Source organism: Rhizobium lentis (assembly GCF_017352135.1).
In the GTDB taxonomy this organism is placed as follows: domain Bacteria; phylum Pseudomonadota; class Alphaproteobacteria; order Rhizobiales; family Rhizobiaceae; genus Rhizobium; species Rhizobium lentis.
Genome location: NZ_CP071454.1, coordinates 57,672 through 112,881, shown reverse-complemented (window position 1 = coordinate 112,881; position 55,210 = coordinate 57,672). Strand labels below are relative to the sequence as shown.

Genomic DNA, 55,210 nt, shown 5'->3' with positions numbered 1-55,210 from the left:
GCCGTCGGCTCATACGCTGAACGTCTTCATCTCAGTCATGGCGCTCGTCGTCGGGGCGGCGCAGGTCGTCTTCTTGTTCAACTTGGTCTGGAGCCTTTCCCGGGGCAGGGAGGCCGGCGGCAATCCATGGCGGGCGACGACGCTCGAATGGCAGACGCCGCAGACGCCGCCCGCGCACGGCAACTGGGGTAAGGATCTGCCTGTCGTCTATCGCTGGGCCTATGACTACAGCGTGCCGGGCGCTGCCGAGGATTTCATTCCGCAGACGCAGCCGGCCGGCGACAGAGTAACCCGGGAGAGCCCGGCATGAACGTCACGCTGATTTTCCTTGCCGCAATCGGCGGCTTCATCGTCTGGTGGCTTGCCGGACAGCGGCTGACCTCGAAGCCCTGGCTCGAAACCGGATCGGTGCAGCTGCCGGCCCATCACAGCGCCGACCGGCGGCCCGCGCCGGCGGTGAAAATCGGCCTCTTCGTGTTCCTTGGCGTCGTGGGCGCAGTTTTCAGCCTTGCCGTCAGCGCCTATTTTATGCGCATGGCCTCGGCCGACTGGTGGGGGATGCCGGTTCCGCGCCTCCTCTGGGTGAACACGGCAGCTCTTATCTTAAGCAGCGCTGCGCTGGAATGGGCGAAAGGCGAAGCTCGGCATGGCCGCATCGAACGCCTGCGGCCGGCGCTGGCCGCTGCACTTGCCCTTGCGGTCTTCTTTCTCGTCGGACAGATCCAGGCCTGGCGCGAGCTTGCCGCGGCCGGCTACGTGCTTGCCGACAATCCCGCCAACAGCTTCTTCTACATGCTGACCGGCCTGCACGGGCTGCATATTCTCGGCGGGCTTGCCGTGCTCGCGCACACGACCGTGAAGGCCTTTGCGAGCGAGGCTGCGACGGACAGGCTCAGCCTGCGCGTCGATCTTTCGGCCATCTATTCGCATTTCATGCTTGCCGTCTGGCTCTTGCTCTTTGCGCTCTTTGCCGGATGGGCGAACGAATTCGTCGATCTCTGCCGCACATTGCTGAACTAGCGGGCTGAACCGGGAGATTTGCAGATGGCACAAACTGTCCAGCCACACGGGGAACCCGGCCTCAGGCAATCGGGCCTGCGCGGTGTCGCCGCCGATTTCAGCTCGGATCAGCGCGCCTTCAAGACTGCGTCCTGGGGCAAGGCGATGATGTGGATCTTTCTGCTCAGCGACACCTTCGTCTTCGGCTGTTTCCTGATCGCCTATATGACTGCCCGAATGTCGACGCCGGTCGCATGGCCCAATCCCAGCGAGGTCTTCGGGCTCCATATCGGCGGCCAGAACGTTCCGCTGATCCTGATCGCGATCATGACCTTCGTGCTGATATCGAGCAGTGGCACCATGGCAATGGCGGTCAATTTCGGCTATCGCCGCGACCGCGGGAAGACGGCTGGCCTAATGATTCTGACGGCCCTTCTCGGGGCAACCTTCGTCGGCATGCAGGCCTTCGAGTGGACGAAGCTCATCACCGAAGGCGTGCGGCCCTGGGAAAATCCATGGGGCGCGGCGCAGTTCGGATCGACCTTCTTCATGATCACGGGTTTTCACGGCACCCACGTCACGATCGGCGTCATCTTCCTCCTCATCGTCGCCCGCAAGGTCTGGCGGGGCGATTTCGACGTGGAACGGCGCGGCTTTTTCACCAGCCGGAAAGGGCGCTACGAGGCCGTCGAGATCATGGGCCTCTACTGGCACTTCGTCGACCTCGTCTGGGTCTTCATCTTCGCGTTTTTCTATCTGTGGTGAGGTCGTCATGAGCGAGACAACGGCACACGCGCAAACCCAAACGGTGGATGCACAGGCACATGCCGGGCAGCAGCACCCGATCCGGCTCTATCTCCTCGTCTGGGGCCTGCTTTTCGTGCTCAGCGCCCTCTCCTACATGGTCGATTACCTCGGCATCCAGGGTTATCCAAGATGGACGCTGATCCTCGTCTTCATGATGCTGAAAGCCGGCCTCATCGTCGCCGTCTTCATGCACATGGCCTGGGAAAGGCTGGCGCTGGTCTATGCGATCCTGCTGCCGCCGTTGCTGGTGCTGGTCTTCGTGGCGCTGATGGTGTCGGAAGCGGACTACACGATTTTCACCCGGCTCGCCTTCTTCGGGGCTACGCCGTAGATACCGATCGTCGGGAGAAGGTTTTGTATGGCTGAAGTCTTGTTGTTCCACCATGCCCAGGGGCTGACCCCGGGCATCCGCGCATTCGCCGACGATTTGAGGGCGGCCGGCCACATCGTGCACACCCCTGATCTGTTCGGTGGACGCACCTTCGCCAGCATCGATGAGGGCCTCGCCTATATCGGTGCGATCGGCTTCGACGAGATGAGGGAGCGCGGCGTGCGCATCGCTGACGAACTGCCTGCCGCGCTCGTTTATGCCGGGTTCTCCTTCGGTGTGCTGCCGGCGCAGAAGCTGGCACAGACACGGCCCGGAGCCCGTGGCGCCTTGTTCTTCTATTCCTGCCTGCCGATCAGCGGAAAATGGGCCTTCGGACCCTGGCCGGAGGGTGTCCCGGTTCAGATCCACGGGATGGACAAGGATCCGATCTTCGCAGGCGAGGGCGATATCGACGCCGCTCGCGAGATCGTCGAGACGGTCGAGGACGCGGAACTTTTCCTCTACCCAGGCGACCAGCATTACTTTGCCGACAGCTCGCTCCCGTCCTACGACGCGGACGCGACGGCGCTCCTGACCAGCCGAGTTCTCGCGTTCCTGGGCTCTTTGCAGCACCCGTCTGGTTGAGATTGGAGGGCGGGGACGCGACCGAGACGACAGTTTCACGGTCATGCTTTCCCCTTGATTTCGAAGCGAAAACTGTCTTGTAAGAATTCCGTCGAAAGATTGCTGGCCGGATATTGGCCGGGCGCCGCCATCGTCAACGTCACTTCGGACTGGCCTTTACACCGAAGGCCGGTATCCCGTGCCGTTCACAAAAAAATCGCATCCGAAACAGGTCCTAGAACACGATGGAGGTCGCGCCGGGTTGCGATCTCGGCAATGATGGTATCTGTCCGCCACTCCGATCCCGCCAGGCCATGCTGTTCATTCCGCTTCCCTTCGTCGTCGCCCTTCTGCTGCTCATCCTGTTCGTCACCGTCCTCAGGCGGGAAGAGGAGGCGGCACCGAACCGGCCATTTCTGGCGCTGATCCTGCTCAGTGTCCTGTTATCCATCCTCTCCGGCCTGCGCTGGGGCTACGGAGTGCAGGCGGTCAGCATGGTCGCGCCTGTCATCGCGGCGATGGTACCGCCGCTTACCTATGCAGGAGTTTCCAGGCTGGTGAGGACGAGCCGGCGGTCGCTGCCAGCGCGGATTGCGCTGCATGCCGTGCCGGCCGCAGTCATCCTGCTATTGATCACCTTCCGGCGAGATACGATTGATATCGCGCTGGTGCTTGTTTTTGTCGGTTATGCCGTGGCGATCCTGCTTCTGATGCGGCCGGGCGCGGATGCGCTGCGGCTTGCGCCCTTCGAGGGGGCGGTGCCGGCCTATCGGGCGATCATCTTCGCGGCGGCGGCGCTGTGCTTGTCGGCAGCAGTCGACATCTTCGTGTTCCTCGATTTCACCTGGGCACATGGCGCGCATGCGATGACGCTGATCAGCGTCAGCAATCTCGCCATCCTCGTCATCCTCGGCATTGCGGCGGCGGCGGCCAGCCGAAGCCGGGCGCCTGCCGAAACGGTGGAGATGACGCCGAGGCCCGAAACGATCGAGGACAAGGAGACGATCGCGGCGGTCGATGCGCTGATGGAGGCAAAGAAGCTCTATCACGACGCCAATCTCAATCTCGATCGGCTCGCCCGCAAGGCCGGCATTCCCGCCCGCCAGATATCGGCAGCGATCAACCGGGCGATGGACAAGAACGTCTCGCAATATGTCAATGATTACAGGATCGGCGAGGCCTGCCGGCTGCTTGCCGATACCGAGAAATCGGTCACCGAGGTGATGTTCGACGTCGGCTTTCAGACCAAGTCCAACTTCAACCGCGAATTCCGCCGGGTGACCGATATGACGCCGGTTGCCTGGCGGCAGAAGAAAGCGGGTCCGACCTGTTGAGGTGATCTGCCTTGCAGCCCGCGCCCAGGCAATCACCCGCTCTCGTGGTTCGAGACGACCCTGCGTTCGTCACTGCGATCGATTCACAGGATCGATTGCTCCGCTTCGCGGATCGCTTCTCACCCTCACCATATGAGGGCTGGCTCGGCTGCATTGCCGCGCCGCGTACTCAATCGCGATCGAGGACTGTCAGAAACGTGTTCGAGGTCGCGGCTTTGTTGTCGTCGGCCATTCTGTCGGCATGAACACTACATCGGAACATGAACGAGATCTTGCCGCCAAGCTGCGATCGCTTTCGATCGAGCCCGCGGCCTTCAAGACAGAGCCGTCGGAGCGCAAAGTCCGGCGGCGCGTGATTCCCGGAATGCTGGCCCTGGCTGCGGCGGCAGCGCTGGCGGCGGTTCTTCTCTATCCGACAAATGTGGTGGAGCGCATCGAAACCGGGTTTGCAAAGCTTGCGGGCGGAGAGCCTGCGATATCGGCGAGCGGCGGAGAGGCGCCGGCAAGGGCTGACGCACCGCCGATCGGGGCTGCGACGGCGTCGATCCGGGAGATTACCGGCTCCGGTTATGTCGTGGCGCCCGATGTCGCCACCGTCTTTTCCAAATATGAGGGCCGGATCGTGGAGGTCGAGGTCGAGGCCGGTGATCGGGTGGTGGCCGGGCAGGTGCTCGTGCAGCTCGACGATACCGGTGCCCGGTTTGCGTTTCGAAACGCGGAGATATCGCGTCGGGCGGCGGAGCTCGCGCTCGATGCAAGGAATATCGGGCTTGCGCAGGCACGGTCGTCGCTTGCCCGCATCGAGCGGCTGGCCGGACGAGATGCGATGTCGGCGCAGGCGCTGGAGGAGGCGAAAACAGCTTTCGCTACGGCAGACAATGCCGCCCTGCAAGCGCGCCAGGATGTCGAAAGGGCCAAGCTCGATATCGACAGGGCGCGTGAACAGGTCGAGGCGCTGACGGTGCGGGCGCCGATTTCTGGTACCGTCACACGGCTTGATGCCCATGTCGGCGACACGGTGTTGTCGCGCGAGGACAGCGTGCGGGAGAATGAAAGCCTGCTTGTCATTACCGACACGGAAAGTCTGATCATCGATGCCGATGTGGCCGAAGCCAATATCGCACTGATGCGGCCGGGGCTTGCCGGCGAGGCGGTGCTCGACGGTTTCCCCGATCAGCCGTTTGCCGTCGCGGTGTCGAAGATCGCCCCCGCAATTTCGCGGGAGAAGGGGACGGTAACGCTGCGCCTGTCGCTCGCTTCGCCGCCTTCGGGAATGCGGCCGGCGATGGCGGCGCGCATTCGGCTCGTGGTGGGTCAGGAGGAGGCGCGGGTGCCCATCACCCGCCCTAGTCCTTCGGTGGCCCCTCACGGAGAGCGCTGATCAGTGAGCTGTGTGGCTGCCACCTTCTCTCCGGCCTCACTGCCCCGAAGGCGCCTCGAACGGCGGGGCTGGCCACCGCTTCCCAGGCCGCGGCGGACTATCGATAAGCAATCACCAAGGAGCAGAACCATGACCCACACGCGTGAACCCTACATCGCCCTTGCCGGCGTGAAGAAATCCTTCAGGATCGGGGCGGCGACAATTCCGATCTTCTCAGGCCTCGATCTTTCCATTCCGCCCGGCGATTTCGTTGCGGTCATGGGGCCATCGGGTTCAGGGAAATCGACGCTGCTCAATATGCTCGGCGGCATCGACAGCCCCGACGCCGGCGAGATACGGATCGGCCGCAGCCATCTCGAACAGATGGGCGAGGGCGCCAGAGCCGCCTGGCGGGCGCACAGCATGGGCATCGTCTTTCAGTTCTACAATCTGCTGCCGATGCTGAATGCGGCGGAGAATATCGAGCTGCCGCTGCTCCTAAAGCCGCTCGGGCGCAAGGAGCGGCGCGCCCGCGTCGATACGGTCATGGATCTCGTCGGGCTTGCCGGACGGCAGCGGCAGTTTCCGTCGAGCATGTCCGGCGGCCAACAGCAGCGTGTCGGCATTGCCCGCGCCATCGTCGGCGATCCAGATCTCATCCTCTGCGACGAGCCGACCGGCGATCTCGACCGGAAATCGGCCAATGACATCCTTGAGATACTTGGCTTCCTCAATAGCGAGCTTCGCAAGACCATCGTCATGGTCACGCACGATCCGGAAGCGGCGGCCTTTGCCCGGCGCACGCTCACTCTCAACAAGGGCGAGTTCACCGAGGGGGCGATCCGATGACCTTCTTCGAACTGATGCGACGCAATGCCTGGCGCAAGCGGCTGCGCGCCGTACTCCTGATGTTTTCGGTCGGCATCGCCTTCCTGATCTATGGGCTGACGGCGAGCTTCGTCAGCGGCAGCCAGGGGGCGGCGGGCGCCAGCGACAATCTGCTCGGCGTCTTCAACAAATCCGGCCGGGGGCTGCCGCTGCCTCTGGCTTATCTGAACAGGATCTCGGCCCAGAGCGATGTCGCGGCCGTTGCCTATACCACGCGCATGCGCGGTTTCATCGATGTCGAGAAAAACGTGGTTGTCGTCAGCGCCGTCGATCCGCGAGCCATCGCCGACGCCAATGGCGAGGAGTTGGGGCTGACGCCGGAGCTCATGGCAACGCTGGAAGAGGGTCGTGATCGGGTGCTGGTCGGCAGGGCGTTGGCTGAGACGCAAGGCTGGTCGCTCGGCCAGCGCATCGGCGTCACCAGCCAGATTATGAAGGCTGACGGCACCCGGAACTGGAGCTTCGTGATATCGGGCATCTTCGAGGGCGCCGATGCCAGCACGGACACCTATTTCATGCTCGCCCGCTACGACACGATCAATGCCGCCCGCGCCAGGGACAAGGATACCGTCGACGCCTTCGTTGTGCGCCCGCGCGACGGTGTTTCATCCGGGATGCTTGCGGCGCGGATCGACGCGCTCTTCGCCAATTCGGCGGCGCAGACAAGGACCCAATCGGAAAAGCAGTTCCTCGAAGCCTTCCTGCGGCAATTCGCCGATGTCGGCCTGATCGTCAGCCTCGTCGTCAGCGCGACCTTCGTGACGATCCTGATGATATCGATCAACACCATGCTGTTCGCGGTGAGGGAGCGTCGATTCGAAATCGGCGTCATGAAGGTGCTCGGATTTTCCAGCGGGCGGATCGTGGCGCTCATCCTCGGTGAGACGCTGTTCATCTTCGCCGTCGGCGGCGCGGGCGGTCTCATCCTCGCCAAGCTCGCAACCTATCTGATCGGGCCGGCACTCGGCCTCGTCCTCGGCGGCGAGGTGTTCATAAAATCCCTCGCCATCATTGTCGGTCTCGGTTTGCTGACCGGGCTATTGCCCGCCCTTAACGCCATGCGCCTGCCTATCGTTAACGCCCTCAGAACGAGATAGTCCAATGTGGTCAACGCTCAAGCAGATCTTTCTCATGATCAAAGTCAACCTCGGCAGCCTGCCGCGGCGGCTCGCGATCTCGCTGTCGATGGTGCTCTCCGTTGGCCTCGTCGTGGCGGTGCTCGCGGGCTTTCTGGCGATGGCGCGCGGCTTCGAAGGCGCGCTTGCAGGCGCAGGATCGCCCGGTATCGCTGTCATTCTCGGCGGCGGCACCAACCAGGAAACCGGCTCGGATGTGCCGGCCGAGGCGATCCGGAGCCTGGCCGCCATGAGCGGCGATACCGGTATTGCCCGCGACGGCGCCGGCGGACCGGCGCTGTCGCGCGAGATCGTTGTTCCGATCGATATCAGGGGACGCGACGGCGAGCAGACGCTGTCGCTCAGGGGCATGGATGCGGCAGGGCCTGGCCTGCGCCAGCGCGCCCGGCTTTCGCAGGGGCGGCTGTTTACGCCTGGCGCGCGGGAGATCGTCGTCGGCGCCCGTATCGCCGAGATATTTGGCTTTGCCGTCGGTGAGACGGTGCGGCTCGGCGCGGTCGACTGGAAGGTCGCCGGCCGCTTCACTTCGGGCGGCAGCGCCTTCGAATCCGAGATCTGGGCGGATCTGGAAGCGGTGCAGTCGGCCTTCGACCGGCTGGGGCAGGTGCAGAGCCTGCGGCTGCGGCTCGACGGCGCGGGCGGACTGGCGGCGTTGCGCGCGCGACTGTCCGGTCTCTCCGGACCGCCGCTCACCGCGGTTTCCGAGGCCGAACTCTATGCGGCACAGGCGGAGCGCACCGAAAACCTGATCCGTCTGTTCGGTTGGCCGATCGCGCTCTTGATGGCCATCGGCGCGATGGCCGGGACGCTAAACACGATGATGAGTTCGGTCTCCGACCGTGCCGTCGAAATCGCCACGCTGCGGCTCCTGGGCTTTGCCCGCCTGCCGGTCTTCGCTGCCACCTGGGTGGAGGCGGTGCTCCTATCGGCGGCGGGTGCGGTCTTCGGCGTCGTTGGTTCCATGATCGCCTTCGATGGCTGGCAGGCGAGCACGATGGGCGCAAACAATACCAAGATGGCTTTTCAGCTCAATGTGACGCCCGACGTTATCCTGACCGCTGGGCTGCTGGGGCTGGCGATCGGCGTGATCGGCGGCGCTTTGCCGGCGCTCGCAGCAACGCGGCTGCCGCTGGGGGCGGCGCTGCGGGCGAGGGGGTGAATCGCCTCGCGACTATCACCCTCAGGATAAGGGCCGATCGGTATGCGATGCCGCTGGAGAGGAACCCAAGCGAGGGCAGAATCACCGGGGCACATCCTGAAGATGAGGTACGTCCCCCGCGCAGTTTCCTTGATTTGTTCGCCTCAAAGTCGCTGCTTTCTTGGCCTGAGTTGTGGCTTTTCAGCACCTTGCGGATGCCGCCGCCATCGACAGTGGGATAAGACCGTTAAACCGGCCCGCTGCCGCATTGACACCATCTTCTCGCCTTCTTGCCGTGGACGGTTGCCCGCGCCGCATCCGGTCGGCCGATATCGGTCGATCTCCGTGGCTGCAAAACGATCCGACGAACAGGGCAACATTGGTGATATGACAATCTACTATGTGAACTCAGCGACCGGCTCCGACCGCAACAGCGGAACGAACCAGACATCGGCTTTTGCGACTTTGTCCAAAGTGGAATCCTTGAAGCTGAAACCGGGCGACAGCGTGCTCCTCGCCAAGGGCAGCGTGTTCAACGAGCAGTTCGATATCAAATATTCCGGCACTGACAGTGCGCCGATCAAGATCGGCAGTTACGGGACGGGTGCGGCACCCGTCATCCACAGCGGCGGCGACGGCATTCATAGTCTCTATGCGTCGAACATCGTGGTCGAGAACCTCAAAATATCCAATAGCGGGGGTTCGGCCATCTCTGGTGGCAGTGTCTCGAATTGGACAGTTCGCCATGTCGAAGTCGACAAGTCAGGATTGTCGGGCGAAACAGGCGCCATGAATTTCCGCAACAGCAAGAACATCACGATCGAAAACAGCACGATTTCGGGCGCTAAGGGCGACGGCGTCTGGATCGACAAGGTCGAGGGCTTCAAACTTCTCAACAATACGGTGACGAACAGCCACGGCGCCAAGGCGGATGCCGTCCAGGTGAACGACAGCAGCAACATCCTGATCCGAGGCAATCATCTCGACCAGACGAATGCCGATAGCCCCAAGGGCGTCCTTGTGCTCATCAGACCGGAGAACGCAGTGGTCGAGAACAATACGCTGAGTGGCGGCGGCTTCGGCATCAGCGCGCAAGCGGGCAAGAACGTCGCCATCCGCGACAACGATATATCGGAATTTCACGGTTACAGCTGGTCCTTCGCCGTCGGTCTCGGTGACGAAGGCAATACGAGAGACTACGATATTGCGGGCAACCACATCCACGATGGCGCGTGGGGCGTGGTCATCACCGCGCCAGCCGACGCTCCCAGCTATACCCGCACGAATATCAAGGTCCACGACAATGTCTTCGACGACCTCTCACAGTCGGCGCTGAAGGTCGACAGACCGGCCTCCGGCTCCTTCTCCAACAATACGATCGAGAGCGGCACCAACGCCACCAACATATCGCCTTCGATCGTCGACGCGCACACCTTCACCGTCAGCAACAACCATACGGTCGCTAATGTCGAGACGGCGCTGGCGAGCCCGGTTGTCACGACTGCCGCAGTCACGGAGGCGCCGGCGGATCCGGCGGTTGTCGCCGTGCACGACAATTTGAAGATCATCACCGATACGGGCGACGCCCACCGCGGCAATCTCCTCGAAAACGACACCTCCGATAACGGGACCCTGGTTCTGCGCCGCTTCGGTGATGAAGGCGTCGGCAAGGACGGCCTGACGCTGACCGGCGACTACGGCGTCATTCACGTGGACCCGGAGGGCAACTATGCCTACACGCTCGATGAAACGAAGCTCCCCACCAATGACCAAGACGGACATGTGAGCGAGACCTTCAGCTACGGGATCGACGATGGAAACTCGTACCACAGCGATGGCGATACGCTGACTGTCTACCTCCATATGGATAGCTTGCTGAGCTGAGGGTGCGGGGCCGGAACTGAACAAAAGAGAAATCCCGGATAATTTCCGGGGTTTCATGAGCGGCAGCCGGCCGCTTTACTGCTGCGGGACTGGATTGACGACCAGGCCGCGGCCGAATGAGCGCAACATTCACCAAAATTGCGCCCTGATAGTGCATCGATGGGTAAACGTGTCTGGCGTTCTCACCCGCCTTTGCCTTCGGAACATTGCGGTGTCTCAAGATGAGCCACAATTGCATTCGAAGTGCACCGGGAACAGGTAAAACCTCGGTCAATACCATTTCAAGAGCTCTTCCTCGCAGGCAATCCGATACTGTTCATTCACCTTTCGGTCGTTGTTTGGTGGATTATTTTCGTTAAGGTTGTAGTCTTAAAGATGCCGCCACCGCCAGGCGCTTCTCGGGACCAAGTCAGGCCGATGGCCTTCGATCGCTGTAACCACAGCATTGAGGCCTCTTCGGCCTTAGTCCCGACCACATCCGATCCACTCGTTACAGTCGAGCCAATCGACTGCGCGACAATGTGAGAATAAGGCGACATGACAGTCTATTATGTAAATTCAGCGACCGGCTCCAACGCGAACACCGGAACGAGCGAGGATTCCCCCTTTGCAACATTCTGGGCGGTGGAGAACCTAAAACTACAGCCGGGCGACAGCGTGCTTCTCGCCGCCGGAAGCGTGTTCAACGACCAGCTCGATCTCAAATATTCCGGCACGGTGGCCGCCCCGATCACCATCGGCAGCTACGGGATCGGCGACGCTCCGGTCATTCATAGCCCCGGCGACGGCATTCACAGCCTTTACACCTCGAACATCGTCATCGAGAACATCAAGATCTCCGACACCGGCGCTGCGGCCATCTATGGCGGTTATGTTTCGAACTGGACGATCAATAATGTCGAGGTCGACCACACCGGCTTGGCAGGCAAGGCTGGTTCAATCAGCATCAGAACCGGTTCGAACATCACCATCGAAAACAGCACGATCAACGACGTCAACGGCGACGGCATGTGGATTGAGAAGATCAACGGCGTTACTCTCCTCAACAACACCGTCACCAACGCCCACGGCACCGCGGCGGATGCCGTCCAGATAAACGACAGCAGCAACATCGTCATCAGCGGCAATTATTTCGATCAGACGGGTGCGGTGACGCCAAAGGGCGTGCTGACGCTCATCCGGCCCATGGAGGCCGTGATCGAGGGCAACACCATCCTCGGCGGCAGCTTCGGGATCAGCGCGCAGGCTGGCACGAATATCGCCATCCAGGACAATGATATCTCCGGCTATGGCGGCTACAGCTGGTCTTACGCCATCGGTCTCGGCGACACGGGCAATACGCGCAACTACGATATCTCCGGCAACTATATCCATGACGGCGTCTGGGGCGTGGCGGTCACCTCCGCCGGGACGACCAGCTATGTCCGTGAGGGCATTGATATCTACGGCAACCTGTTCGACGATTTGACGCAGGCGGCGCTAAAGGTCGACCGGCCTGCCTCCGGCTCCTTCCACGACAATTTCATCGCGAGCGACGTGACGCCCTACAGCATATCGCCTGCTATCATCGCCGCCGGCACCTTTCCGGTCTATGGCAACACGACCGTAGACGAGAGCGCGGTCACGCTTGCCAGCGCCGATAGTCTGGTTGCCACGGAGGCCAGTCTCAGCCTGATAGCCGACAGCGCCCATGCCGGGCAGGACAGCCTGACGAAGATGAAAAGCGAGGCGGACAACAGCCATCACGGCAATGCCTTCGGCGATGACGGCGTCTCCTCCGAAAGCATTCTGCTTCACCGCTTCGGCCATGATGGCTTGGACAAGGGCGGTGAGATGCCGGACAAGCGCAACCATTTCGGTCCCTTTGACGCAGCCGATCTCTTCGGTGCCGGCGAAAGCGGCAATGCCTCCTGGCATCATGAGATCCCGCCGCCGCCGGAGTCTTCGCATTATCAGGATGGGCTGGTCCTGAGCGTCATCCTCCGTCCCGAGGACGCGCTGATCTAGTTCCCGCCGAGCAGGGTCAGCAGGACCTCGGCTTCGATCTCCCTGCAGATGCTCTCATATTCGGCGATGATCGCTGGATCGGCCGACCTGTCCCTGCGCATGAGGTCGAGCACGGCGCAGGCCTCGCCATAGGTGCCGCACATCTCGTAGAGATCGGGATCGTTCGCCGCAGCCGCCCTGATCGTCGCCCGTGTCGCGGGCAACCGCATCATCAACCGGGCTAGCCCCTGTTCGGCGGCGCGTCCGGCGATGCGGGCGACGACTTCTTTCCTCGCCATGCCATCCTCCCTTTGCTGCTTCTCCGCTGTCGAGAGAAGTACGCAGAGATGCTGGATCTGGTTCAAAGGACGGGCCAAAATTGTCCGCTTAAAAACCTCCTTGCCGCTCGATTTCAATCAATACAATGGCTTATGATTGACAAAGAGGTTTTTAAGAGGTCGACTTTCTAAAAAATGGGTGGGGTGGGCGAGCGTCGCGACACAGTTCGGCCGTGCGCGCAAGAGCGGCTCGGCCAGCTTTTCCCATGCGATCGCTTTCGTGCCGCTGCTCAGGAAATCGGTTGCCTTCCAGTCGAATGTCCTGGCGGCGATGGCGACGTGCCGCCGCGGTCAGATGGCTGCCGCCGCCAATGATCACGCCGCGATGGCAGCGCCGCCGAGCACAAGGGTTCGCCTCTTCATGAATCATCCTTTCCCGAAGACCCCGGTGTCTAAAGGGGATCGACTGGAAGTCCCGGTTAAATCGCGGCAATGATCCACGCGGATCGAAATGAGGCGACGCCCCATCATGCTTCAGATGGCAACCTGCTCTCCGAGTTCAACAACGCGGTTTGATGGCAGGTTGAAGTAATCGGACGGATCGATGGCAATGCCCTCCAAGGCCATGAATATGCGCTCCTGCCAACCGGGCAGCCCGGTATTCGGGGTTCTCACGAGGTTCCGGCGGCCGAGATAAAAAGAGGTCTTCATGATTTCGAACTTGAAGCCTCCTTCTCTGCAGAGAGCCAGCGCCCTGGTGACATCGGGATCGTCCATGAAACCGAAGGTGATATCGAGACGTACGAAACGCGGCGAGAGCTGGCTTATCTTGGTGCGCCTGCTGTCGGGGACATAAGGTTCGTCTTCGGTCCAAACCGTCAGGATGACGTTCTGTTCGTGGAGCACGTGGTTGTGCTTGAGGTTGTGGAGCAGGACGCTCGGCGTCCGATCGGGGACGCTCGTCAGGAACACCGCCGTCCCCGGAACGGTCACCGGCGAATGCTCCGACTTTCGTTCGATCGACCGGATGAAGGAATCGAGCGGGATCTCGTTGTTGGCCCGCAGTCTCTTCAGATAGGCCTGTCCCCGGGTCCATGTCCACATCAGGATCATGATCGCCAGGGCAAGGGCGACTGGAACCCAGCCGCCGTCATGGATCTTCAAGAGATTGGCAGCCAGGAACAACACCTCGATAATGAAGAGCGGCAGCAGCAGGATGACGGCAAGCATCAGAGAGTAGCCCCAGACAGCCCGCAGGAATTGAAAGGCCAGCATGGTCGAAATGACCATGGTTCCGGTCACCGAGATGCCGTAGGCGGTCGCCAGCGATTCGGAATCGCCGAAAGAAAAGATCAGCATCAGCACGCCGACCAGCAGGAGAAGATTGACGCTCGGCACATAGATCTGGCCGGTGTTGGTCTCCGAGGTGAATTTGATCCGCAGCCTCGGCAGGAAGCCGAGATGAACCGCCGAGCGGGCCAGCGAAAACGCGCCGGTGATGACAGCCTGGCTGGCGATAATGGTCGCCATCGTCGCCAGGATGACCACCGGCAGCAGGATCCAATCCGGATACATCAGAAAGAACGGGTTGGTTGCCGTTTCGGGATGGGCGAGAACCAGCGCGCCCTGACCGATATAGTTCAAGAGCAATGCCGGAAAGACAAGCACGAACCATGCCGTCTGGATGGGACGCCGCCCGAAATGCCCGAGATCGGCATAGAGCGCTTCGGCACCCGTCACCGTCAGAAACACCGCGCCAAGCACGATGAGGCCAACTGTGCCGGCATGGGCGAGGAACGAGAGCGCGTTGATCGGATTGAGCGCGGCCAGGATCCTCCAATCGTCGCCGATGTGGATCAGGCCACCTGCGGCCATCGCCAGAAACCACAAGACCGTTATCGGCCCGAAAAACATAGAGACAGCTGCAGTTCCCCTCGACTGCGCGGCAAAGAGAACGATCATGATCACAGCCGAGGCGAGCGGGACATAATCGGCGAAGGCTGGCGTGACCAGCTTCAGGCCTTCGAGCGCCGACATGACCGATAGGGCAGGCGTGATCATCGCGTCGCCGATGAAGAGGGCTGCGCCGATCAGGCCTGCAAAGAACAGCACCGGCACGTTTCGTCCCATCTTTTTCATCAGGAGGGCAAGAAGCGAGAGGGTGCCACCTTCGCCGTCATTGTCCGCCCTGAGCAGGAACAATACATATTTGAAGGTGACGATGACAGTCAGCGTCCAGACCATCAGCGAAATCAGGCCGATCACCTCCGGCTCGTGTATGCCATCGGCGGCAAAGGGCCTGAGTGCCTCGCGGAACGCATAGAGCGGGCTGGTGCCGATATCGCCGTAGACGACGCCGATTGCGCCGACGACCAATCCGACAAAGCCGGCCCGGCCGCCGACGTCACCCGTTTTGTCTGCATGTGTTGAAGTCATGGTTCCCCGCTTGCGCCACTTGCTTACAGGCAGAAACATATGCCGCATTGGAGAACGGCAAGTAAATTTGTGCCGGTGCAAATTTTTCGTGACAAAAAGACTACCAGTGCTGGGCTGGCATGGACGCCGCGACAAGTTCAGGATGAATCAATTTTGATCCAGGAAATTCTGTAGTAGGCGTCCGAAATCAACTTCTAAGCTGGAGCAGAGGCAGATGGAACCTACCCAATTGTTCGAGCTGGTCATTGCGATGTTTCTCGCGATCATCGCCCTGCATTATGCCGCCCACAGGCTGCGATTGCCGCCATCCGTGGCGCTCTTGGCCGGGGGCGCCTTGCTGGCCTTCGTTCCGGGGCTGCCGGCGATATCGGTCGATCCCGGGCTGGTGCTCGTCATCTTCCTGCCGCCTCTCTTGATGGACGGCGCCTGGGCCATCGCTTTGGTGCGGCTGCGGCGCCATATGATCGGCATCGCCTCGTTGGCGGTCGGAGCGGTGTTCTTCACCTGCGCCGTGGTGGCCGTCGTCACCCATCTTCTCTTTCCATCGCTTCCCTGGGCCGCCTGCGCGGCGCTCGGCGCGATCGTTTCGCCGCCGGACGCGGTGTCGGCGCGGGCGGTGCTGGAACGTGTAAGGTTGCCGCGGCGGCTGCAGATCTTGCTGGAAGGCGAGAGCTTGCTCAACGACGCGAGCGGCCTCGTTCTCTTCCGTTTTGCCGTTGCCGCCGCGGCAACGGGAGCCTTCAGCGCCGGTGAGGCGGCCGGCAGCCTCTTTGTGCTGGCGCTCGGCGGCGCCGTCGTCGGCGTCGTCGTGGGCACGGCATGGGTCAAATTCGTCCGGCGGCTCGGCGACGAATATCTCATCATTGCGGCCACCGTGCTGCTTGCCTGGATTTCCTATCTGCTCGGCGAGTTGCTGCATGTCTCCGGCGTTATCGCCACCGTGACCACCGGTCTGATCGCGTCCTGGCACCAGCATACCGTGTTTTCGGCCGCAACCCGCATGCGCGGCACGTCGTTCTGGACCGTGATGATCTTCCTGATGGAGGCTTCGGTCTTCACCTTGATCGGGCTGTCGCTCCGCGACGTGGTCGAACGCGGCGGCGGTTTCGCCACGCTGATCGCCACCATGGGGCTGCCGATGCTGGCGATCCTCGTGACGCTGGTGATCGCGCGGTTTGCCTGGGTCTTCGGCTCCGATCTCGTCATCCGTCTCTGTGCTGCGCTGGGCTTCACGCGGGTCCGGCCGCTGGGCGTCGGCGGCGCCACCGTTCTCAGCTGGGCGGGCGTGCGCGGCGTAGTAACGCTCGCCCTGGCACTCAGCCTGCCCGGGGAATTCCCCGGTCGTGACTTCATCCTCGCAACATCATTTACCGTCATTCTCGGTACCGTACTCGTGCAGGGAACGACATTGGGACGGATTATCGGCTGGGCGCGGCTGGTGGAACCGGAGACAGAAAGAGCGCGTCTCACTATGAGCCAGGCCGAAGCCGCCATGGCACAGGCGCAGCTGGGCACCGTGCAAGATCTGGCATATGACGCCGATGGAAACCTAATCCACCCTCAATTGCTGGAGCGATACCAGCGCAGAGCCACGGCGATCGTCGATTACGCCGCGAGAACGGAGCATTATATCCCGGTGCTGCATGCGCATTTCGACGTCGTTCTCGAGGCGGTTGCAACCGGACGCCGCGAACTCATTCGTCTCCACCGTGCCGGTGACATCGATGACGAGACGTTGCAGGAACTGGAACGGGATCTCGATCTTGAGGAACTAAGCGCGATCTCAGCCAAGGCCTGATTTCGTCGACCACGCCCGATCGAAGCCGACGGGCACTAATATTTTCTCCGAATGCGGAAGTATTCGAGGCAGCGGTCCCGAATATAGATCGCATCATCAATCGTGTCGCAACCGCCGCGTCACCGCGATGCTTTGCGGACGGGCCGTGCGGAAACCCCTTATGGCACCGGCTCAGCATCGTGAATGGGGCGGTTTAAGGCGTTACCCCCTCATCTGATTTCGGGGCGATGTCGCAGGCTGCGCAAAGTCTTGTTTCGATCAATTCTCAAAAATTACGCGGTTAAATTGCTTCTAATTGCCGCCATGATTTAAATATACGTTCTCGCCGCGATTTTTTCTTCGCCACATTTCGGATGTTGCAAATTATCCAAACAATGGTGAGAAACAATGAAAATTATTCTCGTCATAGCCCTCACGGTTTTTGCCGTACCGTGTGAGGCCGACATGCTCGTCACGGCTTCCAAATACAATCGCATGCACGAACGCTCCATCTCCTTTCTCGGCGTCAACCCCCGCAGAACGTCCTGGTGCGGCGCTTTCCTCGCCTTCGTTGCCAAACGATCGTCCCGCCAGCCGCCGGCCAATCCCAATATGGCAGTTTCCTGGAAAAGTTTTGGCAAGCCGGTTTTCTTCCGCTCGGTGAGGCGGGGAGACGTCGTTGTCATCCGAAGCGGCAGGCGGTTCCATGTCAGCTTGTTCGACCACTTCGATCAGCGACGCCAGTACGTCTATCTGTTCGGTGGAAATCAATCCAATCGGGTCCAGCTGTCGCGCTACCGCGCCAGCTCGGTGGTCGCCGTTCGACGATGAATCCGGAAATTTTTCTCTCCGCTGAATTCGAATGAACCCAACGGTTTAGCGGCGATCTGAAGCGGGGTGGTGGTGGCCACCAAAATTGCCGCGCCGGCCGTCAGTCTCCCCCGTCTACCGCGCAAAGCACGCCCTTAACGGGGATGGTGGCCAGCCTTTCGCGCTTGATATCGAACCTCCAGGCTTTGACCACATTCTCGGATTGATAGGAGCCGTCCGGCTGCTCCGCCATCCTGCCGAGCGCAAAGACAGCGGCATCAGGAAATTGGCTCGACAAGCAATAGGCGGGCAGCAAAAGTTCGTGGCGGGGCGACGGCTTTGAAATCGTCACATGGTCGACTGCGGTCCAGACGGGAAGATTTCCATTCATGCCGGTCTGGCGCCGGAGCACCAGCGAGAGTTTTGCGCCGCATTTGAGCTCTACCGCCGCATAGGCCGGGCCTCCGGCCGCTCCCGATAGAGTGATTCCGCCGACTTCCACGCAAACGTTCGCGGGAGGAGGCGTGGATTTTCCCCGCGCCTCACTGGCATGGCCGGCGGCGGGGATCAGGGCGAGATGAGCGGCAATCGCCAGGAGATATCCTGACATCGGAAAACCGTTGGAGCGTGAAGCGAGGCGAAGGTAGTGCTGCCCCAACGATCGTGAGCTATTCATATCCGTCCCCATTGCGATCGGGAGTGAAACAGGGGTGCATCTGTTTCCTCAATTCTGAAGAGAGGACCGTAATCCTGCTCGGGTAGGTGTCAATAGTTGATGCTGCGGGTGGAAGAACGTCAGCCGCGGCCGGCGCTTCTGAATGCGGCGATGATGCTGTCCGCCGCCAGCCGCGCCTCGTCGGCATTCGTCTGAAAATTGGTGACGGAGAGGCGCAGGACGTCGCGGCCGCGCCATTTGGCGCCGCCGGCGAAGAGGGTGGCGTCTTGGCGGATCTTTTCGATGGTCTTGCGTGTGATCGCGTCGCTTTCATTGTCCGGGCGGTCGGTGGCGAAGCGGAGGATGAGCTGGTTCAGCGCGACCTCGTTCAAGATGGTGATGCCGGGTTCGCGCGCGAGATGTTCGGCGAGCAGCCGGGCGGAGGCGCAGCATTGATCGATGAGGGCGGCGATGCCGTCGCGGCCGAGATGTTTCAGCATCGCCCAGGTGGCGAAGCCGCGGGCGCGCCTGGAAAGCTCCGGCACGTAATGGGAGGGGTCGCGCTCGCCTTCGGCCGCGAGCGGCAGGTAGCTTGCGGCGATCGTCATGGAGCGGCGGTGGGCAAGCTCGTCGCGCACGATCGCATAGCCGCAGTCATAGGGCGTCTGCAGCCACTTGTGGCCGTCGGTCGCCCAGCTGTCGGCCGCCTCGACGCCGCGGCTGAGATGGCTGAATTTCTCCGATGCCTGCGCCCAGAGGCCGAAGGCGCCGTCGATATGCACCCAGGCGCCCTTTTCCTTGAGCGTCGGGATGAGGCGGGTGAAATCGTCGAAGCCGCCGGTATTGATCTGTCCGGCCTGCAGAATGGCGATGCAGGGGCCGCCGAACGAAGCAAGCGCGCCGGTGAGGGAGGCCGGATCGATCCGGCCCATTGCATCGGTCGGCAGGCGCAGCACGCGGTCATGGCCGAGGCCGAGGAATTGCAGGGCGGAGAAGACGGTGGTGTGCGCGTCGTCGCCGATCAGAACGGTGATTTCAGGCGCGCCGAACAGGCCCCTGGCGTCGGCATCCCAGCCGGCCCGGCGCAGCACCTCGCCGCGGGCGGCGGCAAGGCAGGTGAAATTGGCGACCGTCGCGCCGGTGACGAAGCCGACGGAGCTTTCGGCCGGCAGCTTCAGGATGTCGAGAAGCCATCGCGACGCGATGGTTTCGACGGCCGCGGCGGCCGGGGCGGCGACATGGTTTCCGGCATTCTGGCCCCAGGCGCTGGTCAGGAAATCGGCGGCGACTCCGACCGGATGGGAGCCGCCGATGACCCAGCCGAAGAAGCGCGGGCCGGTCATGAGATGCAGTCCGGGCTCGGCGTCGGCAGCGAGCTGCCGGATGACATCGGTCATATCGGCGCCGGCTTTCGGCAGCGGCTCGTCGAAGGCGGCAAGGGAAGCGGCATAGTCGTGCCGGGGTACATGGCGGGCAGGGGCGCGCTCGCGAAAGGCGGCCGCAAGCCGGGCGGCTTCCTGAAAAAGAGATGCGATTGCCGACATGCGGGGTCCCCTCAGCCGAGCGCCCGCCGGTCCCCGGGGACCGCCTCCAAGCAAGCTGCCGGCGCGGTCAGTTTAGAACTTTTCGCCACTGGATTGAAGGGCTCAGATGCCGGCGGAGGATCGGGCGGTCGGCGACAGCGGCGGCGGTGCTTGCTCGAGGATGGCCAGCAGCCAGGCGACGCCCGCATCCATCAGGGCGACCTTAGGGAGAATAGCATTGATGCGAAATCGCGTGAGCTCCAGCGGCGCATCGACGCTTTCCACGCCGAAGCGCGCCGCATGCATGGCGGCAAACCGCCTCGGCAGGGCGCAGATGAGATCGGTGGCGGCAAGGATGGCGAGCGCGAACATGAAATTCGGCACGGTCAGCGCGACGCGGCGCGCGCGGCCAAGCCTCGCCAGCGCCTCGTCAACGAAGCCATGGGGATCGCCGCCGAGCGAGACGACCAGATGCTCCAGCTCGCAATATCGCGCAAGCGTCGGCGCGGCGGCGAAGGTATGGCCGGCGCGCATCGCCACGACGAAATCCTCATCGTAAAGCCCGCTCACATGGAAACGCTCGGGAATATGCCCCGTGGGGATGACGGCAATGTCGGTCAGGCGGTCGTCGAGATCGGCGAAGGCGCCGCGCCAGGCCCGCTCGGGCGCGCTTTCGTTCGGGGCCGGCAGCAGCTGGCGGATGCCGATATCGATGCCGGGCGCGACGTGGGCAAGCTCGGCTAGAAGAGGCGCCAGCAGCACGGCCGAAATGCCGTCGGGTGCGCCGATCGTGAAGCGGCGCGTCGATGTGGCGGGATCGAAGGGTTCGGCGGCCGACAGGATATTGCGCACGCCGGCGAGCACATCGGCGATCGGGGCTGCCAGCTCCAATGCCCGCGCCGTCGGCACCACACCCTTCGGTGTGCGCAGGAAGAGCGGATCGTTCAGCAGCCGCCGCAGCCGGCCAAGCCCATGGCTGACGGCCGAAGAGGTGAGGTTCAGCCGCTCGGCCGCGCGCCCGACATGACGCTCCTCCAGCACCGCCTCGAAGAGGACGAGGAGGTTGAGATCCGTCCGCGAGAGGTCAGCCAGATTCAGCATATTGCTGAAATCATATCATTGGATTCAGCGCGGCTGAAGTGGGACTGTCCGGCAGACCGCAGCAAGCGGCCGTCCGCATCGCCGAAGGAGCAAGCTCATGGCATCGCCATCCCGTTTACAACAGGCCGAAATTTGCATCACCGATAGGGCCTGCGCCGAACTCATCCGCCAAACAGAAGAGGCGAATGCGGCGCTGATGCGCGGCGATATCGCGTCCTACCGCGCGCTGAATCCGCATGCGGCCGATTACACGCTGATGTCTCCCTTCGGCGGGCGGCCGACGCACGAGGCCGAGCTGACGGAGGAGCGCTGGCAGGCGGTCGGCCGCTTCTTTTCGAACGGCACCTTCGAGCAGGAGATCGTGCAGGCCTATGGCTCGGCCGATATGATCGTGCTGGCGCTCATCGAGCGATGCTGCGTCGAGGCCGGTGGCCTGCCGATGCAGGACTGGGCGCTCCGCGTCACCTTGGTCTATCGCCGGGAGGGCTCGGAATGGCTGCTGGCGCACCGTCATGCCGACCCGCTTGCCAACGGCATCAGCCTGGAACAGGCGGCTGCGCTGGGGCGCAAGCCAGAAAATCAGGAAATGGGTGGCGGCAAGAAGTCGTGACGCGTAATCAGCGGCCATCTGCCTGACACGAAGGAGATGGCCCTGATGAGCGATGTCGACAAACGAAACACACCCATGGAACTATTGAACCCGATGTTCCAGCTCGAACTGGAGTTTCTTGCCTCCGACAAGGCTGACGATCGGGCGCTCGCTAGGGCATTTCATCCCGATATGATCGTCACGAGCCTGCGTTACTGCCCTATTGCGGCGAGTGGAAGGGCTTGGCGGGCATCGCTTCCCTGCTGCGGAAGATGAGTGAAGTCTGGAGCGATATCGCGATGGAAGATCTTGCGGCTGCTCAATCCGACGATCGGATCTTCATGACATGCACGCTGCAGCTCACCTCGCGGGCGACCGGCGCCGTCATCAGGCAGCCATTCGCCGAGGTCCTGCGCTTCGATGAGGGGTTGCTGCTGGACGGCACGCCCTATTACTTCGATACGGCCGAAATCGTCAGGGAGATTCAATAGCGGACAGTCCTACAGCATGTCCCCAAGGCTCCAGTGGTTGTTTCCAGCGGGGCGTCGATTTCGTCATCGACGTTCTGGTAGCGGATGTCGACGGAGAGGCGGAGCCGCCGACGCGGACCTTATTGGTGGTGGTGGCGTTGATCATGTGTGAAGGCCTTCCAGCTTCGGACGCGTGCTCCAGGCCGAGCAACTGTTCGCCACCGCGGATGAGAAGATCGAAACCGTCGCAGCCATGTCGGCACTTCCGGATGAGATACACGCGAGGTTGAGATATTGCGGTGCACGGCCATGGCCGAGTTCTCGCGTTTTCCGAGACGCTTGGGACAAATCGAGCATTACGGGAGATCGTTGATTATTTTCTCCAATAACGCCTTATTTTATGCTGTCTATTTCTGAAATTTTCGGGGTTTTGTTAAAATCTATTGCCTTATCAACAAGTATCCATCAATGATGGACGAAATATCATTCGCGCCGCTGTCAAGGTTGCTCGGCCGACCAGCGAGGGATATGCACTGAAATATTTCATTATCTACGCGCTGGTGTGCGTGGCCATCGGGATAGTTCTTCTCGTCGTCATCCGTCAGATCGCGCCGTCCAACACGGAAAGGCCAAGCGACCAGACGGCCTTCGATCCGGCCGAGCAGCCGGATGATCTGGTCGTGCGCTCGACCCGCGAACCGGCGTCGGGGGCGGGTGACAAGCAGCCAACCCAGGACCCAGCCGTCCGCACCGATCAATGGGATCTCCGGCCCACCGGCGAACCGACTGTGCGCAAGGGCGGCCGGGTGGGAACTCCGGCGCAGTGACTGGAGGCCCGCCCGCTTCGTCTTCGAGCCTTCTGAGGGGCCACTTGAGGGTGAGGCTCGTGTGAGCGCGAGATACTTCCTCGTTTCCTAGGGTCGAGGCTCAATCAGTCCAGCTCGCAAGCTTCAAATGTAGTCAGCACCCTGGCCATCCTGAAGATAGCCGAACACGCGAAAACCTTCGGGCGTTTCCTCGGCACATGAACTTTCCTGAGTGCGGATCGGACAAGTTCACGTTGACTGGGTGTTTCGACGTGGGGCCGAAATCGAACTCATCACTTCCGGGTTGCATCAGCCGTACTCGGCTGCGATGACATAGCTTCTATATCCGGGAGGTGGCGATGGATGCAGGCGGCGTGACGATCAGGCTCATCGGGGCAGACGAGGTGGAGGCCTTCCGGACTATCCGCCTGGAATCGCTTCGCGCCGATCCAGCCTCTTTTGCCAGTCGCTATGAAGACTGGGAGGTGCTCTCTCTCGAGGAGTGGCGCGAACGGCTGAACGAGCCGGTTTTCATCGCCTTCCAGGAGGGCGAGCCGGTCGGCATTATGGGCCTGTTTCGGCAGCGGTCGAGCAAGATGGCTCACCGCGCCACGATCGTCATGGTCTATGTCCGCGCCGGCCTGCGCGGGACGGGCCTTGCGGTCATGCTCCTGGAGGCGATTTCCAATCACGCGCGCGACATCGGCATCCGCCAACTGGAGCTCTTCGTCAGCGCCGAAAACCCGGCGGCAATACGGTTCTATCAGCGCCAGGGTTTTGCCGAGATTGGCAGGATTCCCGGCGGCGTGCTGGAGGAGGGCAGGGAGATCGACGATGTGATGATGGCGCGGCGGGTGGCGGCATCCTCCAAGGCCCCTTGAGGTGCGAAGCCCATAGGGCGGAGCCCCGAAGCACGCGCCGCAGCGCTGCTCATCATCCTCTTGACCTCGAGCTGGGTTGGGGTTGCAGGATGCCGCTTGAATCGGAGATTGCAGTGATCAAAATCCTGAAGGACGAGGATCTCGACGACAGCGGGTTGATGGCGATCGCGATCGATGCGCTGGAGGTTGCTTACGCGCGCCTATGCCTCGCCCTTTTTCCTCGCGGGCTCCGGCAATGAGCACCGCATGGCCGATCTCGCCGACATCATTGCCGGGAGGGCGGCAGGGCGGGCATCACAGGCAGATATGTCGCTGTTCTGCTCGGTTGGCCTTGCCGGAACCGAAGTCGTCGTCGCCTCGGCTATTCTCGATGTCGTGAGCAAGCCTGCTTAGAAATTGATTCAAGGCTTTGTATTCAGCCGCTTCTCAGCGGCCGCCCGGCGCCAGTCCCAGCACATCCCGCATGCTGTATTCGCCCGGGGCGCGGCCTGCGAGCCAGCGGGCGGCGGCAAGCGCGCCGCGGGCGAACATGGCGCGGTCGAGGGCGGAATGGGAGAGCGTTATAACCTCCTCGGCGGCGGCGAAGAGGACGCTGTGCTCTCCGATGATGCCACCGGCGCGCAGCACCGCGAAGCCGATTTCGCCGGGCGGGCGCTTGCCGGTGATGCCGTCCCGAGCGCGTCGCTCGACGGAAGCGAGCGACACGCCGCGGCCGGCGGCGGCGGCATTGCCCAGCATTAGCGCCGTTCCGGACGGCGCGTCGATTTTCCGCGCGTGATGGGCCTCGAGGATTTCGATATCCCAACCCTCAGCGGGAAGGGCGCGCGCGGCCTGCTCGACGAGGCCAACCAGCATGTTGAGGCCAATGGAGAAATTGCCGGAGCGCAGGATAGGGACGCGGCCGGCGGCCTCGCCGATCCGCTCCAACTCGTCGGGCTCGAAGCCGGTTGCCCCGATGACCAGCGCCGGTCCGCCGGCCAACGCGCACAGGCCGGCGAGCTCTGCCGCCGCGCTGCCGGTGGTGAAGTCCAGGATCACATCCGCCACACCGATCGCGGCCGCACGATCGATCAGCCCCGCGCCCACAGAGCCCGGACGCCCGATGCCGCCGACGAAGGCAAAACCCGGATCGGCCCCCAGCAAGGACTGGATGGCGCGGCCCATCCGGCCGTTCGCACCGGCGACGGCGATTTTGACAGGTGAGGTCACGTTCTTTCCTTGTGGCGCTATCCACATTTACGGCGCGGAGGATCTGATCTCGCCACTACCGCAGTTCGGGACCGGTGCAAAGCCGGATTGCTGCCCGCGATGGCGCAGCAGAACACCGCTCATCGAAATAGTTCGGTTCTGTCTTGCCCGGCTGCTGAACCGCCAAAGCGCAGGAACAGCAAAACGAGCACGTAAACTAGGAGCACAATCGGCGTTTCCGCCACGATAGGAAGCAGGAGGAATCCGTCGCCAGGTCCGGACGCCTCGTCCGGCGCCGTGGTCGGCAGTGCCAATTCGCCCAAAACAAATGTCGACAGGAGCACCCACAGGAATGCGACTGCATGCGACATCCACCTGCGCCGCTTCATCCTGCGCGCAACGAAGATGGCCAAGAGAGGAGCCAGGATGTTCAGCACGAAGACAAGCGCAAGCGCAATGCCCGGCGGCAGGATCGTCGGGTAATGCGGATCGTATTCTAGCATGCTCGGCTCGCCCGATCCTACCAGTTGCCGGGGTCGGCAGTATGGTCGATGCTGGCGAATTCATCCGCCTTTTCCCGATCCAGCTTCACCTCCGTGGTTGCTTTCGTCTCATCGATGACCAGGTAGCGATCCGGGAGCGGTCCCTTTGAGAGTTCCTGATACAAGAGCAGGGCGGCCTCTTCCGCAGTATCAGCCTCAATCTCCCGGATGATGGATACGGTGAATTTGTGCATGGCTTCGGGCCTTTTCGATCGTCGCGCGATGTGCGGTCTGGACAGTCTGACACGGGTTTCGTTTGAAGGACACCAAAACCGCGCGCTTAAGAATTTGATTCATACGGCGGTCGTAGATCATTGTTCTTATGCAAGCTGTCGTGCCCGGACCGCCGCATGTCGGCCTCGATATGCGCGCGTCCATGGGCCTCGGCTCCTGGAGCTGCCACCTCTCGCGTCGTTCCTGTGATTGGGAGTGGCAACTTCCCATGAAATAGCATGCGTGGCCTGGAGAATGATGGTTTGCCTCTTATGTCACTGGAAGGCGATTAAGAGCGAAAGGATCGCGCAATGGCAAAGAACACGATTTGCGTATGGTACGACAAGGAGGCGGAGGCTGCCGCCCACTTCTATGCCGCGACCTTTCCCGACAGCGAGGTTGGAGCCGTCATTCGCGCACCGGGAGATTACCCCGAGGGCAAGCAGGGAGACGTATTGGTCGTCGAATTCACCGTTGCGGGTGTCTCCTGCATCGGTCTGAACGGCGGTCCCGTATTCCAACACAACGAGGCTTTTTCATTTCAGATCGCAACCGACGATCAGGAAGAAACCGACCGCTATTGGAACGCCATCGTCGGCAATGGCGGCCAGGAGAGCGAATGCGGCTGGTGCAAGGACAGGTGGGGAGTGTCGTGGCAGATCACGCCGCGCGTGCTCTCAGAAGCGCTCGCGGCAGGCGGTGATCAGGCAAAGCGAGCTTTCGACGCGATGATGACCATGAAGAAAATCGACGTCGCGGCGATCGAGGCGGCCCGGCGCGGCTGAGCCGCTGATGCCGAGATGACTAGCTGTCAGAACCAGAGATCGCGCACGCAGCGTCCGTCGGATGCGAGATCCTCAAACGTGTTCAAGCCGTCGAAATGATCGATCGGCAGGTCGGCGACGAGATCCGGCGGCGCAAGCCGGATGTTGACGGCCATCCGGCGGCGGCCATCCTTTTGCAGGCGAAGGCCGCGCCAGCTGAGCACACAGGCGCAGGACGGGCAGAACAATATTTCGAGTGACGGGTTGTCTCTGCCGGATCGGGTGTAGGAGGCGGTTTCGCCGGCAAGCGCGATGCGCTCTCCTTCGTAATCATAGGCCCACAAAACGCCGTAGCGTCGGCAGAGGGTGCAGTTGCAGGCAGTGACCGAGCCGGGATCACCTTCGAGTGTCCAGCTCGTTTTGCCGCAATGGCATGATCCCCTCAGCATGAGCGCCGTTCCTGCTCCCTCTTCGAGGATCGCATCCTGCCCCAATCGCGCGGGGATCGCAATCGATGCTGCCGGCATTCCAAATCCGCTTTTGCAACACGCACGTTTGCAGGTTTTTCTGAAATTTCTAATTGAGATTGCATTCGGAAGATGATCCCATGCGGGCTCCCGCAGTCGAGTCTGCACCATCTCCCGATTTTGATACGAGCAGCCCATGGCGATTTCCGATGCGATCTATCGTCCCTTCGAAACCTGGATCCGGCCGCTTGACATTCCCTATCGGCCGCTGCCTTCCAAGGGGCCTGTGGCCGTCCTTTGGCATTTCATCCAAATGCTTCGGGGCGTCGTCATCGCCATGGCGCTCACATCGATGGCGGTCGAAGCGATCAACCTGACAATCATCTGGGGGCTGTCTGTAATCGTCGACGGCGTGACGACGCAGGGCGTCGAGCAGTTCGTTCAGAGCCGCTTTTTGCTGTTGGCATTTCTGGCTCTTCTGATCTTTCCGGTGATGCCTATTTTCTTCTACGTCACCAATATTCTGAACTCACATACGATCGGCATCAGCCTGCCGATCGCCATACAATGGCAAGGCCACAAGGCCATCGAACGGCAAGATCTCGCCTTCTTCCATGATCTTTTCGCCGGTCAGGTCGCATCTCGACTCGGCCAGGTGGCCAATGCGGTTCAGCAACAGATTCTCATCGGATTTCAAACGGCGCCACGCTTCCTCCTCCAGATTGTCGGCTCGGTTCTGCTTCTGCTCGCGGTGTCGTGGCAATTGGCGCTGCCGGTCATCGCCTGGGTGGTGGTCAATGTGCTGTTCACCGTCAAGGTCGTGCCCGAATTCACCGAGCGTTCCCGGCGCTCGGCAAAGCAGAACAGCCTGGTTTCGGGTGCGCTGACGGACATTTACGGCAACATTCAGATGGTCAAGCAGTTTGCCGCCGAAGACAGTGAGGCCGGCGCGCTCAGGAAGATCATGTCAAAGGCAGTGCATACGCTTCATCATGAGCAGCGCATCTACCGGACGACGGAGCTGGTTGTCATCAGCCTCAACATGCTGCTCTGGCTCGTCATGCTGGGGATCGGCTTCTGGGGTCTGTTTGACCGGTTTCTGACCGTGGGCGATTTCGTGGCGACGGTTTATATCCTCCAGCGCCTCTCAGCAGGGTCCTTCACCTTCCTTCAGATGGGCCAGCAGATTTTCAAGGCGCTCGGTACCATTAAGGACGCGATGCCCGTCCTGACGACGCCGCCGACGATCACCGACCGGCCGGATGCGGAAAGCCTCACGGTCAGCCGCGGGGAAATCCGCTTTGAAAAGGTCGGCTTTGCCTACAAGTCAGGCAAGCCCGTCATAAACGAATTGTCGCTGACGGTCCGGCCAGGCGAGAAGGTGGGCTTGGTTGGCCTCTCCGGCGCAGGCAAGACGACGCTCGCAAATCTGTTGCTGCGCTTCTATGACATCTGTGATGGTGCGATCCTGATTGACGGGAAGGATATTCGCGCGGTGACGCAGGCAAGTCTTCGCCGCGCCATCGGGGTCATCGCGCAGGACGTCGCGCTGCTGCACCGCTCCGTCGGCGACAACATCCGTTACGGCCGGCCGGAGGCGACAAGGCATGAGATCGAAGAGGTGGCAAAGATGGCGAGCGCCGATGGCTTCATTGCCGATCTTGCCGATGGAGAAGGACGTAAGGGCTATGACGCTTTCGTCGGCGATCGCGGCATCAAACTGTCAGGCGGCCAGCGGCAGCGCGTGGCGATCGCCCGCGTTCTGCTGAAGGACGCGCCGATCCTGGTGCTCGACGAGGCGACCTCCGCGCTCGACAGCGAATCCGAAGCCGCCATCCAGGAAAGGCTGAACCTCGTCATGGAGGGAAAGACGGTGATCGCCATCGCCCATCGCCTTTCGACCATCGCCAAGATGGATCGGATCATCGTGATCGATCGCGGACGCATCGTGGAAGAGGGCAGGCCGGAGGAACTGGTCGAACGGGAGGGGTTGTTTGCCCGCCTGTGGAAACGCCAAACCGGCGGTTTCATTCCCGAAGATATCGACGAACCATCGCCGGCCTCACCTGCGGCCTAGAGCGGCTGGTCTAAGGCTGAGATGCCATCAGCGAAGCAGCAGCAGGCCGCCGCCGATCAAGATCAGGGCCGGAGCCCGTCAGGCGCTCGATGCCGGCCTGAACCGCAGGAAAGCGGCGGATACGCAGGGGAGGCGATATAGACGCTGACGAGCGGTTGAGGTCGATATCGACGTCCGGCCAAATACAAAGGCGGGGTGACGAGATCGCGGAGCTCGATGAAGTTCCTTCGCTTCCTATTCCACCAGCCCGAAGATGGGGCCGTAGCCGCCGTGCCAGGAGCGGTCGTTGCGGCCCATGGCTGGATAGTAAAGCCCAACACCTCGTCCACCATCGAGAAACAGCGCGTCGTGGCATTTCAGCCGGTCGCGGAAGAGCCGCGCGAAATCGTAGAAATTGACCCCGTCTTCGCTGATCGCGAAGCGAACCGCACCGTCCGTGCAGACGCCGACCCCGCTTCGGCGGGTTCGGTCCGTCGACCCGGCGATGAAGATCGGGTTCAGCTTATCGGCGATGACGAGCATCGGGCCGGACTGCGTGGCGAACCGCACCTTGGGCGCGCGCTTTAGAAACTCCCCGGTCGGAAGTATGCCGGCGTCTGCTTCGCCAAGAAAGAACACGCCGTTCGGCTTCTTGTAGAAATTCGGGACCCGACCGAGAGAGCCTCCGGCCTCTGCCGTATTGGCAGGTTTCAATTCCTTGGAATTCTCGACATATAGGCCCATCGGCGAAAAATCGGCCCGGTACATGCCGGCGTTGACCGCCAGGGCCAGCCTCTTTCCCTCGGCGCCAATGACTTCGGCCAGGCTTGAAAAAGCGCGATATGGCTCACCATCGGCGTCCTTCCAGAACAGACGCAGGTCGGCTTTTCCCGGTTCCAGAGTGCAGATGACGTATGTCGCCTCGTCGAAAGTTTCCTGTTCGCATGGCTCGGCATGCGCTTGATCCAGGAACGTCATCATCGCAGCCAGCATCATGGCCGCGGCGAGCACGCCCTGTCTAAGATGGGACATTGCTGTCGGAGTGGTCATGACGCGGTATGAGTTTCCCATCGTGCGGCCGGGAGCACAGGTTCTCATCGCCGTCGGCAGCGCCCGGAACAGGAATTTTTTGCAGGAAAACCTCGGGAAATTCAATCCTACCAGGCGGTACGGGCAGTGCCGAGTGCTGTTGTATGAGAGGACGAGACGTGGGCGACGTGCGCCTTGAGCGACACGACACAGTTTCCGGGAAAGCTGAGTTTGTGCGCCGTCAAGTGCTTCAGCAACTCCTCCGCGTCGCGCTTTTCGGTCAACGGAAATGTCACAGTCATGCGAGTCCCTCCAAAGAACACACTGAGCATATGCGGAAGTTAATGGCTAAATTCTTTTGCGTCGCAACAAGAAAAATTCAAAGATAAAATTAAAATCGATTAGTTTTTTGGCCCGTTTTTTTAAAATCGTTTGAAATCGATTTGTGCGATTTCCCATGGGCGCGTTGATGGGCTCGGCTACGCGAGAATCCAACATGCGGCCCAACAGCAGCGGTAAGATCAGACGCTCATCGTCCATTGCGGACTGCCCAATTTCTAAGCCGTAATCCCTTGAGCCTGATGAAACCTTCGGCATCAAGATGGTCATAGGCGATCGAGCTTTCCTCGAAGGTGACGAGGTCGGCGGAATAGAGTGAGCAAGGCGAAGTACGAGAAATAACAGAGGCGCTTCCCTTATAGAGCCTCATCGTCACTTCGCCGCTGACGAAGGCCTGGCTTCGGTCGATCAGGGCTTGCAGCATGTCCCGCTCGGGTGCGAACCAGAGGCCGTTGTAGATCAGCTCGGCGTAGCGGGGCATGATCTCATCCTTCAGATGCATGGCGGCGCGATCGAGCGTGATCGATTCAATCCCGCGATGCGCGGTAAGAAGGATCGTTCCTCCCGGCGTCTCGTACACTCCCCTCGACTTCATGCCGATGCAACGGTTTTCAACCAGATCGAGCCGCCCGATGCCATGCCGGCCGCCCAATTCGTTGAGTTGTGTCAGCAATGCCGCCGGAGTCATGATCTGTCCGTCCAGGGAAACCGGGTCACCGTTCTCGAAACCGATGGTGACGATCTCGGGGGCATCGGGAGCGTCGATGGGATCGACTGTGCGCCGATAGATATGATCGGGTGCGACCTCCGCCGGATTTTCAAGAACCTTGCCTTCGGTCGAGGTGTGCAGGAGGTTGGCGTCGATCGAGAACGGCGCCTCGCCGCGCTTGTCGCTCGGCACGGGGATCCGATGCTTCCCGGCATATTCCAGAAGCTGCATGCGTGAGCGGATATTCCATTGGCGCCACGGAGCAATCACCTCGATCGACGGAGCGAGCGCATTGACGGCAAGCTCGAGCCGGATCTGGTCATTGCCTTTGCCTGTTGCACCATGGGCAACAGCATCCGCGCCAGCCTCCCGGGCAATGGCGACAAGATGCTTGGCAATCAGCGGCCGGGAGATCGAACTGCCGAGGAGATACTGCCCCTCATAGAGCGCGTTTGACCGCAGCATCGGAAAGACGAAGTCGCGGACGAATTCCTCACGCAGATCAACGATGCGGATGTCCTTGACTCCAAACATCGCCGCCTTTGCCCGCGCGGGTTCGAGTTCGTCGCCCTGGCCGAGATCGGCGGTGAAGGTCACGACCTCGCATCCGTAGGTCTCCTGCAGCCATTTGAGAATGACCGATGTATCCAGTCCGCCCGAATAAGCGAGCACGATCTTCTCTATCTTCCTTGCCATCAGCCGTCTCCATATTGACGACTGAAACGATAGGTCAAGTCACGCGCAATGAGCTTGCGAAACGTCCGAGAAATTGCGAAAATTTAGCATATCATGCCGATAGTGAATCAAAGAGAGCTATTAAATGCCAATCGCTCTAGACGCGATCGATCGTCATATCCTGCGCGTGCTTCAGCGCGATGGGCGTATCTCGAATGTCGATCTGGCGAAGGAGGTGGGGCTGTCGCCGTCACCCTGCCTGCGCCGGGTGCGGCTGCTTGAGGAGGCCGGCGTTATCGACCGCTATGTCGCCGTTCTGGATCCGGCGAAGGTCGGGGCGGGCCTGACGGTTTTTGCCCGCGTATGGTTCAAAACGCAGGACGCGGAGGTCACGCTGCGCTTTGCCGAAGCCGTCCGGCGGTTTCCCGAAGTGATGGAATGCTATCTAACGACGGGAGAATGCGATGCCGTCCTTCGGATCGTGACTGCCGACCTGCACAGCTACTGGCGTTTTCAGGCCGATCACCTGACCCGCATTCCAAGCGTCCTCAGCGTCAAAACCGATGTGCCGATGGAAACGCTGAAGCGGAGCTTCGAACTGCCGTTGCGGTAGCGCTTATGCATCGCGCCTTCCGAGCGTGCCGGGGGGTGCCAGCCCGTCTTCGAAACCTGGACGCAATTTTTGCCGTGCAGCGTTCCTATGATGAAAGGGATGCCGGTTGATGGCGACGGCATCGGCGACACATCTGGTCGGGCCGCGGGGTCTCGTTTGCCGCCGGGAGGTGAATGCTCCAAAACTCACGCGGTCCTCAACCTCCGCAGGCGCGCCACGCACCACTGCCATGCGGGCGCTACAGCATAGCCGACGGCCGGGATGGTCGCGAGCCCAAGGAGGATGCCGACGAGACCCGAACCGACAGCCTGGATCAGCCAGGAAACCAGGCCGCCAATGGCCGGCATAGCATGCGCAGCGCCTTCGCCTGCATCGTGGAGAAGATGGCTCAGCCAGGCGAAACCGAAGCTTTCGGCGCCGTGCACAATAATGCCGCCGCCGACCCAGATCATCGCCGCCGTCCCGATCAGGCCGAGCACCTTGAGAAGATAGGGCATGCCGTGCACCAGGCCGCGCCCCAGCACGCGTAGGACCGTGCCCGCCTGGGACGGGGAGGAGCGCCGGGCCAGCCATAAGCCAAAATCGTCCGCCTTCACGATCAAGGCGACGACGCCGTAAACGGCAGCGGTGATCAGGGTGCCGACCAAAGCGAGAACCAGCGCCTGCATCGCCAGACCGGTCTCGGGCAGGGAGCCGAGGGTGATCGCCATGATCTCTGCCGACAGGATGAAATCGGTCCTGATGGCGCTCGCAACCTTTTCGTCCTCGAAGGTCTTGGGATCGACGCTGATCGTCTCGAGTGCGTTCTCGTGGGCATGGGCCGCGTGCGGCACGACGAGTTCGTAGACCTTTTCGGCGCCTTCGTAGCAGAGGTAGAGCCCACCGAGCATGAGCAGCGGCGTCACAGCCTGCGGCAGGAGAAGGCTGAGGACGAGTGCGGCCGGCAGGAGGAACAGAAGTTTGTTCTTGAGAGAACCGGCAGCGATCCGTGCGATGATCGGCAGTTCGCGCGCCGCCGAAAGGCCGGTCACATAACGCGGCGTGACGGCTGCGTCATCGATTACGACACCGGCGGCTTTGGCGCCGGCTCTGCCCGCCTGGGCGACCACGTCGTCCAGAGAAGCAGCGGCCGCTTTCGCCAGCGCGGCGACATCATCAAGGAGGGCAATCAGGCCGACACTCACAAGCAAACCTCTCATTTAAGGACAATCGACGGCGAAGATATCCAATCGGGCGGCGGCCGGAAAGGGGCGCCCCGGGAGATGGTTGCTGCGCCTTGGTTCGGAACCGTTGGATGGAACTGTTGGAGCGGAAGATCTAGCGTATTTTCCGCAGCGTGCAAGCGAGCCGGCGGATCTCACTCAACCTGGATATGAATATGGTCGTCGTGGCGCGCGGCACGGCAGCCCTGGAAGCGGACATGGGCGTCAGTGATGCCGAGTGCGTTTTTGATATGCGGCTCGATGAAGATCTTCTGCAGGCCGAAGCGCGCCGCCCCTTCTGTCGTCAGCCAGGCGACCGCTGCCGCGGTGCGCTGCTCCTCGATCCGATAGGCCGGGAACAGCGGCTGCAGGGCATCAAAATCCCAACGCGTGGTGAGCCAGTCATGGCGGCCCGCGCAGGGCAGTTCGTCGCCCGCGGCGGGCTCCTCGAAGGCAAAATAGCCAATCGGGGAGCGCGTGGCGCCGTTCAGGAAGGCGCCATCGGCATCTTTGTAATAATAAGCGAAATCGAGCTTCTTTCCGTCGGCATGAGAGAGATGCGGCAGCAGCGGGAAACCGTTGACAAAGGGAAAGTTCGCATCCAGCGCGACAGTGACGGTGCCGGGAAATTGCTTATCCATATGGGTGGCGAGCGCTCTTGCCAGATCACTCAGTTCGGGCGTCACGTAGTTGCGATTGAGTGCGCAATAGATCGGCGAGCGGATGACCAGCGGATCGCCGGCGTCGGCGACGCAGGAAAGCGGGACCCGGCCGAACGTCGGCGCAGTGAGATTCGCGACGACGGTGGCGCCGGCGTAGAGCAGCAGGAAGAGCGCGAGCTTGGCCGGAAATCGGCGTATGCGCAAGGCGCGTACGACGGCAAGTGTGATCAGATAGACGACGCCGCCGATCTGGGTGAGCAGCGTCAGGATGACGACGATCAGGGCGTGGAGGATAAAGCAGAGCACTGGACAGCCTTGCGGACAGGAAGTTGCATTGCCTTAGGTGAGGGAAGGGCGATGTGCAAGACGGCGCACCTGCCGGATCCTTCGAGGGCGTTCGGCTCATCGCAAGTTCGCTTTGGCTCGGAATTGAAATAAGATTTACCTGACCTAAGTCAGATAATATGGTTTGTGACCCTGTCTCCCGCGTCCGTCGATTCAATCGCGCCGTCACCGCCGAGGTTGGCGCTCTGGATACGTCTTTCCTTGGACGCGGCCGTCCGCTGGGTGCCGCTCGCGTCCTCAATTCGATCGGCCGCGGGCAATCGGATGTTTCGGCGATCCGCGATTGTCTCGGTCTTGACTCGGGCTTGATGAGCCGTTTGCTGCGCGCTCTGGAGGAGGAGGGACTGATCGAGACGGTACCGAACCGGCAGGACGCCCGTCGCCGCATCGCTAGGTTGACCGACACCGGCCGGTCCGAGTTTCAGGCTTATGAAGCACTTTCCAACGCGCAGGCGGAGGCATTTCTGGCGCGGCATCGCCGCCCGGACGAACTTCTGCGCGCTATGGATCTCGTCGCCTGCTCGCTCGGGCGTCACCACATCGTGCTGGAGGAGAAAGATCCTCGGCATGACGACGCGGCCTATTGCCTGAACGAATATTACGGTGAACTCGCACGCCGTTTCGAAAAGGGCTTCGACGTGTCGCTTTCCCGTGATCCTGACGCGAAGGACATGATCCGCCCGCACGGTGCATTTCTGGTCGCCATGTCCGACGGCCTCCCGATCGGCTGTGTCGGATTGAAGGGCAGTGGCGGCGACGTGGCGGAAATCAAAAGGCTTTGGGTCGCCCCATCGGCGCGCGGCCTTGGGTTGGCAAAGCGCCTTATGACCGCCGCCGAGACGATCGCCCAGGAGCTGTCCGTGCGGCTCTTGCGCCTGGATACCAACAGCGCGCTTGCCGAGGCGCAACAGCTTTATCGCGGCACCGGCTGGACCGAAATCGAGCGGTTCAACGACGATCCATATCCGGATACGTTCTTCGAAAAGCGGCTTTAGGAGGGGCGGTTTGTCTCGATGCAGCCGGGCGGACGGTGCCGCCCGGCGCTTGTGGTGGCGCGCCACCTTCAGCTGCCAGCCCATGGGGACCGCGGGCTCCGGCGCGAGCAAGTTGCCGATATCATCAACTCCGCATCGACAGCTCGATGTCCTCCTCGAACGGGACAGAGAGATAGCCGGCGGCGGTGGAGCGAAGGCGGGCGAGATATTCTGGGCTGAGATCGGCATTGTCGGCAACGATGAGGGCACCGGGTCTCAGGCGGTCTTCCACCAGTTCCAGGATATCGCGATAGAGGCCCTTGGCGCCATCGAGGAACAGGAGGTCGATGGTTTCTGGAAGGTCGGTGCCGAGGGTGTGCAGGGCATCTCCTTCGCGGATTTCGACGAGATCGATGAGGCCGCCGGCCGTCAGGTTTTCGCGCGCCCGCCTGGGTTTCGACGGCTCGAACTCGCTGGTGATCAGCCGGCCACCGCCATTGTCGCGCAGTGCTGCAGCAAGGTGGAGGGTCGAGATGCCGAAGGACGTGCCGAACTCGACGATCGTGTGAGCACGGCAGCTGCGCGCCAGCATGTGGAGCAGCGTGCCGGCGTCGCGCGAGACGGGAAGCCAGAGATCTTTCAGCCGCCCGTAAAGATCGAGATATTCCGTCTTGCTGCTGATCAGGCGCATCCGCTCATCGCTGGAAAGCCCAGATGCGGCGATCTTTCAGATTCATCCTCCGCACTTTAGGCACGCGCATGCCGGCATCGCGAAACCCCCGCACGCGTTTTGTGCGCCATGCTTTAGCCGGGATCGGTGTACCGGGCAGCTATCGGATCCTGCTAATGGTCCAGTTGCTTCGACAGTTCAGCAAAGAGCCGGTCACGGCTGATGTCCATCTGGAGAAGATCGACCGCGACCGTAATGGCGCGGCGTCCTTCGATGCTGTCGATATCGAGCTTCTTCTCCCCGCACCATTGCCGGACGGCATCGGTGACGAGGGTTATGTCCTGATCGTCAAGTGAGATGGGCGACAAGAGCATCTTCGCACCCTTTATAAAACGGCAAGAGCACGTATCATCTCTCAAGCGGTCTCGCCGATATACCACGGGCCGATGACGCTCACTCTACGCTCATTCTGCAGCAATACCACAGCTATTTGGACATGCTTATTTGACGACAGTCTGAAACAGGATTGCTGAGCGTTATGGGTCCCCTGACGCCTGTCCGGAAAGGCAATGTCGCAAATGGTGAATGCCGAAACAGGCGACGTCGAGCGGGAAAAGCTTCTGAAAACCCGACGCCGCCTTTCCGGGCTAACCCGTAAGACTTCTGCTCGGCCAGGCGCCGTTTGATCCCGCGTCTGTTATAATCACGGCGATCCCCGGTCACATGGCCCGGCCGAACGTTGTGAGGCGTCAGATGACTGACGTTCAGGAGCGGCTCCTTGAGAGCAAGATGACCGAGATGCAGCAGGTTCGGTCCTGGAGCCCGCGAATCATCGACAAATTCAAAAGCCTGATTCACAGTGGTGACGACCTGTCGCTCTACCGCATCAATCCGCTGACCTTCGCGCACGACCGCGCAATTTCGGAGGGGGAAAGCATCGATCTCTTTCTGCATGCGACGCGCAGCGGTTTGTTTGAAATGAGCTGGGACGTCGTGTGTCCTCAATCCGGAATGGTGCTCGAGAGCTTCGGCGCCTTGAGGACGCTGAAGACTCACTATGTCTGCGGCCTGTGCGACGTCTCCGGCGAAACCAACCTCGACGATTTCATCGAGGTCACCTTCACTGTGTCGCCGCAGTTGCGCCGGCTGTCCTTTCACGATCCCGGCTCGCTCTCGGTCGAGGATTTTCACTGGAAGGCACGGTTTCTCAGCGATGCGCGACTGCCCGGTCAGCAGGTCCGCTTTCTCGACGTCCTGAAAGGGTTGGTGCGCGGCCTTTCCTTCCTGGCGCCGGGTTCAGTCACGACGATCAGGGCTGAACTCGGCCCCGGTGCGCTCGCCGGCATCAATGTCGCGACCCAGGCGAGCTTCGTGCTGCCGGTGGCAGGCGAACCAGTTGCGGCGCCTGCACTCCTCAGGATCGGCTATGACGGGCGGTGTTTTTGCCCTTCGTCCTCGGCGGTTCGGCCCGGCTCGGTCATTGTCGAAGTCGAGAACTCGGCTGCCGTGCGCGGCTCGCTGCTCCTTATCAACTGGCCGTCCGAGATTCGGGCGCAGGTCACCAAGCCTGTTCTTGATTTCGATCCTTACATGTCGGGTGGGATGCTGCTTGCGCGCCAGACGTTTCGGCGGCTGTTTCGCTCCGAATGCGTTGATGAGAGGGAGGGCCTCGGCATCCGTCAGGTGACGCTTCTCTTTACCGATCTCAAGGGTTCGACCGCGATGTACGAACGGCTCGGCGATCTCAATGCCTATGCACTGGTGCGTGAACATTTCGCCTTGCTCGGCGCCACTGTGCAGGAGCATTCGGGCGCAATCGTCAAGACAATCGGCGACGCGGTGATGGCTGCTTTCTCCCGCCCGAGCGACGCTATCTCGGCCGCTCTGCATATGCTTGAAGCAATCGAGCGCTTCAACGGCGAGCATGGCGATCCCAGCATCATCTTGAAAATCGGCGCCCATTGCGGTCCGTCGATCGCCGTGACCTTGAACGACAACCTCGATTATTTCGGGCAGACCGTCAATGTCGCGGCACGGGTGCAATCATTGGCCGAGGCTGGCGAGATCTGTCTTTCCGAAGCCCTGTTTTCGGCGCCTGATGTCAGCCGGCTGCTCTCCGGCCATAGGCTGGTCGCCTTCGAGGCTCCGCTTCGGGGCGTCGAGGGCATGGCGTGCGTCTACCGGGTAATGCCGGGCTAATCTCAAGTCCTTGATTTATGCATGTCTTCCCGCGCCGCGGCACGTTCCCGCTGCAGCCATCGTTGTCGCCGCCGCATCCGCGCTGCCTGTCCTTGCGCAGGATACGATGATGAAATGCGACGAGGCGTCGATGATGAAAATGCAGTCAGACATGCACGCCATGACCGATCCGGCCATGAAGGAAAAGAAGGAAATGGCGTCCAAGGAGATGATGATGGCCAAGGATTCCATGATGGCCAACAAGATGGACGACTGCAGGATGCATATGGACAACGCCATGAAAAGCATGGGCAAAATATGACGTTGTTGACGCAGGGTGAGTCGGCTCGGCAGCCGCCTCGTCCTGGCGTCGGGATGAATGTGCTTCCGACGCCGCTCACGCCGGATTGAACCGGCGGCTCGGTTATTTCGCCAGCACGATATGCGTGGCTTTTTCGCTGGCGACATGCTCGGTGACGCGGAAGCCCAGCGCGGGAAGGTCGATGCCCGCAAACATCGCTTCGCCCATGCCGAGTACCACGGGCGAGACGGCGAAATGCAGCTCGTCGATCAGGTCCGCCTGCAGATATTGGCGGACGGTCGCCACTCCGCCGCCGATCTTCACATCCTTATCGCCGGCTGCTGCCTTCGCTTGATCGAGCGCCTCATGAATGCCGCTGGTAATGAAGTGAAAGGTTGTGCCGCCCTCCATGACGATCGGCTCGCGCGGATAATGGGTGAGGATATAGGTCGGCGCGTGATAGGGTGGGTTAGGACCCCACCAGCCTTTCCAGGCATCATCCGGCCACTCGCCGCGGATGGGGCCGAACATGTTGCGGCCGAGGATGAAGGCGCCGAAATTGGCCATGGCGTGCGAGGCGTAATCCTCATCGATGCCTGTCGAGCCGTCGTCCTTGCCCATCATCGCGCGGAAAGTGCGCGTGTGGAAGAACCACTGGAACATCTCCGGTCCGCGCTTTCCGAGCGGATCATTCAGGCTTTGCTCCGGTCCGGCGCCGAAACCATCGATGGAAACGGAAAATCCCGCAACGCGCACCTTGGACATGTTCTCCTCCATCTGATTGCAGTTCGAAACTAGTTGTCTTCTCGCATAAGCGATCCTATAATGCAACTGGTTTTTGCAGGAGATGCTTCGTGGATATAGAATTGCGGTCCGGCTGCCCGATCAACCTGGCCATGGAGGTGCTCGGCGATCGATGGAGCCTGATTATCATCCGCGACATCATGTTCGGCAACCGCCGGCATTTCCGTGATCTGCTCAATCATTCGGAGGAGCGGATCGCTTCCAACATTCTGGCCGCGCGGCTGAAACGGTTGCTCTCGCTCGGCTTCATCAGCAAGCGGGACGATCCGAGCCACAGCCAGAAGGCGATCTACAGTTTGACGGAGCCGGCGATCCAGCTCGTTCCCCTCTTCGCGATGATCGGCGCCTGGGGACGGCGCCATTTGCCGGTGAGCGAGGATCTGAGCATCCGCGCGCAGTTGCTGGAAGAGGGTGGCCAGCCGCTCTGGGACAAGTTCATGGAGGATCTCCGACGGATCCACATCGTCGATCCGGTCGGCGGGGCGAACGGGACGGTGACTTCGCCGGTGCTGGCGCAGCTGACGATGGCGTTTCTAGAGGTGCGCGCGCGAATGGCGGCGGGGGCGGCGTGATTTAGCTGAAGGGTGATGGTGGAACGGGTGGCTCTCGACATGAATGTTGGCTGTTTGATCATCGACCCGCCGGACTGGGCCCATGACCTTTTTCAGGCTCCCAGTAGATCTTCCAGTCGCTTCGTTGGCTTTCGGTATTCGATTTCACGCCCCGCCGGCAGGTTTTGCCATATCACCTGAGATCATTGATCATCCACCCATGCGGCGCTCAAAAGGCAATCGGCGGCCGGTGGCATAGACAAGCATAACGGCCGACCGATGAGAAGCATGGTTCGGGGCCGCAGGCGAGGCCTTGGACGGCAAAAGCCTCGCATTTCATGCGAGGCTGGATCAGAACGGGCGGACTAGAATTACCGGCACTGCCGGCGTGGGCCGTGGTTCGGCTGGTAGGTGTCGTCGTAGGCGCGGTAGGACCTATAGCGGGCATAGCAATATTCGGCATGCGAGCTATAGCCGGTGGAGCGATAGGCGCGCGGCTGAGAGGCGATCAGGCCACCGATGAGGGCGCCGGCGGCGAGGCCGCCGATGATGGCGCCGGTATTGTCGTGGTCGCGATATCGGCGGTAATAACGACGATCATAGCGACCATAGCGGTCGTCCCGATAGTACCGGTCGCCCCGATAGTAGTCGCGGTCTCGGTAATAGCGACGGTCGCGGTCACGGTGATAGCTGCGGGTCTCGCCGTAGCGGGAGCAGACTATGCTGTATGGACTGCAGCCGACGGTCATGATCCGGGCATCAGTATCCGCCGGCGCCGGCTGGACCGCCGATTGCACTGGGCTCGGCACGAATGCCGGGCCTGCCGAAGCCGGCATTCCAGAGAACGCCGTCGCTATCGACAGGGCAATGATGGCGAATCTATTCATACCACTCACCTTGGGTAAACGAAGGTATCTGCAGCTTAACGCTGCGGAAGGGATTTGGTTTCATTTGGGACGGGTGGAGCGTCTTCTGTGGCAATATTTCGACGGAAAGTTCAAATTATAAGCAGGTGCTCAATTAGATCTTCATGGGCCGGCTGTTTCAATAGTCGCGATGTAACGGCATTCCTGTGTATCGGAAGGACTATCATGCGGCTCTCCAGACTTCTCGGCGTTCTCTGTCTCTCCACGACTGTGGCGCTCGCACCTCTCAACATGATCTTTACGGATCTCTCGCCCGCTTTCGCCAAGGGCGGCAACGGCGGCGGTAGTGGTAACAGCGGCAGTCATGGCGGCGGCAGCAGCAAGAGCGGCGGCGGAAAGGGCAGTGCCACCTCCAGCGGCAAGACTGCCGGCGGCGGCAGCGCGAAAGGCGCCAGCAAGTCAGTCCAGACCGGCAAGACGAAGTCGGCCAAGCAGAGCGTCAGCACGAAGGGCGCGGCCAAAAAGACGGCTATCGCCTCAGCGCCTGCGACAAAGCCCGCCAAGAAAACAGCGGCGGAGCTTGCGGGGCTGAACTCGCTGAAGCGCAACTACCACGCACTGATGAATGCAGCCGATCCCAAGGTGGCGGCGATTTCAGCCTTCGCCACGGCCTATGCTCAGTATGAACTGGCGAACGGCGTTGCTCCGCCGGCTGACGATCCGGTGTTGGGAGATGCCGCTCTGACGGCGGCGCTTGCTTCCGCCACCAAGACCGGCACGGTCAGCACGGAAGCTTTGAGCTGGGCAAAGGACACGCTCGGCGTCGGGACGGCCGTCGGAACGATCGACCAGATGAGAGATGCCTTGGCGGCTGCGGCCCCGGAGGCGGAGACGCCAGTGGCGGAGACCGAGACAGCCACCGAGATCGAGACGACTGATCCTGCCGCCCCTGCGGAAACCGCTGAGACAGGCACGGGCAGCACAGAGGAGACGGCGGGCGCCACCGAGCCCGTGCAAAGCGTGGACGAGACGGAAACCTCCGCCACCGGCTCTGAGGCGACAGGCCTCTGATCTTAGAGCATTTCCGTTTTTCTTCGAATCACGGAAATGCTCTATCTCTTTGTTTTCACGCAATTCCTCACGCAAAACCGTTACACACTTTTGCTGGAATTGCCCGAGTGCCTCACTGATCCGCATTGCCCCCTCGAACCAATGAAGGGGCGATGCCGCGTCCGGTCTCTGCCGGGCCTTGTCGAAGACATGCCGGCCGCCCAAAGGGCCGAGGCGGCGGTAAAACTTTTCGATGGGGAGGCGTCTAAGCTGATGCCCGAATCAGGGTTGTCCAGGCACGCTGTCAGCACCTTCCGCCGGCCAGCAACCGAAGCTGGTTCTCGTCGTGCACACCTTGGCGGTAAAGTTCGATAATGAGAGCGCCGAGACGATCGGCTTCCGCACCTGATCTATCTATGTGTAGCCCGCTGCAAAGGGCTTCGTGGACGCGCCTGCACACATCGAGGTCTTCGGAAGCGAGCGGTTCGTCACGCGTGTTGAACAGCTTGTCTGACATCGCAATCTGCCCTTTTCGATGCCGTGAATCGCTACTGTGCAACGAAAGATAATTTCGCGTTCTTTGCGATGCAAGATGGGCGAACGTCTGACGACTAAACAATTGCAGCTATGCGCCGGCGAGGCGGCGGGCAGGTTGACATTAGCGTCGCTGCAGCCGTTGCGCGCGCTGAGATTCCTAGCGCGGGGAAGGTTCCTTGCTGCCCTGCTGCGACAGGCGCAATTCCTTCAGCCGTTTCGTTTTCTCCCGGCGAGCCCGCTGCTCCGCCTCGATGGTTTCCTTGGCGGTCCGCTCGGTATTTTCAAAACGGTCCTGGCGATAGGCCTTTGAAGAGGGTTCTCGTTCTCTTTTCATGGCCGCTAAACGCAATTCGGCGGAAACGGTTTCATCGGAAAATGCGTAAACGGCCGCGAACGGATCGACGCGGCATCCCTCGTGGAGCTCGAGTAGAGGGCGCGAGCGGGGGCGGCAGCGTCTGCATGCCGCCGGGCGATCGATAGGCGCCCGGCGGCCCAAGCGGATCAGTCCTTGATGAAGGCGAGGATGTCAGGGTTGATGATGCCGGCATGCGTGGTACACATGCCGTGCGGGAGGTTCTCATAGACCTTCAGCGTGCCGTTCTGCAGCAGTTTGGACGAGAGCAGGGCGGAAGCTGCAATCGGCACGATCTGATCGTCATCGCCGTGCATGACGAAGGTCGGCACGGTGATGATCTTCAGGTCTTCCGTAAAGTCGGTTTCGGAGAAGACCTTGATGCCGTCGTAATGCGCCTTGGCGCCGCCCATCATGCCCTGGCGCCACCAATTGTTGATGACCGGCTCCGACACTTTTGCACCCGGCCGATTGAAGCCGTAAAAGGGGCCGGCCGGCAGGTCGTAATAAAACTGCGCGCGATTAGCGGCGAGCTGCTGGCGCAAGCCGTCGAAGACTTCGATCGGCAGGCCGCCCGGATTGGCATCCGTCTTGACCATCAGGGGCGGTACGGCGCCGATGATGATAAGTTTGGCGACCCGACCCTGCGGCTGGCCGTGGCGGGCGACATAGTGGGTCGCTTCGCCGCCGCCGGTGGAGTGGCCGACATGGATGGCGTTCCTGAGATCGAGATGCTCGACGACGGCTGCGGCATCGGCGGCGTAGTGATCCATGTCGTGGCCGTCGCCGACCTGAGTGGAGCGGCCGTGGCCACGCCGGTCATGGGCGATCACGCGGTAGCCCTTCTCGAGGAAGAACAGCATCTGGGCATCCCAGTCGTCCGAACTCAGCGGCCAGCCGTGATGGAACATGATCGGCTGCGCGCTTTTCGGACCCCAATCCTTGTAGAAGATCTCGACGCCGTCCTTGGTTGTGACTGTGCTCATGTCATGGCTCCTTGATGGGTTGGATTGAATCAAACAAGACGTTACAGGCGGATTGGGCGGCCACGAGCGCCGCGACGCCAGCGGGCAACAAAGTCGCGCCTGAGGGAATCGGATTCCACTCGAAACGTGATGATGTGCTTATTGAATTCCTCGTTCTATTATATTGATATTACGGAAGTTTGTATGCTTTTGAACGGGCGCGGTGCCGTCCACCTCGGACGGTGAGGGGATGTGGACGGTCCTCGCCTGGCCGCGTGCTGCAGCCATACTCTTGTTCTCCGGCAGCTCGGCGGCTCTCAACCCGGCCGAGATAGCGGTGAACGATCGCAATGAGCCATTTTATTTCTGTTAGATCAATATATCTGTCGAGGTAGCTCGATATATCTTTCCGGGTAGGTGTATGCGCCTTCCTCTGCAGGCCCACTGGCGCTGACTTGAACACGGACGCACGCCCAACCATCTAAATCCTTCACAACACGCCATGGCGAACGATCGCAACCGCGATTGCTTTGCCGGCGGCGGGACGGCCGCCTGCCGCCTGAGGATCAGATCATGGGTTACATGGATAAGGACATAGCGCCCCAGAATGACGGGGCGCTGATCGATGCCTATTCGCAATCGATCGCAACAGCGGTCGACACGGTCGGGCCGGCGGTCAGCCGGATCGAGCGGGTGGGAGGCCGGCAGGGGCACGGCTCGGGCTTTGCCGTCTCGCCCGACGGCCTGATCATCACCAACAGCCATGTCGTCGACGACGCCAAGGTTGTCCGCATCACGACGCCGGACGGATTCATTACCGAAGGCCGGGTCCTCGGTCGGGATGTCGATACCGATATCGCTCTTATCCGCGCCAATGCGAGCACCGGGGCCTGGGCGAAGCTCGGAGATTCCCAGCGTCTGCGCAGGGGCCATATCGCGATCGCGATCGGAAACCCGCTGGGCTTCGAATGGACGGTCACCGCCGGCATCGTTTCGGCGCTCGGCCGCTCGATGCGTGCGGCCAGCGGACGGTTGATGGAGGATGTCATCCAGACCGATGCCGCGCTCAATCCCGGCAACTCCGGCGGGCCGCTGGTGTCTTCCAGCGGCGAGGTCATCGGCGTCAACACCGCCGTCATCCAGGGCGCACAGAGCATCGCCTTCGCTGTTGCGTCGAACACGGCCAATTTCGTCGTTTCGGAAATTCTTCGTTATGGCCAAGTCAGGCGCGCCTTCATCGGCATCGCCGGGGACACCATCGTGCTGCCGCGCAGGGTTGCGCTTGCCGCGGGCACGCTTCAAACGACGTCCGTCCGCATCCGGCGTGTCGAACCGGAAGGGCCGGCGGTAAAGGGCGGGTTGCAGGAGGGCGACTATATTCTTGCTATCGACGGCAACTCGGTCGGCGGCGTCGACGATATCGTCAGGCTGATGGATGGCAGCCGGATCGGCAGAGAGACGGAAATCCTGGTGTTCTCGGTGGCCGGCCGGATCGAGACGAAAACCGTGCTGCCGATGCCGCGGTGATGATGACTGTTATCATGACAGCTGAACGAGCGAGTGACGCGGCGAGCGGCCATCGAGCGGGCTATCTACCGCGCGCCATGACTTGCGTGCTTTTGTCGCCGAAAGCAGCGCCGACGTCACCTTGCGTCAGGCGCTGACCGCCTCCGGTTCCGCCCCGGAAAAATCCACTGCTGCAAAGGCCGCCGCCAGCACTTCCGGTCCCGCCCCGCTTTTTGCCGCGTCGGTGGAGAGGATCTGACGGTAGCGTCGTGCGCCGGGCAGGCCGGTGAAGAGGCCGACCATGTGGCGGGCCACGTGCTGCAGCCGGCCGCCGCCGGCGATATGGCGCTCGGCGTAAGCCATCATACGGTCGCACAGGGCCTGCCAGTCGGGTTCGACCGCCGGGTCGCCGAAGAAGCGCCGGTCGACGTCGGCAAGGATCGCCGCGTTCTGGTAGGCCGCCCGGCCGAGCATGACGCCGTCGACATTGGCAAGGTGCTCGGCGGCTTCGTCGAGCGTGCGGATGCCGCCGTTGATGCCGATGAACACGTCGGGCCAGCGCTGTTTCATCCGGTAGACGATTTCGTATTCGAGCGGCGGGATCTCGCGGTTCTCCTTCGGGCTCAGGCCCTTGAGCCAGGCCTTGCGCGCATGGATCCAGATCGCGTCGGCGCCGGCATCGAGAACGCGGGTCATCAGCGCGGGCAGCGCCTCTTCCGGCTCCTGCTCGTCGACACCGATGCGGCATTTCACCGTCACGGGCGCGGTCGCGACCGCCTTCATCGCCGCGACGCATTCGGCCACGGTCTCCGGCGTCAGCATCAGGCATGCGCCGAAGGTGCCCGATTGCACACGATCGGAGGGGCAACCGACATTGAGGTTGATCTCGTCATAACCGTAGGGCTCGGCAATCTTCACCGCCTCGGCCAGTTTGGCCGGATCCGATCCGCCAAGCTGCAGCGCCAGCGGATGTTCCGCGGCATCATGGCCGAGCAGCCGCTCGCGCGGGCCGTGGATGATGGCGTCAGCCACGACCATCTCGGTATAGAGCAGCGCCTGCCGGCTGATCTGGCGGTGGAAATAGCGGCAATGCCGGTCCGTCCAGTCGATCATCGGGGCGACCGCAAAAATCGGCCTCTTCTGCGTCATTGACGTATCATTGTTCCCTTGTTCACAGGCTGCCATTGCAGTGCGCTGCTAAGGCCCGCACAGGGCGGGTCATCGATGAAAGCCGCATATAACACTTGCCGGTGCGATCGACAAATCGTGGCTGCCCGCAAACAGAAACGGCGCCCCTTGCGGAGCGCCGTCCATGCCGCAGAAGCGGAAGTCTGTATCAGGCAGCCGAGATGTTGACGGCCTTCGGGCCCTTGCCCATGCGATCCGGCTCGGTGTCGAAGGTAACCTGCTGGCCTTCGCGCAGCGACTGGATGCCAGAAGCCTGCAGCGCGGAGATGTGGACGAAAACGTCCTTTGCGCCGCCGTCCGGCGTGATGAAACCAAAACCCTTGTCCTGGTTGAAGAATTTTACGGTGCCTTTGGTGGCCATTGGGAGCGTCCTTTTCCCTTAGTCTGTGTAGTATCCGCGCCCCCGAAAGGAAGCGGACGGCTTTAGCTTTCGTCCCGATTGGGGTTGGGGACGAAGGGTCAGTCGGAGAAGTCACGTACGGGGAAAGAACGTCTACGCAGGCGGGTATTCCCGCGCCCCTTCCGTAAAGGAAGAGATACCACATCAGTCCAGTCACCGGCATGCAAATGCCCGAGTAGGCGGATTGGTGCCATCATTTCGGTCAAAAGGCAAGCGTCATTATTGTGGCACGTGCTTTATCATGACAGGAAATGCCGAAGATTCAGATACTTGACGAAATGTTGGCAGATCGTTGCAGTTGTGTGTCAAATCTAGATTGCGTGCCGAAACGGGATGGGAGGCCGGAGAGAGGGGAACGGGCAGCCGCCCCATCTACTGCGCATCACCCAGCAATGCGCCCAGGCTCCAGGGATTATCGCCCTGCTGGTCGGCGATGTCGTCGACCTTCCAGCCGCCGTGCTCGCGGACCAGGCTGTAGAAGAGCGTCACCTCCTTGCCGTTTTCGAACTGAACCTCCACTTCGGCCTTGTCATCCAGCAGGATCGGCTGGCCGATCCTGACGTTGCTCGCCTCGCCGTCCTGTCCTGCAATGACGGGGTCGAAATCGACCGCGCCGACGTCACCCTCCGGTGTGTTGTCGAGATCGGCCTGGAGCAGCTTGTTCAGATGGTCGGAAAAGAAGATCGAATAGGGCGAGGGCGCTTCGGCATCGCTTCTGTCGGTGTCGTAGCTGTAAAGCGCCTTCAGCAGCGCCTTCGGCGTCTTGTAGGTCTCCGCCGCGGCAGGCGCGGCCGCGAACGCCGAGACGCCGAGGGCGAGAATGAAGGTAAGCAGACGCATGCGGACGTTCCTCGGATGAGCAGAGAATCATAGCTGAAACGAGCGTCGAGGTGGAGCGGCATTTTCGCAGGGTGTCTCGACGTTACAGCCGGCCTCGCTGCCTCCGCCTGCGGGCAAGCGCCTGAAATTGCGGCCGGTGGGGCTTGCGGGATTGCAAGTCCCACCGATGCTGAAAGCCAGTCACGACGCATCGCTGCGTCTGCCGGCAAAGCCGCGATCAGATCAAAGCGTCATGCAGCAGGCTGGAGGATGACAGCTCGAAGACATCCTTCACGGCGAGGGTGAAATCGTGGCTGGTGGCGTTGCCGGCCGCGTCGTAGGCTTCGGCGGTGAAGGTCAGGCTGTGGGTGCTTTCGTAGTCGATCGCAGCCTTGGTCTGGATCTTGTTGCCGACGAGCTTGAAGATGCCGTCGGCATCGTCCGTCAGCCGCCACTTCACTGCGCCGCCTTCCGGATCGACGGCGGAGAGAAGGCCGACCGAGGTGCCGATCGCAACATTCTCCGAGATCGAGCTGCGCGAGAAGGCGAGCTTGATCGTGTGCGACTTGGCCGTCTCGTAGTCCAGCGCCTTCGAGGTGACGATGCGGTTGCCCTTCAGCCGGAAGTGATCGCCGGCGCCGTCGATGAGCGTGTAGGTGAGGGTGTCGCCATCGGCGTCCTTGGCGGTGAGCAGGCCGAGCGTTGTCCAGATCGGTGTGCTCTCCAGCAGGGAGGTTTTCGAGAGTTGGATATTGGTCGGTGCGCTGTTGCTGCCGTCGGGCGTGAACTTTTCCTTAGCGAAGTCGTAGACGCCGTCGGCAAAACGGGCGAATTCAACATCGGTCAGCGTATCCTTGCCCTCCACGGCGCTCGTCAGGATGTGGCTGCCATTGTTCAACGCGAAGGAGTATTTGGCGAAATTGCCGGAGAAGACCGCCGTGTCGATGCCCGCGCCGCAGAAGAGCACGTCGTTGCCGCCGCCGCCTTCGAATCGGTCGTTGCCGTCGGTCCCGAAGAAGTAATCGTCGCCGCCGCCGGTCTTGACGTCGATGCCGAAGGCGGTGCCGAAGATGTCGACGTGACGGTTTGCCAGCTCATCGGAGAGGTCGGCTCGGGCGCTGTCCATCAACGTCAGTGCAAGGACGTCGTTCTCGTAGCCCGGCTTGTCGTATTTGACGATCTTGTCGAAGCTTTCGAACTGCGCAGCCGAAGCGAGGACCTCGGCTCCCGCCGTTTCAAGAATTTCGACATTCTTGATTGTCAGACCGGCAAGCCCGATGAATTCCATACCCGGGCCCAATGTGGGCTTGATGACTTGCAGCGTGTCGGTGCCGGCGCCGCCGTCGATCACGCCGGAAATCGCGGAAGAATGTGTCTGCAGGTTGATGGCGTCATTGCCGTCGCCGGCATCGATATCGAAGGCTTCAGGGGCGGTGGACATATTGTCGCCATCGGTGATCTTGTCGTCGCCCGCGCCACCTTTGATGATGTCATTTCCGACGCCGCCGAAGATCTGGTCGTTGCCTTCGCCGCCGGTTAATTTGTCATTCCCGGCATTGCCGTTGATCGTGTCGTTGCCGCCGCTGCCGTCGAAAATGTCGTTACCGGCGGTTCCCGTAAATATGTCGTCACCATTGCCGGTCTTGACGTCGAGGGCGGAGACCGTGCCAATGATGCTAGCCCGACTGCTCCCAAGCTCGTCGGAAAGATCGATGTGGGAATTGTCCGTCACTCTCAAGACGGCCAAAGAGGAGCCAAAGGCATCCTTCATTCCCGAGATCTTGTCAAAGCTCTCTAACTGTGCAGTTGAACCGGTAAAACCGTATTCATTCGTTTCAAGATTTTCGAAATTCTTGATCGTCAGGTCTGCTAGTCTGGCGACTCGCAGTGTATCTATTCCGGCACCGCCATCAATTGTCCCGGAAAGTCCCTGAGAAGGTGTCTGCAGAATTACTACATCGTTTCCATCGCCCGCATTGATGTCGAACACTTCCGGCGCAGAGCTGGAAACTTGACCATCGACGATTGTATCATCGCCCTTGCCGCCGATTAGCCGGTCATTTCCGCCATTGCCATTGATATAGTCGTTGCCGTCGCCGGCGTCTAAGATGTCGTTGCCAGCAGTTCCGGTAAGAAGGTCGCGAGCGCTTCCGGTCGTGACGTCGATACCGGAAGCATTGCCGAAGATGTAATTTAGCGTGCCTGTCAACTCGTCGGAGAGATCGACATGGGCGCTATCCGTCAAGAGCAGCTGGACGGAAGAGTCGGAGGCTGAACCGATGATCTTGTTAAAGGATTCGAGCTGTGCGGTCGATGCCGTCACACCGGAAGTCACCGATTGCAGGATCTCGACATTCTTAATCGTCAGGCCTCTCAGATCGCTGGCTTGCAGCGTGTCCGTGCCGGCGCCGCCGTCGATCGTTCCCGACACTTTGGCGAAAGGGCCGTTGGACAAAATCACTTTGTCGTTGCCATCGCCCGCATCGATATTGAAGATCTCAGCGACATTGGAAAAATAATCTCCATCGCTAATCGTGTCGTTACCCGCGCCACCTTTGATGACGTCGTTGCCGACGCCCCCGTAAATCTCGTCATTGCCGTCGCCGCCATTCAGCGTGTCATTGCCCGCTTCACCATTGAGCAAGTCGTTGCCCGCACCGGTCGTGATCGTGTTGTCGCCGCTCGAGCCCCGTACGCTTGCGGAAACCGAACCCAGCTCGTCGGCGAGGTCTGCCACGCTGGAATCGGAGACGGTGAGGGCGACAGCGGCGAGAGGCGTGGCATTCGAGTAGCGGATAATATCATACGCTTCGAACTCAGCGCCGGTCTTGGTAATTGTGGCGCCGTTCGTGTCCAGAATATTCCCAAAAGATGCGTTGTACTCGGCAATATGAGACATCCCCGAAAGAGCTGTTTTATTGCTCAGCGGATGACAATCCTCGGGGATCTATGCCAAGCGCCGATTAAGTTTTCAATGCAAAATTGTGTCTTTTCATTGCATTTTTAATGAAAAACTAAGGATGACATACTGGCGGAGAGAATTTTATTTTGAGAACTCAAAGCAATATTTTGGTTTTCTAAATAGTATTGCCTTTCATTTTTGAGCTGGATACTCTCGCAAAGATTGTGTTTTTAGCCAACTCTTTCCATAGTGCCGCGTCGGGCGGCCATCCGCGTAACTATCGCAGGTTGGTGGTGCGCTTCGGCTTGTTCCGGCGCGCCGGGCTCATACGAGCTTGAATGGTCGGCGGGCATTCTCGCACACAACTGAGGTTTGGTTGACACCATTGCGACCAAGAACATAATGGGAACATACAATTTCGACCGGTGGAGAGCACTGCATGTGCGGACGTATATTCGTCAGGACTTCTCTTGAGGAACTGATCGGCAATTTCCCCTTGGCCGTGAAGGGCGGGGATATCGATGGACTTGGAAATCGCTTTCCCCGGTGGAACGGCGCGCCGTCGCAGGATTATCCGATCATCGTCAGCGACATCGTGCGCGAGCCGGATACATCAGGTCCCATCTTCGCCGCCGCCCGCTGGGGGCTGATAACCTCCTGGGCGAAGCCCGGCGGGCGGCCGCTGGTCAATGTCCGCTGTGAGACCGTCGCTTCCAACGGCATGTTCCGGGCGGCCTATCGTTCGCGCCGCTGCCTGGTGCCGATCAACGGCTTCTTCGAATGGAAGGATATTCTCGGGACCGGCAAGAACAAGCAGCCTTATGCGATCGCGATGAAGGACGGCGCTCCCTTCGCGCTCGCCGGCATCTGGGAGACCTGGAAGGATGAGAACGGCGTGTCGATCCGCAACTTCGCCATCCTCACCTGCGAGCCGAACGAGATGATGGCTGCGATTCACGACCGCATGCCCGTCATCCTGCATCGCGAGGATTATGAAAGGTGGCTGTCGCCGGAGCCAGACCCCGGCGATCTGATGAAGCCCTTTCCGGCCGAGCTGATGACGATGTGGAAGATCGGCCGGGGCGTCGGCTCGCCGCGGAATGACGGGCCGGAGATTCTCGACGAGGTCGAGGACGATCCGGAGCCGACGCTGATCTAGAACAGTTCCGGCAAAAGCGCGTGGCGGTCCTGCGTCCGGAATTGCGCTGATATCGCCGGCTCGGGCGGGAGCCATTCACGAAACCATGCGGCAAACATCCTCACGAGGAGAGGACACGCATGCAAGACGATGCCGGGACGCTGTTACGGTCGTTCCTCAACACCAGCTTTCGCAAGCAATCGCAGCGCCGGATCCGGGATTTCGGCGGCTATGCGATCGGCAAGCGCCGGCAACCGCATGTTATCCATGCCATCGCGCGTGATGCAGCGGATTTCCTCTGTACCCATCTCGACATCAAGGCAAAGGGTCGGCCGGCGAGCAAGGCAGGCGTCGCCTTCGCCATCGCCGAGGCGCTGCGCAACGTATCCGATGAACTCGCCTACAGGCTGACATGGCGCGACGATAAGGCGTGGCGTGATGTCTGCGAGTCCGTCGCCGTCTTTCTCGAAGGCTGCATGGAGTTCGACCGGAAACCCTATGACGGCTCGCTGACGGCGCGATCGGATTATAACGGCTGGAAGAGCTGGGAGATGATCGCCAGCGGCGAGAGGCCCAGGGGCAAATGGCGCCACGCCTGGAAGGAAAAGCCGGGCGACGATTTCATCGGCTTCGACGGCGAAACCTGCATGGGGCGGATCTTCAAGATCGAATTCACCGGCTTCAACGAGCGCTGGTACTGGCTGATATCGGCCGATGGCAGCCCGCGGCTCGGATGGCCGGCGGCGGGGTACGAGGCGAGCGCGAGGAGTGCGGCCTGTCGGGTGGAGCGGATTTATTTTGCGCTGGTGAAGAGGGAGGCGAGGATTGTGTATAGGTGAGGGAAGGAGGCATGCGGTGGCGAGAGGAAGGTCTTCAGTTTTCCTGGCTCCGGGGATGTCTGCTTGATCTACCGGTAGAGACTGACCCGAAAAGCTGCTTCAGTCCTGAAATGCACCATTATGAACAATCTCTAATTACTTGGAATCAGCGCAGTTGCAGTTGGCGAAGAGTAAGTTTCGTAAAAAATGCTAAAAAACTGTAGATTTCTTCAACGCAGGCTTGAAAGTCAGCAAGTCAAGTCTGATATTTTCTGCATGGGGGTTCCCAGACGGTAAGCCCGGCAATGGTCTAACCATGATCGGTGTCCCGGATCACGGTAACGCGTGAGTCAAGTGTTTATACTGTCAATCGGAAAGGCGGTTAATAGCGCTGCGATCATCAACATTACTCCGATGGTTGTTCGCTTTCCAATCTTCCTGGTGATGATGCCGACAATAGTCGACAATATCTCCGCAGTGACAGAATAGCATGTTTCGTTAATTTAAGGACGTTAGTGGCATTTGTGCCATGATATACTGGCGGAGGCAAAAACTAAACCATGCCTGATGGTGTTTTTGCCTCCTCTCACACCGAATATGACGCCGGGCAATCAGAAGAACACTGGGTTCCACGTGATAAGGACATAAAAACATATATACATTTCGACCGGAATGTTTCACCCCATCAGCTTGCGCGCATAGCAAACAGTCCAACAGAAGTCGCGAAGAACCCCTTCCTGCCTTTGTTGTTGTTCCACGAGGAGTGGGCGAAATTCAGAAGGGACGGCGCCCGAACCAGGAAGAGTAGGCCAATAAGATTTGCTTCGAGGAGAGATGCCGCGATATTCGCCCGCTATCGCGCAAAGCTTTCACCTTTATATGAGAGACAGCTGAGAAAACGAGGCATCGAAGATGTTCCAGTGGCCTATCGCAGATTGCCGAAGGCCGGTGGCGGAAATAAATGTAATATAGAAATAGCTCGCGACATATTTTCCTTTATTAAGCAATGCGACGGCTGTTACGTCACAGTCGTCGACATAAAATCCTACTTCGAAAGTCTGGAGCACTCTCGCATCAAAGCTGTTTGGGAGATGCTCATCGGAAGAGACTTGCCCCCTGACCATTTGGCTGTTTTCCGTGCCGTTACCAAGTACTCAGTCGTGGACATCGATCTCTTATTCAATCGTCTGCAGATGTATAAAAAGGGCGATGGAGCAAACCGGACTGAAAAGCGAAAGCGTAAGATAGATGTCCTTCGAACAAGCGGCTTTAAACAGATCTGCGAACCCACAGAATTTAGGAGTATTGTTTCCGGCAAAGGGGCAGGCCAAGCCAGCCTAATTCAAAAGAATGGATTTGATTTCGGGATTCCGCAGGGTACGCCGTTGTCTGATCTAATTGCAAACTTTTACTTGATCGAGTTTGACGAGGAAATGAACTCCTGGAGCAAAGCTCTTGGAGGACTTTATAGACGCTATTCTGACGACATTGTTATCATCCTTCCCACAGGTGGCGCGCCGGACCCTATGGCTGCAAAGGAACGTCTCCAATCTGCGATAAAGAATTACGGAAAGCAATTACGGATCCAGGATAAGAAAGTCGCCGTTTGTGAATTCTCTTCCGCACAAACTGGCCTTTCGTTTGCACATCTATACGGGAAGGCCTCCAGGAATGGCCTCGAATATCTTGGTTTTGAATTCGATGGCCAAACGGTGAAGATCAAGAACTCTACGCTGTCCAATGCCTGGAGAAAGCTCAAAATGCGAGCCTATGGCGATGCGTGGCGATTCGTTAAGCGATATCGCGCCAAAGGCAAAGGATGGCTGATTGCTAACTACAATCGAAGGAAAATTGAAACAAAACTGTTGCGAGACGTGACGTTCAATCAAGATATCGGATATGAAACTTGGACGTTTTCTAAGTATGTGAACCGAGCGAGTAAGGCTTTTATTGGGTATAAGCCAATCTTTTCATTGCAGACACAAAGATACCGTCGTCACGCGAAATTCGTAATCGCGAAATCTTTCGATAAAGCTCTGAGAAGACATTATAGCCTATAACGGCCACTCGACGACCGCCTTGTAGCGAGTCACCGCCCCGGCCGCCCAGTCTTCCCCTTCGTCCGCCCCTTGCGCTTCTGCTCGCCCGGCTCCTCATAGCTCCCGGCGCCAACGCGGCCGCGCACCACCGGCCTCACGCCGTCGTCGCGTTCCGGCTGGCCTTCAAGCAAGGGTGAGAAGCGCTTCGTGTCCTTGGCGGACTCCGGCTTCTCCGGCACATGGCCGGTCACCGGTTTTTCCGTGCGGCTGACGGTCATTTCGTCGAGCGTGTTGCGACGGAAGAGGCTTTTGCTGTCGGCGGGGGTGGCGACGTGGCGGCCCATTTCGTCGAGATCGGGTTTGCGGAACAGGGGGGTGGTGGTGTCGGTGCCTGGGCCCATGTCGTCGAGGGTGGGTTTGGAGAAGTAGGAGGGTGTGGCCCCCTCATCCGCCCTGACGGGCACCTTCTCCCCCGTGGGGAGAAGGGACTCGCGGTTGGCTTTTCCAGTTCTCTTGCCACCTTCCTGGTTGCGAGCTTCCTCGCGCGCCATCGGAT

The 55,210-nt window shown here is 60.7% G+C and carries 57 protein-coding genes and 4 pseudogenes (2 of these 61 only partly in view); 33 read left to right on the top strand and 28 right to left on the bottom strand.

From position 1 onward, the window contains the following. The 12 genes from ctaD to J0663_RS00545 form a co-directional block, all read left to right on the top strand. A protein-coding gene (gene ctaD / locus J0663_RS00600; RefSeq protein ID WP_207242570.1) for a cytochrome c oxidase subunit I crosses the window boundary here: on the top strand, positions 1–310 show its final stretch. It extends 1,469 nt beyond the left edge of the window; only the last 310 of its 1,779 coding nucleotides appear in the window; its start codon lies beyond the left edge, outside the window; it ends in the stop codon at positions 308–310. Further along, positions 307–1,020 (top strand): cytochrome c oxidase subunit 3, encoded by a 714-nt coding sequence (locus tag J0663_RS00595; protein ID WP_207242569.1) that lies wholly within the window; start codon positions 307–309, stop codon positions 1,018–1,020. Before ctaD ends, J0663_RS00595 begins: the two co-directional genes overlap by 4 nt. Before the next feature lie 24 nt (positions 1,021–1,044). Continuing rightward, on the top strand, positions 1,045–1,764 hold the full coding sequence (locus J0663_RS00590) for a heme-copper oxidase subunit III family protein (protein ID WP_207242568.1): 720 nt from the start codon (positions 1,045–1,047) through the stop codon (positions 1,762–1,764). Between the two features lie 7 nt (positions 1,765–1,771). Continuing rightward, positions 1,772–2,137 (top strand): cytochrome C oxidase subunit IV family protein, encoded by a 366-nt coding sequence (locus J0663_RS00585; protein WP_207242567.1) that lies wholly within the window; start codon positions 1,772–1,774, stop codon positions 2,135–2,137. A 27-nt stretch (positions 2,138–2,164) separates the two neighbouring features. Beyond that, positions 2,165–2,761, top strand: coding sequence for a dienelactone hydrolase family protein (locus J0663_RS00580; protein ID WP_207242566.1), 597 nt, complete (start codon positions 2,165–2,167; stop codon positions 2,759–2,761). A gap of 293 nt (positions 2,762–3,054) precedes the next feature. Next, the gene (locus J0663_RS00575) at positions 3,055–4,074 is read left to right on the top strand and encodes a helix-turn-helix domain-containing protein (protein WP_246590342.1); all 1,020 of its coding nucleotides are present in this window, start codon (positions 3,055–3,057) and stop codon (positions 4,072–4,074) included. Positions 4,075–4,222: 148 nt separating this feature from the next. Further along, entirely contained in the window at positions 4,223–5,455 is a 1,233-nt protein-coding gene (locus J0663_RS00570) for an efflux RND transporter periplasmic adaptor subunit (protein WP_207244389.1), read from the top strand. Positions 5,456–5,584: 129 nt separating this feature from the next. Next, entirely contained in the window at positions 5,585–6,283 is a 699-nt protein-coding gene (locus J0663_RS00565; RefSeq protein ID WP_207242564.1) for an ABC transporter ATP-binding protein, read from the top strand. Further along, positions 6,280–7,419 (top strand): ABC transporter permease, encoded by a 1,140-nt coding sequence (locus J0663_RS00560; protein WP_207242563.1) that lies wholly within the window; start codon positions 6,280–6,282, stop codon positions 7,417–7,419. The genes J0663_RS00565 and J0663_RS00560 overlap by 4 nt, the downstream gene beginning before the upstream one ends. Before the next feature lie 4 nt (positions 7,420–7,423). After that, the gene (locus tag J0663_RS00555) at positions 7,424–8,617 is read left to right on the top strand and encodes an ABC transporter permease (RefSeq protein WP_207242562.1); all 1,194 of its coding nucleotides are present in this window, start codon (positions 7,424–7,426) and stop codon (positions 8,615–8,617) included. A gap of 366 nt (positions 8,618–8,983) precedes the next feature. After that, entirely contained in the window at positions 8,984–10,480 is a 1,497-nt protein-coding gene (locus tag J0663_RS00550) for a right-handed parallel beta-helix repeat-containing protein (protein WP_207242561.1), read from the top strand. Between the two features lie 537 nt (positions 10,481–11,017). Then, entirely contained in the window at positions 11,018–12,487 is a 1,470-nt protein-coding gene (locus J0663_RS00545) for a right-handed parallel beta-helix repeat-containing protein (protein WP_207242560.1), read from the top strand. Here the strand turns inward: J0663_RS00545 and J0663_RS00540 are convergent. The 3 genes and pseudogenes from J0663_RS00540 to J0663_RS00530 all read right to left on the bottom strand — a co-directional run bounded on the left by J0663_RS00540 (position 12,484) and on the right by J0663_RS00530 (position 15,180). Then, the gene (locus tag J0663_RS00540; RefSeq protein WP_207242559.1) at positions 12,484–12,765 is read right to left on the bottom strand and encodes a nodulation protein; all 282 of its coding nucleotides are present in this window, start codon (positions 12,763–12,765) and stop codon (positions 12,484–12,486) included. The genes J0663_RS00545 and J0663_RS00540 overlap by 4 nt on opposite strands. Positions 12,766–12,951: 186 nt before the next feature. Further along, positions 12,952–13,116, bottom strand: a pseudogene (locus J0663_RS31115) (protocatechuate 3,4-dioxygenase); the annotation flags it as partial. Positions 13,117–13,278: 162 nt separating this feature from the next. Continuing rightward, on the bottom strand, positions 13,279–15,180 hold the full coding sequence (locus J0663_RS00530; RefSeq protein WP_207242557.1) for a potassium transporter Kup: 1,902 nt from the start codon (positions 15,178–15,180) through the stop codon (positions 13,279–13,281). 214 nt (positions 15,181–15,394) lie between these two features. Here J0663_RS00530 and J0663_RS00525 point away from each other — a divergent pair, with 214 nt between their 5' ends. Both J0663_RS00525 and J0663_RS00520 read left to right on the top strand, forming a co-directional pair. Beyond that, entirely contained in the window at positions 15,395–16,978 is a 1,584-nt protein-coding gene (locus tag J0663_RS00525; RefSeq protein ID WP_207242556.1) for a Na+/H+ antiporter, read from the top strand. A gap of 387 nt (positions 16,979–17,365) precedes the next feature. After that, entirely contained in the window at positions 17,366–17,788 is a 423-nt protein-coding gene (locus J0663_RS00520) for a TIGR02594 family protein (protein ID WP_207242555.1), read from the top strand. 100 nt (positions 17,789–17,888) lie between these two features. On the opposite strand, the gene J0663_RS00515 is transcribed toward J0663_RS00520, so the two are convergent. From J0663_RS00515 to J0663_RS00505, 3 genes are all read right to left on the bottom strand, one after another. Next, positions 17,889–18,443, bottom strand: a complete 555-nt coding sequence (locus J0663_RS00515; protein WP_246590340.1) for a hypothetical protein — start codon at positions 18,441–18,443, stop codon at positions 17,889–17,891. Positions 18,444–18,562: 119 nt separating this feature from the next. Beyond that, a complete protein-coding gene (locus tag J0663_RS00510; protein ID WP_207242554.1) occupies positions 18,563–19,966 on the bottom strand; it encodes a pyridoxal phosphate-dependent decarboxylase family protein in 1,404 nt (467 codons plus the stop codon). A gap of 102 nt (positions 19,967–20,068) precedes the next feature. Further along, positions 20,069–21,046: a LysR family transcriptional regulator gene (locus tag J0663_RS00505; protein WP_207242553.1), complete on the bottom strand. Its 978-nt coding sequence runs from the start codon at positions 21,044–21,046 to the stop codon at positions 20,069–20,071. 97 nt (positions 21,047–21,143) lie between these two features. On the opposite strand from J0663_RS00505, the gene J0663_RS00500 reads away from it, so the two are divergent. From J0663_RS00500 to J0663_RS31105, 3 genes are read left to right on the top strand one after another with little or no spacing between them, the layout of a single operon-like run. Then, positions 21,144–21,656, top strand: a complete 513-nt coding sequence (locus J0663_RS00500; RefSeq protein ID WP_207242552.1) for a YybH family protein — start codon at positions 21,144–21,146, stop codon at positions 21,654–21,656. 45 nt (positions 21,657–21,701) lie between these two features. Next, the gene (locus J0663_RS31110; RefSeq protein ID WP_246590339.1) at positions 21,702–21,911 is read left to right on the top strand and encodes a hypothetical protein; all 210 of its coding nucleotides are present in this window, start codon (positions 21,702–21,704) and stop codon (positions 21,909–21,911) included. Continuing rightward, on the top strand, positions 21,908–22,126 hold the full coding sequence (locus tag J0663_RS31105; protein ID WP_246590338.1) for a nuclear transport factor 2-like protein: 219 nt from the start codon (positions 21,908–21,910) through the stop codon (positions 22,124–22,126). Before J0663_RS31110 ends, J0663_RS31105 begins: the two co-directional genes overlap by 4 nt. A 9-nt stretch (positions 22,127–22,135) precedes the next feature. Here the strand turns inward: J0663_RS31105 and J0663_RS31100 are convergent. Continuing rightward, a pseudogene (locus J0663_RS31100) lies at positions 22,136–22,274 on the bottom strand (phytanoyl-CoA dioxygenase family protein); the annotation flags it as partial. A 397-nt stretch (positions 22,275–22,671) separates the two neighbouring features. Here J0663_RS31100 and J0663_RS00490 point away from each other — a divergent pair. The 4 genes and pseudogenes from J0663_RS00490 to J0663_RS00480 all read left to right on the top strand — a co-directional run. Next, entirely contained in the window at positions 22,672–22,932 is a 261-nt protein-coding gene (locus J0663_RS00490) for a hypothetical protein (RefSeq protein ID WP_311043606.1), read from the top strand. Positions 22,933–23,270: 338 nt separating this feature from the next. Then, a complete protein-coding gene (locus J0663_RS00485; RefSeq protein ID WP_207242550.1) occupies positions 23,271–23,792 on the top strand; it encodes a GNAT family N-acetyltransferase in 522 nt (173 codons plus the stop codon). Between the two features lie 113 nt (positions 23,793–23,905). Then, a complete protein-coding gene (locus tag J0663_RS31790; RefSeq protein ID WP_375337261.1) occupies positions 23,906–24,031 on the top strand; it encodes a hypothetical protein in 126 nt (41 codons plus the stop codon). Beyond that, positions 23,985–24,185, top strand: a pseudogene (locus J0663_RS00480) (ornithine cyclodeaminase family protein); the annotation flags it as partial. The gene J0663_RS31790 and the pseudogene J0663_RS00480, both read left to right, overlap by 47 nt. A 33-nt stretch (positions 24,186–24,218) precedes the next feature. Here J0663_RS00480 and dapB read toward each other — a convergent pair. The 3 genes from dapB to J0663_RS00465 all read right to left on the bottom strand — a co-directional run bounded on the left by dapB (position 24,219) and on the right by J0663_RS00465 (position 25,716). Continuing rightward, on the bottom strand, positions 24,219–25,001 hold the full coding sequence (gene dapB, locus J0663_RS00475; protein ID WP_207242549.1) for a 4-hydroxy-tetrahydrodipicolinate reductase: 783 nt from the start codon (positions 24,999–25,001) through the stop codon (positions 24,219–24,221). 119 nt (positions 25,002–25,120) lie between these two features. Further along, a complete protein-coding gene (locus tag J0663_RS00470) occupies positions 25,121–25,483 on the bottom strand; it encodes a hypothetical protein (RefSeq protein ID WP_207242548.1) in 363 nt (120 codons plus the stop codon). A 17-nt stretch (positions 25,484–25,500) separates the two neighbouring features. Beyond that, positions 25,501–25,716, bottom strand: a complete 216-nt coding sequence (locus J0663_RS00465) for a hypothetical protein (RefSeq protein WP_207242547.1) — start codon at positions 25,714–25,716, stop codon at positions 25,501–25,503. Positions 25,717–26,046: 330 nt separating this feature from the next. Between J0663_RS00465 and J0663_RS00460 the strand changes: the two genes are divergently transcribed. Next, the gene (locus J0663_RS00460; RefSeq protein WP_207242546.1) at positions 26,047–26,520 is read left to right on the top strand and encodes a VOC family protein; all 474 of its coding nucleotides are present in this window, start codon (positions 26,047–26,049) and stop codon (positions 26,518–26,520) included. A gap of 26 nt (positions 26,521–26,546) precedes the next feature. Here J0663_RS00460 and J0663_RS00455 read toward each other — a convergent pair whose 3' ends face one another. Then, complete coding sequence (locus tag J0663_RS00455; protein ID WP_207244387.1) at positions 26,547–26,948, bottom strand: GFA family protein; 402 nt, start codon at positions 26,946–26,948, stop codon at positions 26,547–26,549. 214 nt (positions 26,949–27,162) lie between these two features. On the opposite strand from J0663_RS00455, the gene J0663_RS00450 reads away from it, so the two are divergent. After that, positions 27,163–29,043 carry an ABC transporter ATP-binding protein gene (locus J0663_RS00450; RefSeq protein WP_207242545.1) on the top strand — a complete coding sequence of 627 codons (1,881 nt, stop codon included), beginning with the start codon at positions 27,163–27,165 and terminating at the stop codon, positions 29,041–29,043. A gap of 234 nt (positions 29,044–29,277) precedes the next feature. Here the strand turns inward: J0663_RS00450 and J0663_RS00445 are convergent, their stop codons facing one another. From J0663_RS00445 to J0663_RS00435, 3 genes are all read right to left on the bottom strand, one after another. Further along, complete coding sequence (locus tag J0663_RS00445; protein ID WP_207244386.1) at positions 29,278–30,054, bottom strand: phosphodiester glycosidase family protein; 777 nt, start codon at positions 30,052–30,054, stop codon at positions 29,278–29,280. Between the two features lie 125 nt (positions 30,055–30,179). Beyond that, positions 30,180–30,353 carry a hypothetical protein gene (locus J0663_RS00440; protein ID WP_207242544.1) on the bottom strand — a complete coding sequence of 58 codons (174 nt, stop codon included), beginning with the start codon at positions 30,351–30,353 and terminating at the stop codon, positions 30,180–30,182. A gap of 227 nt (positions 30,354–30,580) precedes the next feature. After that, a complete protein-coding gene (locus tag J0663_RS00435; RefSeq protein WP_207242543.1) occupies positions 30,581–31,795 on the bottom strand; it encodes an argininosuccinate synthase in 1,215 nt (404 codons plus the stop codon). A gap of 124 nt (positions 31,796–31,919) precedes the next feature. Between J0663_RS00435 and J0663_RS00430 the strand changes: the two genes are divergently transcribed. Continuing rightward, positions 31,920–32,387 (top strand): Lrp/AsnC family transcriptional regulator, encoded by a 468-nt coding sequence (locus J0663_RS00430; RefSeq protein ID WP_207242542.1) that lies wholly within the window; start codon positions 31,920–31,922, stop codon positions 32,385–32,387. Between the two features lie 185 nt (positions 32,388–32,572). Here the strand turns inward: J0663_RS00430 and J0663_RS00425 are convergent, their stop codons facing one another. Both J0663_RS00425 and J0663_RS00420 read right to left on the bottom strand, forming a co-directional pair. Then, positions 32,573–33,571: a DUF808 domain-containing protein gene (locus J0663_RS00425; RefSeq protein ID WP_207244385.1), complete on the bottom strand. Its 999-nt coding sequence runs from the start codon at positions 33,569–33,571 to the stop codon at positions 32,573–32,575. A gap of 173 nt (positions 33,572–33,744) precedes the next feature. Continuing rightward, a complete protein-coding gene (locus tag J0663_RS00420) occupies positions 33,745–34,557 on the bottom strand; it encodes a hypothetical protein (protein WP_207242541.1) in 813 nt (270 codons plus the stop codon). 158 nt (positions 34,558–34,715) lie between these two features. Between J0663_RS00420 and J0663_RS00415 the strand changes: the two genes are divergently transcribed. After that, the gene (locus tag J0663_RS00415) at positions 34,716–35,591 is read left to right on the top strand and encodes a bifunctional helix-turn-helix transcriptional regulator/GNAT family N-acetyltransferase (protein WP_207242540.1); all 876 of its coding nucleotides are present in this window, start codon (positions 34,716–34,718) and stop codon (positions 35,589–35,591) included. Positions 35,592–35,715: 124 nt separating this feature from the next. Here J0663_RS00415 and J0663_RS00410 read toward each other — a convergent pair. Further along, a pseudogene (locus tag J0663_RS00410) lies at positions 35,716–36,291 on the bottom strand (O-methyltransferase); the annotation flags it as partial. A gap of 122 nt (positions 36,292–36,413) precedes the next feature. Continuing rightward, positions 36,414–36,614 (bottom strand): hypothetical protein, encoded by a 201-nt coding sequence (locus J0663_RS00405; RefSeq protein WP_207242539.1) that lies wholly within the window; start codon positions 36,612–36,614, stop codon positions 36,414–36,416. Positions 36,615–36,993: 379 nt separating this feature from the next. Here J0663_RS00405 and J0663_RS00400 point away from each other — a divergent pair, with 379 nt between their 5' ends. Together J0663_RS00400 and J0663_RS00395 are read left to right on the top strand one after the other, a co-directional pair. After that, a complete protein-coding gene (locus J0663_RS00400; protein WP_207242538.1) occupies positions 36,994–38,439 on the top strand; it encodes an adenylate/guanylate cyclase domain-containing protein in 1,446 nt (481 codons plus the stop codon). Positions 38,440–38,548: 109 nt separating this feature from the next. Continuing rightward, entirely contained in the window at positions 38,549–38,740 is a 192-nt protein-coding gene (locus J0663_RS00395; protein ID WP_246590337.1) for a hypothetical protein, read from the top strand. A gap of 102 nt (positions 38,741–38,842) precedes the next feature. Here J0663_RS00395 and J0663_RS00390 read toward each other — a convergent pair whose 3' ends face one another. Further along, positions 38,843–39,484 carry a dihydrofolate reductase family protein gene (locus J0663_RS00390; RefSeq protein ID WP_207242537.1) on the bottom strand — a complete coding sequence of 214 codons (642 nt, stop codon included), beginning with the start codon at positions 39,482–39,484 and terminating at the stop codon, positions 38,843–38,845. An 89-nt stretch (positions 39,485–39,573) separates the two neighbouring features. Between J0663_RS00390 and J0663_RS00385 the strand changes: the two genes are divergently transcribed. Then, a complete protein-coding gene (locus tag J0663_RS00385; RefSeq protein WP_207242536.1) occupies positions 39,574–40,095 on the top strand; it encodes a winged helix-turn-helix transcriptional regulator in 522 nt (173 codons plus the stop codon). A gap of 350 nt (positions 40,096–40,445) precedes the next feature. Here J0663_RS00385 and J0663_RS00380 read toward each other — a convergent pair whose 3' ends face one another. After that, positions 40,446–40,961: a BA14K family protein gene (locus J0663_RS00380; protein ID WP_207242535.1), complete on the bottom strand. Its 516-nt coding sequence runs from the start codon at positions 40,959–40,961 to the stop codon at positions 40,446–40,448. A 204-nt stretch (positions 40,962–41,165) separates the two neighbouring features. Here J0663_RS00380 and J0663_RS00375 point away from each other — a divergent pair, with 204 nt between their 5' ends. Beyond that, the gene (locus tag J0663_RS00375) at positions 41,166–42,011 is read left to right on the top strand and encodes a hypothetical protein (RefSeq protein ID WP_207242534.1); all 846 of its coding nucleotides are present in this window, start codon (positions 41,166–41,168) and stop codon (positions 42,009–42,011) included. A 283-nt stretch (positions 42,012–42,294) separates the two neighbouring features. Here the strand turns inward: J0663_RS00375 and J0663_RS31095 are convergent, their stop codons facing one another. From J0663_RS31095 to J0663_RS00365, 3 genes are all read right to left on the bottom strand, one after another. Continuing rightward, positions 42,295–42,507 carry a hypothetical protein gene (locus J0663_RS31095; RefSeq protein WP_221163130.1) on the bottom strand — a complete coding sequence of 71 codons (213 nt, stop codon included), beginning with the start codon at positions 42,505–42,507 and terminating at the stop codon, positions 42,295–42,297. A gap of 177 nt (positions 42,508–42,684) precedes the next feature. Beyond that, positions 42,685–43,023 carry a hypothetical protein gene (locus tag J0663_RS00370; RefSeq protein ID WP_207244576.1) on the bottom strand — a complete coding sequence of 113 codons (339 nt, stop codon included), beginning with the start codon at positions 43,021–43,023 and terminating at the stop codon, positions 42,685–42,687. 5 nt (positions 43,024–43,028) lie between these two features. Next, a complete protein-coding gene (locus J0663_RS00365; protein WP_207242533.1) occupies positions 43,029–43,865 on the bottom strand; it encodes an alpha/beta fold hydrolase in 837 nt (278 codons plus the stop codon). Between the two features lie 552 nt (positions 43,866–44,417). Between J0663_RS00365 and J0663_RS00360 the strand changes: the two genes are divergently transcribed. After that, on the top strand, positions 44,418–45,371 hold the full coding sequence (locus J0663_RS00360; RefSeq protein WP_207242532.1) for a S1C family serine protease: 954 nt from the start codon (positions 44,418–44,420) through the stop codon (positions 45,369–45,371). 126 nt (positions 45,372–45,497) lie between these two features. Here the strand turns inward: J0663_RS00360 and dusA are convergent, their stop codons facing one another. The 4 genes from dusA to J0663_RS00340 all read right to left on the bottom strand — a co-directional run bounded on the left by dusA (position 45,498) and on the right by J0663_RS00340 (position 50,656). Further along, complete coding sequence (gene dusA / locus J0663_RS00355; RefSeq protein WP_207242531.1) at positions 45,498–46,499, bottom strand: tRNA dihydrouridine(20/20a) synthase DusA; 1,002 nt, start codon at positions 46,497–46,499, stop codon at positions 45,498–45,500. A 187-nt stretch (positions 46,500–46,686) separates the two neighbouring features. Further along, positions 46,687–46,899, bottom strand: a complete 213-nt coding sequence (locus tag J0663_RS00350; RefSeq protein WP_011425820.1) for a cold-shock protein — start codon at positions 46,897–46,899, stop codon at positions 46,687–46,689. Positions 46,900–47,310: 411 nt separating this feature from the next. Further along, positions 47,311–47,778 (bottom strand): DUF3828 domain-containing protein, encoded by a 468-nt coding sequence (locus J0663_RS00345; protein WP_207242530.1) that lies wholly within the window; start codon positions 47,776–47,778, stop codon positions 47,311–47,313. 217 nt (positions 47,779–47,995) lie between these two features. Further along, positions 47,996–50,656, bottom strand: a complete 2,661-nt coding sequence (locus tag J0663_RS00340; RefSeq protein WP_207242529.1) for a metal-binding protein — start codon at positions 50,654–50,656, stop codon at positions 47,996–47,998. 442 nt (positions 50,657–51,098) lie between these two features. Here J0663_RS00340 and J0663_RS00335 point away from each other — a divergent pair, with 442 nt between their 5' ends. The 3 genes from J0663_RS00335 to J0663_RS00325 all read left to right on the top strand — a co-directional run bounded on the left by J0663_RS00335 (position 51,099) and on the right by J0663_RS00325 (position 54,675). Continuing rightward, on the top strand, positions 51,099–51,818 hold the full coding sequence (locus J0663_RS00335; RefSeq protein WP_207242528.1) for an SOS response-associated peptidase: 720 nt from the start codon (positions 51,099–51,101) through the stop codon (positions 51,816–51,818). 119 nt (positions 51,819–51,937) lie between these two features. Next, entirely contained in the window at positions 51,938–52,636 is a 699-nt protein-coding gene (locus J0663_RS00330; RefSeq protein WP_207242527.1) for a hypothetical protein, read from the top strand. Positions 52,637–53,175: 539 nt separating this feature from the next. After that, complete coding sequence (locus J0663_RS00325) at positions 53,176–54,675, top strand: reverse transcriptase family protein (RefSeq protein WP_207242526.1); 1,500 nt, start codon at positions 53,176–53,178, stop codon at positions 54,673–54,675. Between the two features lie 29 nt (positions 54,676–54,704). On the opposite strand, the gene uvrB is transcribed toward J0663_RS00325, so the two are convergent. Further along, positions 54,705–55,210, bottom strand: the final stretch of a protein-coding gene (gene uvrB / locus J0663_RS00320) for an excinuclease ABC subunit UvrB (RefSeq protein WP_207242525.1). Its footprint extends 2,503 nt past the window's final position; only the last 506 of its 3,009 coding nucleotides appear in the window; its start codon lies off the right edge, out of view; its stop codon occupies positions 54,705–54,707.

Excerpts from the sequence above, each read along its gene's own strand:
- J0663_RS00375 (WP_207242534.1), top strand. The coding sequence starts at position 41,166 with ATGCGGCTCTCCAGACTTCTCGGCGTTCTCTGTCTCTCCACGACTGTG.
- J0663_RS00525 (WP_207242556.1), top strand. The coding sequence starts at position 15,395 with ATGGAACCTACCCAATTGTTCGAGCTGGTCATTGCGATGTTTCTCGCG.
- J0663_RS31095 (WP_221163130.1), bottom strand. The coding sequence starts at position 42,507 with ATGTCAGACAAGCTGTTCAACACGCGTGACGAACCGCTCGCTTCCGAA.
- J0663_RS00515 (WP_246590340.1), bottom strand. The coding sequence starts at position 18,443 with ATGAATAGCTCACGATCGTTGGGGCAGCACTACCTTCGCCTCGCTTCA.
- J0663_RS00400 (WP_207242538.1), top strand. The coding sequence starts at position 36,994 with ATGACTGACGTTCAGGAGCGGCTCCTTGAGAGCAAGATGACCGAGATG.
- J0663_RS00365 (WP_207242533.1), bottom strand. The coding sequence starts at position 43,865 with ATGAGCACAGTCACAACCAAGGACGGCGTCGAGATCTTCTACAAGGAT.
- J0663_RS00395 (WP_246590337.1), top strand. The coding sequence starts at position 38,549 with ATGAAATGCGACGAGGCGTCGATGATGAAAATGCAGTCAGACATGCAC.
- J0663_RS00545 (WP_207242560.1), top strand. The coding sequence starts at position 11,018 with ATGACAGTCTATTATGTAAATTCAGCGACCGGCTCCAACGCGAACACC.
- J0663_RS00325 (WP_207242526.1), top strand. The coding sequence starts at position 53,176 with ATGCCTGATGGTGTTTTTGCCTCCTCTCACACCGAATATGACGCCGGG.
- J0663_RS00390 (WP_207242537.1), bottom strand. The coding sequence starts at position 39,484 with ATGTCCAAGGTGCGCGTTGCGGGATTTTCCGTTTCCATCGATGGTTTC.
- J0663_RS00595 (WP_207242569.1), top strand. The coding sequence starts at position 307 with ATGAACGTCACGCTGATTTTCCTTGCCGCAATCGGCGGCTTCATCGTC.
- J0663_RS00340 (WP_207242529.1), bottom strand. The coding sequence starts at position 50,656 with ATGTCTCATATTGCCGAGTACAACGCATCTTTTGGGAATATTCTGGAC.
- J0663_RS00415 (WP_207242540.1), top strand. The coding sequence starts at position 34,716 with ATGGTTTGTGACCCTGTCTCCCGCGTCCGTCGATTCAATCGCGCCGTC.
- J0663_RS00350 (WP_011425820.1), bottom strand. The coding sequence starts at position 46,899 with ATGGCCACCAAAGGCACCGTAAAATTCTTCAACCAGGACAAGGGTTTT.
- J0663_RS00470 (WP_207242548.1), bottom strand. The coding sequence starts at position 25,483 with ATGCTAGAATACGATCCGCATTACCCGACGATCCTGCCGCCGGGCATT.
- J0663_RS00450 (WP_207242545.1), top strand. The coding sequence starts at position 27,163 with ATGGCGATTTCCGATGCGATCTATCGTCCCTTCGAAACCTGGATCCGG.
- J0663_RS00550 (WP_207242561.1), top strand. The coding sequence starts at position 8,984 with ATGACAATCTACTATGTGAACTCAGCGACCGGCTCCGACCGCAACAGC.
- J0663_RS00440 (WP_207242544.1), bottom strand. The coding sequence starts at position 30,353 with ATGACTGTGACATTTCCGTTGACCGAAAAGCGCGACGCGGAGGAGTTG.
- J0663_RS00330 (WP_207242527.1), top strand. The coding sequence starts at position 51,938 with ATGCAAGACGATGCCGGGACGCTGTTACGGTCGTTCCTCAACACCAGC.
- J0663_RS00560 (WP_207242563.1), top strand. The coding sequence starts at position 6,280 with ATGACCTTCTTCGAACTGATGCGACGCAATGCCTGGCGCAAGCGGCTG.
- J0663_RS00335 (WP_207242528.1), top strand. The coding sequence starts at position 51,099 with ATGTGCGGACGTATATTCGTCAGGACTTCTCTTGAGGAACTGATCGGC.
- J0663_RS00585 (WP_207242567.1), top strand. The coding sequence starts at position 1,772 with ATGAGCGAGACAACGGCACACGCGCAAACCCAAACGGTGGATGCACAG.
- J0663_RS00530 (WP_207242557.1), bottom strand. The coding sequence starts at position 15,180 with ATGACTTCAACACATGCAGACAAAACGGGTGACGTCGGCGGCCGGGCC.
- J0663_RS00430 (WP_207242542.1), top strand. The coding sequence starts at position 31,920 with ATGCCAATCGCTCTAGACGCGATCGATCGTCATATCCTGCGCGTGCTT.
- J0663_RS00505 (WP_207242553.1), bottom strand. The coding sequence starts at position 21,046 with ATGCTGAATCTGGCTGACCTCTCGCGGACGGATCTCAACCTCCTCGTC.
- J0663_RS00380 (WP_207242535.1), bottom strand. The coding sequence starts at position 40,961 with ATGAATAGATTCGCCATCATTGCCCTGTCGATAGCGACGGCGTTCTCT.
- J0663_RS00510 (WP_207242554.1), bottom strand. The coding sequence starts at position 19,966 with ATGTCGGCAATCGCATCTCTTTTTCAGGAAGCCGCCCGGCTTGCGGCC.
- J0663_RS00360 (WP_207242532.1), top strand. The coding sequence starts at position 44,418 with ATGGGTTACATGGATAAGGACATAGCGCCCCAGAATGACGGGGCGCTG.
- dusA (WP_207242531.1), bottom strand. The coding sequence starts at position 46,499 with ATGACGCAGAAGAGGCCGATTTTTGCGGTCGCCCCGATGATCGACTGG.
- J0663_RS00445 (WP_207244386.1), bottom strand. The coding sequence starts at position 30,054 with ATGTCCCATCTTAGACAGGGCGTGCTCGCCGCGGCCATGATGCTGGCT.
- J0663_RS00555 (WP_207242562.1), top strand. The coding sequence starts at position 7,424 with ATGTGGTCAACGCTCAAGCAGATCTTTCTCATGATCAAAGTCAACCTC.
- J0663_RS00455 (WP_207244387.1), bottom strand. The coding sequence starts at position 26,948 with ATGCTGAGGGGATCATGCCATTGCGGCAAAACGAGCTGGACACTCGAA.
- J0663_RS00575 (WP_246590342.1), top strand. The coding sequence starts at position 3,055 with ATGCTGTTCATTCCGCTTCCCTTCGTCGTCGCCCTTCTGCTGCTCATC.
- J0663_RS00405 (WP_207242539.1), bottom strand. The coding sequence starts at position 36,614 with ATGCTCTTGTCGCCCATCTCACTTGACGATCAGGACATAACCCTCGTC.
- J0663_RS00435 (WP_207242543.1), bottom strand. The coding sequence starts at position 31,795 with ATGGCAAGGAAGATAGAGAAGATCGTGCTCGCTTATTCGGGCGGACTG.
- J0663_RS00540 (WP_207242559.1), bottom strand. The coding sequence starts at position 12,765 with ATGGCGAGGAAAGAAGTCGTCGCCCGCATCGCCGGACGCGCCGCCGAA.
- J0663_RS00485 (WP_207242550.1), top strand. The coding sequence starts at position 23,271 with ATGGATGCAGGCGGCGTGACGATCAGGCTCATCGGGGCAGACGAGGTG.
- J0663_RS00500 (WP_207242552.1), top strand. The coding sequence starts at position 21,144 with ATGGCATCGCCATCCCGTTTACAACAGGCCGAAATTTGCATCACCGAT.
- J0663_RS00565 (WP_207242564.1), top strand. The coding sequence starts at position 5,585 with ATGACCCACACGCGTGAACCCTACATCGCCCTTGCCGGCGTGAAGAAA.
- J0663_RS00520 (WP_207242555.1), top strand. The coding sequence starts at position 17,366 with ATGAAAATTATTCTCGTCATAGCCCTCACGGTTTTTGCCGTACCGTGT.
- J0663_RS00590 (WP_207242568.1), top strand. The coding sequence starts at position 1,045 with ATGGCACAAACTGTCCAGCCACACGGGGAACCCGGCCTCAGGCAATCG.
- J0663_RS00465 (WP_207242547.1), bottom strand. The coding sequence starts at position 25,716 with ATGCACAAATTCACCGTATCCATCATCCGGGAGATTGAGGCTGATACT.
- J0663_RS31105 (WP_246590338.1), top strand. The coding sequence starts at position 21,908 with ATGAGTGAAGTCTGGAGCGATATCGCGATGGAAGATCTTGCGGCTGCT.
- J0663_RS00460 (WP_207242546.1), top strand. The coding sequence starts at position 26,047 with ATGGCAAAGAACACGATTTGCGTATGGTACGACAAGGAGGCGGAGGCT.
- J0663_RS00345 (WP_207242530.1), bottom strand. The coding sequence starts at position 47,778 with ATGCGTCTGCTTACCTTCATTCTCGCCCTCGGCGTCTCGGCGTTCGCG.
- J0663_RS00580 (WP_207242566.1), top strand. The coding sequence starts at position 2,165 with ATGGCTGAAGTCTTGTTGTTCCACCATGCCCAGGGGCTGACCCCGGGC.
- J0663_RS31110 (WP_246590339.1), top strand. The coding sequence starts at position 21,702 with ATGAGCGATGTCGACAAACGAAACACACCCATGGAACTATTGAACCCG.